This is a genomic window from Geobacter sulfurreducens PCA (assembly GCF_000007985.2).
GTDB lineage: Bacteria > Desulfobacterota > Desulfuromonadia > Geobacterales > Geobacteraceae > Geobacter > Geobacter sulfurreducens.
The window spans coordinates 1,460,687-1,518,357 of record NC_002939.5 but is presented as its reverse complement, the minus strand read 5'-3'; the positions used below and the strand labels follow the sequence as shown (position 1 = coordinate 1,518,357).

Genomic DNA, 57,671 nt, shown 5'->3' with positions numbered 1-57,671 from the left:
TGGCTTTTCAGGCCGAAATAATCCTCCCGCGCATCCCTCACCGTGTGGTAATCGGTTGCCTTGATGATCGGCAGGGAAGTTTTCCGGCCGTCGTGCCTAATTCGGAAGCGTTCTTCCTTACGAACGGCAAAGGCAACGCTGTCTGCCAGTTGTTGCAGGCGACCGGCCTCGTTTCGCCTGATGCCCAGGCAGGCCCCGAGCAGGCCGAGGAGGGCGCTACGTGTGGGGAAATTGCCGGACGGTCGCTTTCCCTCGAAAGTATGCTCCCCCCATGACTGCATGGGTCCTTGCAGCTTGAGGATCAGATAATCACGCATGGTTACCCCTCTCCGTTGTTCATCACCCAGGTTTTGAGTTCTTCAATAGTACTCTTCCGGGTGATCCCTTCAGGGACGCTACTCTGACCGAGGATGAACTCGCCGCACCGCTCGGAAAGGCCGTAACCTGTATGGATCTGCTGCCAGTAGTTATGCAGTTCAGCAATGGAAGGCTCTTTGAAGCCGCTGCCATTGACGCTACGGACAGGTTTTTCGAATGCATTTGCGAGCGATACCGGGATATCGGAAAAGGAAACCAGGGCAAGGTCGGCCAGGTTGTGAGCTGCGAAGCTCTGCTGTTTGGCTGAAGGGACAATCGTTGCCAGCATGTGAAGCAGATGAGCGCCGATCTCCAGTGCCTTCTCGCGCGGGGCATTGCCCAGGTTTTCCTGCAACTGCTTCACGTTGAGGCTGGCATAACGATAAAAGACCCCGCTGGAAAATTCCTGCGTATCGAGATGACCGGAGCCCAGTTCCTGCAAGTCATCCACGGCAGTGAACCAGTCGATATCCGCATCAACGCTGTGGGTGGTCAAGACATGGGCAACGGCCAAGGCACCATCGACCTTGCCGAGTTCACTCATGAGACCTGACGTCGCCATGCGGCCGGAAAGTGCAATATCAACACCGGATGCCAGAGCCTGCCGCATGGCAGCCGTTTCATTCTTCAACAATTTGCCCAGAGCTTTTTCGTCCTGTCCTTGCGCCACCATCCTCTTGACCTGCTCACAGAACCATGCCACCTCTTCGATTGCCCACGGCGCCACGGCATCACCTTCTGTCGCAACCTCGACACTTAACTCCTTGCCGGCCAGCAGCCCAACAGTCTTCTTCAGGAGGTCGGTATCGTAGCGTCCGGCCAGACGATCATTTATGATCGCGATCAGTTCGTCCAACTTCTTGGTGCGCACACTCGCTTCGCCAAGGTGCTGACGATAGTAATCACTCTTTCGGATGGCCCGTTTGAGGCTTTGACTGGAAACGCGCACCCGCCGCTCACCACCGAAAACAGCAGATTTCTGCATGTTCATATCGTCGCGGTTAAGGCAGGAGGGACTGTGGGAAATCAGGATGTGAAAGTTGATGAAGTTCTTCATGTAACTATCTCCTATAGATGTTTGAAATCAGTTCGAGTGATTGAGGAAGTAATCTTCGAGCAGGTCGCGCTTGCTCCGGTCATTCCAGTACCAGAGTTGTCGCGCCGCCAGATCCCAGTTCACGGTCGGTTCGGCCATACGCAGAATCCGGCGTAACTGGATCATGTCGTTGGGCTCGCTGCTGCGCACAACCTGAAAAAGACGTTTTTCGCCAACGCCCCTCCCCTTGGCCAACGCTCTGCCCAGGCTGATATTCTCGCCGCTGTGTTTGATGCACGGCAGGCAGAAGATCAGTCTCTGGTAGGCTCCCTTTTCCCACTCCGTGGTTCCCCGACCGCTGAAGAGCCGATAAAAAGCCGGCACTTCCAGTAGATCGTCCGGGCGTTCGACTCGGCGCAACTCGGCTCTCGGGCCCGGAGCCAGCCGCTCCCATGCCTGATAGAGGCCCATGAAATCATGCGTTCGTTCCATCGTCCCTCCTTCCATCCCGTTGTGGTTTGAGTGCATTTAAATGCTTGTACAGTGTCTTACGCGCCACGGCTGTGGTACGGATTAATTCCGGATCGTTGCGGTAGGGTGCGACCGACTCATTAAAAAGCCCAACGACAATACCGTGGAGCCCATCCCCCATTGCCAGCAATGCCAGGGCTGCTTGTTCAAAGTCGATGCGTGCCAAGGTATCGAGAACCGTATCTTCACTACGGCGGTAGAATTGCTCCTTAGCCAATTCATGAACCTTAACGCCGGCTCCCTTGATCTCTTTGAAGCCCGTGGAAAATACAAAAAGCGCCTTATTCAGTGCATCGCGATACCCGACCGCCTGTCCGACCAGCGCATGCACCACCTCTGTATGCCCGCTCCAGCCGTCATTGAGAAAAATCAGTTCGTGGCGCCGCTCAAGAATCGATGCCTGATTGTTGCGGTAGCCACCGACTGCCAGGCGTAACTTATTGAGTAGTCCCTGCGCCTGCCGCACCACCGCGGCCGGCTCCTGACCTTCCTCTTTACTGTTGGTCGTTTGCCGCTGCACGACAAACCGGCTCAAATGGGTCCAAGCCGGGGCTGCGGTGGTGAAGGAAACAAATTTTTCTTCCCGCTCTCCCTTCTTCACCGAACTGATACGGGGGCCGTGGGGGTGGGGCCAGAGTCCGTCGATGGTGTAGTTAAACTTTGCCTTGTTGAATCCCGCATAAACCTGTTTCTCGACAAAACCGCAACAGATACAAGCTTGTTCTCCCTGCGGCGGCATCAGTTCAAGATGTCCCGGCTGCCAGAAGAGCCCGCGCAGTACGCCGATTGCTTGTGATGGAATTGTCTCGCCCGCCTTGATTGGTGCAACCCAGGTCGGTTGCTGACTGCGTGTTGCGTGATGCCACGGGATAATTTGTGTCAGACGCTCTTCACTCAAGACATTGAGCCAGACGGTTTGCCTCAAATGTTCACCTTGCACCAGAGTTGTCACCGGCGCTCCACCGCGCAGACTCCCCTTGAACCCGCCGCCAAAACTCGGCGCATTGGATGACTGGTTGAACAGGGCGATGGCCGCGCAGCCACCGCACAAGCAGGCGCCCAACCCCGGTTCGTTCACAAAGCAACTGTTTGTCGCCCCCGTCAGTCCCGCCAGCAACTTATCCATGGGAGTCGGGTCCTTGGCGCTGACGTTGCGCACCTGCATGAACGGAAAGTCGGGATGGTCGAGCCGGAACCACTCGCGATAGGGCGCACAACCGCTCTCAAACTCATCCAACGACAACGGAGCAACTATCCGCTGTTTCAACGCGGCAGTGCTCTGCGGCGGAAAGAAAACCTGCGTCATGCAGATCAGCAATTGCAGGGCTGCCAGTTCCATGTCGTCGCGCGGTAGGCACAGCTCCCATCGGCCGTCCTCGCACAACAGTTGCCGCAACGTGAGTTTGCACGCCGCACCGGCCGGTAATGGCCGCACAGGTATCCATGCTTCGGTCAGCAGATTCATTTCACCCTCTCCAGTCCGGTATCGCAGTGATACCTGAAAGCAACCTTTTCCCCTTCACGCACATAGCACCCCTCTCCTTGTTCCGTCATGGTGAGCCAGTATCGTCTTTCGTCGTCAATTTCGCACAACGCTTTCAGCCAACCACTCCAGCGCGCAGGGACATTGATACTGTTGAGAGCCAACTCCTCTGCCCTGCGGAATTCATCCAGATCACCAAGCAATCCACCATCGAGGAAGCGCCGCCCCTTTGGCGAATCGATGACCGGGATCACCGTCAGCCCCATTTCATCGTCACGGGTAACGGCGGTGACATTTTCATCTGAATCCGAAAAGGGGGTGATTTCAAATGCCTTCCGAATCATCTCCTTGGCGCTATAAGTCTTACTCCAGGTTTTGTCCTTGAACTTCTCGAACCCTGCAATCACCAAATCTGGCTCTGTACCCCAAGACTTCTCTTGATAGGCACTCTCGATCCATTCCCGATAGGCAGCCGGGAACGTAACCTGACCGGCGGATGCGGAAGCCAACAACTGTTCGGTGCGCCAAAGCACTCGGGTATCCGCATAGATTTTCCCGGTGTAGCCGTAATTGCATTCGCACGGGAGAAGGATAGTGCAGACTGGCTTGTCATACCCAGCAGGTCGCGATGCGCGTGGATGACGATGCAGTCTCCCCATGCGCTGAAAGAGGAGGTCGACCGGGCACAACTGGGTGACCAGCCAATCGAAATCCAGATCGAGAGATTGCTCGACAACTTGAGTGGCAACCAGAATGCGTCCCTGTTCGCGTTTGCCGCTGGGACCGAAACAGTCGATGACCTCGCTTTCTCTGATTTGCCGATCCTTGAAGCGGTAACGCGCATGAAAGAGGCCGACCGGAGCGGATGTCATCTCTCTCAGGGCAGCGGCGATTCTCTGGGCATCGTTGACCATATTGCAGATCACCGCAACCTGCGCGCCACTCTCTGCAGCCCTGACAAGGCGAGCGAGCAAGGTCTGGTCTGGTTCCATTCCCTCAAGCCGCAGGGCTTCAATTTCAACCGTGACCGGTTTTGGCGTTTCATGGCGAGCCAACGAAATAGGCGGGAAATCCACATTTCCGAGCCAAGTCAACAACGGATAGGCTGCCGATGGGTTGCATTCGGTGCGTTGGTCTCCCCAGGCCGCTGCGAGTTGTTGCTTCAGCGTTGCGGGCAGGGTGGCCGATAACAGGATGGCCGAGCCGCCGCACTGGCGCTGCTGACGCAAGACTTCTTCAAGCAGGCCGTACATGTAGGCGTCGTAGGCATGCACCTCATCCACGATCAGCACGCTTCGTCCCACCCCAAGGCCACGCACGAAGCGATGTTTGACCGGCAATACGGAAATCAGGACCTGATCGATGGTGCAGACTCCGATCTGTCCGAGAAAAACCCGCTTGCGACTCTCCGCCAGCCATTCCCCACATTGTGTCCAGCCGTCCGGGTCGGCGACGTCGCTATACCCTCTGCGCTTGAGGTCCGTGAAGGTCCGGTTGAACCGGGCATTGCCATGGGCCAGTAAGAGGTTCGGGCTGTTGGTAAAAATACGTTCAGCCAGCGATTCAAGTCGGCCCAGCATGGCGTTGGCAGTGGCCTGCGTGGGGAGCGCGAAGATGATCGAATCGGCTTGCCCGGTAGCCAGCAACCGCCAGGCATGGGCAAGGGCAGCTTCGGTCTTGCCTGATCCGGTCGGTGCTTCAATGATGGTCAAACCGTCCTGAAGCGGTAACTGATCGACCTTGGTTTGCAGTGGACGAGGCGTTGCGATGGCAGGGAGAAGGTCGGATATGCCACCGTAGCTCTTGGCTGTGCCGTTAAGCCCGGAGAAAGCAAGGATGGCAGGAGCGTCCTGTGAGAATTTTTGTGTGAAATAGTCCGAGATTGACAGCGGTGACTGATGGAAGGAGAAATTGGTGTCGTCGCAACGGGAAGCCAGCCAGTCTGACACGGAACAGAATCCGGCCAGTAGCGGCGATGGAGGAGGCGGAGCGTTATCGAGGGAAAGGCCGGCCGGTCGCAGGAAAAGTTGCTCCAATGCTTTTAGCCACTCTTTCCGGGCTGTTTGATCGATCTCGGCGAATCTGCCGTCGACCGAAACAGAAAGAGACGCATCACTTGCATATTCCGCCTGTTTCACATGGCCATGATGACCCGTCACCGCTTCGACCCACGGTTTCCAGTTCGACCACTGGAGCGGTTCATCGTCGATAAAAAGTGAATCAGCAGTGGGCTCGCATCCGTTTAAGGCGAAAAAATCTTTCTTGAACCAGAAGAGGCCGCTCTCGCCGTGCTGGTATTGGTTGATGTCAAATTGCGAAGGCAGGCTTGCCCCCTGACCTGCCAACGGATGCAGCTTCTCCCACACCTCCCTGACCTTCAGTTGGAAGCGCAGATCGAATTTGCCATAATCGTGCAATGCGACAAAGAAGAGCAGCCAGGCGCGGCTCTGAACCTCGGAGCAACTCGCATGACTGGAGAAGCTGCGCCGGATAGTCGGACTCGCATCCCACCAGACTGCGGCCACAGCCGCGACGTCGAGGCAATGGTACGGCAAGAGATGGTAACCGCCTGCATCCTTCTCAGCCTTCCCCCAATACCAAACATACTCCGGGACAGTAAGACTTTCCATTTCCCCCTCCAACGCAACCAAGCAAGCCACCATCATCGCGTTCAGTTAGTATCATGTCATTATGACAAATCAAGTCACAACTACCGCAGAGCACCACTTTTCATAGCCTTCCCACCCCCCAACTCCCCCCACACCCGCGCCGTGAGCCGCGCATCGTCGAGCGCCCGGTGGCACCTGGTCCCTTCGGGGACGGCTCCGAACAGGTGCTGGTAGACGGTTTCCAGGCGGTGGTCGGTCAGTTCCGGCAGTCTGCGCCGGGCCAGTTCCAGGGTGCAGGCGGACCGGCTGTTCAGCGACAATCCCAACCGGCCGAACTCGTGCCGCAGGAATGCCAGATCGAACCGGGCGTTGTGGGCCACGAGCAGGGCCGTGCCGATGAAATCTCCGAGAGCCGGGTAGACCTCTTCCGGCAGCGGCTGGTCGGCGAGCATGTCGTTGGTGATGCCGTGAATCATGGATACGTGGCGGGGGATCGCCTTTGTTACCCTGATCAGGCTGCTGAATTCCGAGACGATTTGTCCCTCGTCCACAAGGACGGCAGCCACTTCGACGACCCTGTCGCCATATCCCGGGAAAAGGCCGGTGGTTTCCACATCGATCGCTGCCTGGAGATGGTGATTTTTCATGTCATGTCACCGCCTGTGTGCATGCGTGCCTCCCGGAAGATGCATCTTTGTGCGTCTTTCACCATGAACTATCCTTCATATCGTTACTTCCCGATACCGTCAATTCAGGAAATTCCTTGATCTCTCACGTATTTTTCCTTAGTGTGCGCCGCCTGGCCGCGCACGCACAAAAAAACCGCCCGGTCGGATGGCTCCGACACGGGCGGTCTGGTACTGCTCAAGGGATGTTTCTTCAGCGTGTTGCGGGTCTGCTCCTATTTCCTCACGAAGATCTCCCGCGCCAGGTTGGAGTCGATGGCGAATTCGGAGTACCCCACCCGGAAGATGTACGACGGAAAGACCTGCATGAGCACGATGTTGTTGCCCGGCAGGACCCCCATGGCCATGAGCTTGCGCATCTTGATGTCGTCGCCGGTGGCCAGGTAGGCGATTTCGCCCTCTTCGCCGGCCTTGAGCTCGGTGAGGGGGACCACCCCCAGGTCGCCGCTCCTGCGGGCCTCGTCGCAGCACTCGCCCGGAGGGATCGGCTTGCCGTGGGGACAGGTGGCGGGATGGTTGAGCATGGTGCAGACCTTGGCGTCGACCCCTTCATGGAGCAGGTGCTCGAACTCGCAGGCCTTGTCCTCGGCATGGTCGCCCCGGATGTTGAGTACGTCCATCATGAGCCGCTCGGCAAGGCGGTGCCGCCGGACGGTCCGCTTCCCCTCGTCCTTCCCCTCGGGGCGGAGGTAGACCCGTGCCTCCCTGACCTCGATGAAAGCCAGCGAGGTCAGTTCGCCGTAAGCCGGATCAGCGGCGGGAACTTTGATTTCCTCCATCTCCAGATGGCTCTTCCGCTCCTCCTCGCAGGCGATCCAGAGGGCTTCGAGGATTTCTTCTGCCTTGTCGGACAACTTCATATGGGTGCTCCTTTGCATGTATGGTTGGGCCGGTTATTTCTTCAGCAAGTCTATCACTTTCCTGAGCGTCTTCGGCGCCTTGGCTTCAGGCGGATTCTCGTAAAAGCATTTGGGGCAGCGCACCATCCGGCACCCACCCGGCTTGCCGCATTTGCCGCAGGAGCGGATTCCCTCCTCCTCGGCGAATTCGTGACCGCAATAGCCGCAACGGATCACAGGATCCCCGTGAAAAGGATGAAGCGGTTGAGCGCCCAGCCCGAGCCGACGGCCACCACGGAGACGAACAGGGCAATCAGAGTGGCCGATTTGAGTCCCCGCTCCTTCTTCATCATGAGGAACTGGGCGACACAGGGGACGAACAGGGTGAGGGTCACGGCCGCCACCACCAGCTGGCGCGGGTCCATGAGCCCCTTGGTCTGGAGGTCATAGAGGCCGGCGGCGCCGTAATCGCGGCGGAAGAACCCGAAGATGAAGGCCACGGCAGCGTCGCGGGGAAGGCCGATGAAGGCCATGACCGGCTCCATCCAGTTGACGAGCTTGTCGAAGAAGTTGGTGATCTTGCCCAGCCAGAGCAGCACCGACGCCAGGATAAAGAGCGGCAGGATCTCCATGAAGTACCATTGCATGCGGGTGTAGGTCTTGGTCATGACGTTGGAGAGCTGGGGCAGCCGCATGGGAGGCAGTTCCATGTAGAACATGGGGGTTTCGCCGGGCATCACTTTGGCCGACAGGAACCCCACCACCAGGAAGATCAGCAGGAGACAGACGCTCCAGACCAGCAGCGCCCCCGGAGCCTGGGAAAGAAGCGCCATGATGACCCCCAGCTGGGCCGAACAGGGGATGGCCAGGGTCAGGAGCACCGTGGCGATGATCCGCTCGCGGGTGGTTTCCAGGGTGCGGGTGACCATGGTGGCCATGGTGTCACAGCCGAAGCCGAGCACCATGGGGATCACCGCCCGGCCGGTGAGGCCGAACTTCTTGAAGATCCGGTCCACCAGGAGGGCCAGGCGCGGGAAGTAGCCGCTGTCCTCCAGCACCGAGAAGAACAGGAAAAAGGTGGCCACGATGGGGAGGATGATCCCCACGGCGTAGCGCAGCCCCAGGGTGATGATTCCGTACTCACCCACGATCAGCTCCCGGATGATCTCCCAGGGCACGATGCCGTTGACGACGCCTATGATCCAGGGGTTGAAATACTCCTCGAACAGGGTCCCTTCCAGGAAATCCACCAGGGTGCCGGCCCCGAAGACCCCCACGAACTGGTAGAGGCCGTAGTAGAGCACCGCCAGCAGCAGCGGCACGCCGGTCAGGGGATGCACCGCCCAGGACGAAAGCCGCTCGCCCGCGGTGACCCGGCGCTTTTCCGGGGTCCTGAGCACGCCGGCCAGGAGTCCCTTGACGATCCCCTTGCGCTCCAGGGACAGGTCCAGGTGAAAGGATTCCCGGCGCTCGAAGGTCTTCTCCCTCACCTTCTCAGCAATTGCCCCGGCCCGGTCCCCCTCCTTGCCGGCCACCAGAGCAGCGATCTCCTCGTCCCGCTGGAGCAGCAGCAGCGCCAGAGATTTGCCGGAAAGGGTGTACTCCCCGCTGAGCAGCCCGGCGATCTCGGCGATGTCCCCTTCCAGGCGGCGGCTGTAGCCGAAACTGGCGTGGTGCGCGGCATCGCAGGAGGCGATGGCCTTCCTGATCTCGGGCAGCCCCCGCTTCTTGGCCGTGGCGGCGCCGATGACCGGGATGCCCAGCTTCTCCTGCAGGAGCGGGATGTCGATCTCAAGTCCCATCCGCTCCGCCTCGTCCATGATGTTCACCACCAGGATCACCGGCAGTCCCGCCTCCACCAGTTGGAGGGTCATGACCAGCATCCGCTCCAGGTTTCGGGCGTCGAGCACGTGGAGTACCACGTCGGGGCGCTCGGTCAGGAGAATCTCACGGGCAACCCGCTCCTCTTCGGTAATCGGCAAGATCGAGTACATGCCGGGGGTGTCGATGATCTCCCAGGAGCCACCTTCGAAGGAGGCGGACCCCCGGGAAACCTCCACCGAAGTTCCCGGATAGTTGGAAACCGCCACATAGGCCCCGGTCAGGGCATTGAACAGGACGCTTTTCCCCACGTTGGGGTTTCCCACCAGGGCCACTTTCCTGGTGACGGCGCCGGCCGGAGTGCCATCGGCGGGGAGAGAGCGCTTCCGCTCGAACATTCCCATGTATCAAACTCCTCATGAATAGTTGAGGCCCTTGCACAACTGCTGCGGGCCCGGGCTGCGCTGTTGCCGCTCGCTCAAAAGCTCAACGTACCAACGAGTACGCCTCACGTCCTCGCTCGCTTGCGCCTGCAATCCCGGCCAACTCATACCGTTTTGCATGAGCCTCTTATGCTAGTGAAAATCACTTTCAGACATCGCCGCGGGAAAAGTGCCGGGCCGTCGGACGGCGCGGCACGATCAGCCCTATTTGCGACAGGCGGCGCAGAGACCGTACAACTCAAGCTTATGGGTGGTGATGACGAAGTCGTGGGCCGCGGCCACATCGTCCTGCAACTTCTCGATGGCCTCGTTCTCGAACTCGATGATGGCGCCGCACCCGGTACAGACCAGGTGGTCGTGGTGCTCACCTTCGGTCACGTGCTCGTAGCGGGTCTGACCGTCGCCGAACTGCATCTCCCGGGCGATGCCCGATTCCGCGAACAGCTTGAGGGTGCGGTAGACCGTGGCGTAACCAATGTTCGGGTGCTTTGCCCTGAGCTTGAGGTACAGCTCCTCGATGCTCAGGTGGCGGTCGGTGGAGAGGAAGGCATCAAGAATGATATCCCGCTGGCGGGTCGACTTGAGCCCGTGCTTGGCGATGTAATCATGGAAGATCTGCTTTTTTGCCCGCTTCATGGACCACCCTCAACTGAAAGTGAATATCATCATAGAAGGCCCGGCCGGATCCGTCAAGACTAAATATCACTTAGATGAGAGCGATTAACGAAGCCTCACCCGACCCGGGGCGACGAACGGTCGCACATTCACTTCGCGTCCCCAGGTCTGAAGGCCGGTTCTCACGCTGTTTCCTCCAGAACGGCCATGACCAGCCGTTCGGCCAGATCCGGCGCCTCGCACGCGACCATGGCGCAGACCGTCAGGGGGCCGCCGTGGTGGTCCGGGGCGTGGAATACGCTGGCCCCGTAGCCGGGGCCGCCGCCGTTGTGCCCCAGGAGCATCCCGAACCGGGATGCGCAGTCAGCCATGATACCGAGACCGTAGCAGGGCCGGCCATAGCGTGGCGGCGCACCCGGCACCGGGGTCAGGGTGGTCATGGCTGCCAGGGAGTCGCGGGACAGGACCGCGCCGGTGAACAGGCGGCGGCAGAACTCGGCCATGTCGGCCGGGGTCGAGGCGACAACACCGTGGGAAACCCAGCCCGGGTGGTAGACGCGGCGGACATCGACGGCCCCCTCCTCGGCCACCAGTCCGGATCGGGACGGCTGCAGCCGCCCAAGATCAGCCACGGTCTCGGGCACGAACGTGTCCCCCAGGCCGAGGGGGTGGAAAAAACGCGCCGCCAGCAACCCGGCCAGCCGCTCGCCGGTCAGCGTCTCGACGATCATCCTGAGCAGCAGATAGCCGATATTCGAGTAGCTCCACCCCTTCCCCGGCTCGAACAGCACCCCCTGCGCCAGGGTCCGCGCCAGGAACTCGTCGGAATTCCACGGCCGGGACGGCGTCCGGCGAACGGCCTGGTGGTACGCCGCAAGCGGCCCGTAGTCGGGCAGGCCCGAGGTATGGTTGAGCAGGTGGCGCACGGTGATGGCGGAGGAGTGCGGGAGATCGGGAAACCAGCGGGAAACGGGATCCGTCAGGGCAAGGCGTCCTTCCTCGCCCAACCGGAGCACCAGGGCGGCAATGAAGGTCTTGGTGCAGCTGTAGGCCAGAAACAGGGGCGCCGGTGAGCCGGGGCCGGTTGAATGGTCCGAGGAAAGATTAACGCCGGCCTGCAGGATAACGTCACCGCGCCTGAGGGCCAGCGCGGCCGCGCCGCACCCGTCGGGGAGGCCGGCGAGCAGGGTGCCCATCTGTTCGGGAGTAAGCACGCTTACATGCCTCCATGGCGTCCGGGAAACCGTCGGCGCCCGCGGTGCCGGACGGTGGGTGTCTCCTCGCCCCTGGCCGCAACGGGATAAATCACTTGATTATTTCCGGACGCGAGGTCTAATAGAAACACCATCCGGCGCCGGACAGCCGGCACCGCGGAAATTCGTCCCGTCCGGCGCGGCATCGGGCGGACACTGCTGAACCTACCATAGCCGGGCGACCACATCAACCGGGAGGAGACCATGAACGGATACCATCTGCTGCTGGAGATCAGCGAAGGAATCGCCGCCATCACGATCAACAGACCGAGCGCCATGAACGCCATGACTCCCGCAACCCTGGACGAGCTGGCCGAGGCGGTCCGGCGGGTGAACGGCGCCCCCGAGGTCCGGGCCGCGATCCTGACCGGCGCCGGGACCAAGGCCTTCATGGCGGGCGCCGACATCGCCGCCATGCGGGACATGACACCGGCCCAGGCGCGGGATCTGGCCCGGCAGGCCCACCAGATCTATGCCGACATCGAACGGTCTCCCAAGACCTTCATCGCGGCGGTCAACGGCTACGCCCTGGGCGGCGGGTGCGAACTGGCCATGGCCTGCGACATCCGGCTCGCCTCGGAGAACGCGAAATTCGGCCAACCGGAGATCAACATCGGCATCATCCCCGGCTTCGGGGGCACCCAGCGGCTTCCCCGGCTGGTGGGCAAAGGGCGGGCCCTGGAGATGATCCTTACCGGCGAGATGATTGACGCCCGGGAGGCCCACCGCATCGGACTGGTGAACCGGGTGGTGACCCAGGAAGAACTGCCGGAGGAGGCCCGGCGGCTGGCCCGCGCCATTGCCGCCAAGGGCATGGTTGCCGTGGGACTCTGCAAGGAAGCGGTAAACAACGGCCTGAACATGGAACTGACCAAGGCATGCGCCTACGAGGCCGAGCTCTTTGCCCACAGCTTCTCCACGGCGGACCAGAAGGAAGGTATGAGCGCCTTTCTGGAGAAGCGCCCCGCCGTGTTTCGCGACTGCTGAACGGCTGATGGAACCTGAAGCCGGTCAAGTGAGTGCTGTTGAATGTTGATTGAACGACGAATCGCCCCGGGCTGCCCGGGGCCGGGAGGATCAATGGAAAGCGCGATTGGGAAGGCCATTCGACTGGAAACGGAACCGGTGGCAGTGCTCTTTGCCGATGAGAAGCCGGAAGGCGCCGGGCAGTTCGCCAAGGGAAGCTGGGGGTGCGTCATGTTCCTCCTGGCCGCGGCCAGCCGGGGCAAGACCGGCGCCTTCGACCGGGAGACCTATGGCTGCGTCGGTGGCGGGGTCGGCCTGGGTTTCGGCAATGCCTACGAGTCGTTTCCCGGCGGCATCCCCGGCTTCTGCCGTTTCCTCTCCACCGGCAACGCCTCGGACCCGGCCGGCAGTGCCATGGCTGAGGCCATGAAGAACGCCGGAGCCCGCAGCGAATTCGTCGAGCACTTCCTGCACGGCGAACGCTACAAGAAATCCCCGGAACTGGTGGAAAAGTTCGTGGCCGCAGCGCCCATCACCGAAGTCCCCGCCCCCTACGTGGTGATGAAGCCCCTGTCCCTGGTGGACCCGGAGCGGGAATCCCCGGTCTCGGTCACCTTCCTGGTCACCCCGGACCAGCTCTCCGCCCTGGTGGTCCTGGCCAACTACGACCGCCCCGGCTTCGAGAACGTGGCTGTCCCGTACCTGGCCGCCTGCCAGGTGGTGGGAATCATGTCGTACCGGGAGGCCCAATCCTCCGCACCCCGCTGCCTGATCGGCCTGACCGACATTTCTGCCCGCAACTACCTGAAGAGCCAGGGAGCGAGCGACAAACTAACCTTCACCATCCCCTTCGCCCGGTTCAAGGAGATGGAAGCCAACGTTGCCGGGAGCTTCCTGGAGGGGGAAACCTGGGGCTCGGTCATCGGCAGGGACTGAAAGAGGCCGGCTCGGCCAGCAGCAGCCGGTTTTTGGGCGAGATATCCCCAGGTATCTGTTGGGTAAAGACGCGGTAGCCCCGCTCCCGCAGGCCGGTCGCGCGCAGCACGTCCATGGCCAGGGGCCCGTCCAGCCACCCCTGCAGCCCGGCCAGGTCGGCCCCGGCCAGATCGTGGCAGCAGGGGAGCACCGCCACCCGCGCCCCGGCAGCCACCGCCCGCGCCAGCACCAGGTCCGTCAGCCCCCCGCAGGCATGAGCCGAGACGACCAGATCGTCACGGCCCAGTTCCACCTCCGCCAGATCCGCCTCCAGCAACCGGACGCGCCCCCGCAGGCGCGGCCACTCCGTTTCCAGGACAGCAGCCAGGCCTGCGGCGCTCGGCGGGAGGCGCCGGTCCACGGCCAGTGCGCCGGGGGAGCTGTCGTCCAGCAGCAGCATGATCCAGGCCAGCAGCCCGTGGCCACAGGCCAGGTCCACAACCCGCCCGCCTCGGAAACGCCGGCGCACCCGCCGCGCCACCTCCCACGCCTCGTACAGTTCCTTGCGCGGCAGACAGCCCGCACGACAGACCGCCCGGGCAATGCCGTCGAACAGGGTCTCCCCGGCAAAGCGGGGGATCTGCCGCTCCGTCAGCCGGTTGCGTGATGATCGATCCATAGTGTCAGCCCTTCCCCTTCCCGTCCTCGTTCGTCCCCTGTCCGCCGGGTTCGCGACCCGTGCAGTTATCGCACGGAACATTGAGAATTGGGAGCACAATTAATCCCAGTGCCCCACGGGGTCCGGGGATTCTCCCGGAGAAAAAACACCGCAAAAAAACAGGGTGCCAGTGCGGCAGGAAGCCGGCTCCACGGCTGCGGCGGCAAAGCGGGGGATACTGGCGACGCTTGGGGTTTTTTCGGAGGGAGGGTCCCCGGACCCCTTTACATTTCATTTTTCCACCCACACTCCCCACAGGGGCCGGAGACTCTTCCGGAGAAAAAAGCACCGCAAAAAAGCAGGGTACCGGCGCGGCAGGAAGCCGGCTCCACGGCTGCGGCGGCGAAGCGAGGGATACTGGCGACGCTTGGGGTTTTTTCGGAGGGAGGGTCCCCGGCCCCTTTACACCAGCAGAAACAAATATTAGCAAAGAAAAATTAACATAGAATATGAATACATCCCGTTTACGGAAATTTGTTGCAAAGTCCTCAAGTAAACGCTGTTTGACGCCGAAGAACAAAAGGACTCAACTCTGAAGGAGGTAACGGATGATGCTGCAGAACCTGAAAATCGGCACCAGACTGTACGGATTGATCGGCTTCATGTCGATCCTGTTGATCGTTATCGGCGCACTGGGGCTCAACACCGCGAGAACAGCCAACAACGGTCTGGACACGGTGTACAGGGACCGCGTGCTCCCCCTGAAGGATCTGAAAATCATTGCAGATATGTACGCGGTGAACATCGTGGACGTGTCCCACAAGGTGCGCAACGGCAATATCACCTGGACCGAGGGACGCAAGAGCGTCGAAGAGGCGAAAAAGACCATTGCGGAGAAGTTGCAGGCGTATCTGGCCACCAATCTGGCGGAAGAGGAGAAAAAACACCTCGAAGAGGCCAAGCCGCTGATCAAGGTCGCCGATGCCACGCTGGAGCGGCTGGCATCGATTCTGAGCGCCGAAGATGCCGAAGCCCTCACCGCTTTCACGGTTTCCGAGCTCTACCCGGCCATCGATCCGGTGTCGGCTAAGTTCAGCAGCCTGGTGGACGACCAGTTGAAGATCGCCAAGCAAGAATACGACCACAGCTCCGGATTGTACCGGGCAAGCCGGACCATCTCCTTGGTGGCGATCATCGTGGGAGTACTGATCGCCGGCACCGCCGGCCTGCTCATTACCCGCTCCATTACCGGCCCCCTGGCCGAAGGGGTCGAGGTGGCCAACCGGCTTGCCGCCGGCGACCTGACCGTGGAGGTCCGGGCTGGCGGCAGGGACGAGACCGGCCAGCTCATGGCCGCCATGGGGAACATGGTGACCAGCCTGCGCCACCTGATCGCCGAGGCAATCAGCATCTCCCACGGCATTGCCTCCGCCTCCAACCAGCTCCACGCCACCTCCGAGCAGATCGCCACCGGTTCGGAGGAGGTTGCCAGCCAGGTGGGTGCCGTGGCCACGGCCAGCGAGGAGATGTCGTCCACCAGCCGGGACATCGCCCAGAACTGTACCCTGGCCGCGGAAAGCTCCCGCGAAACCAGCGTCACCGCGTCCAACGGTTCCGCCGTCGTTCAGGAAACCAACAGCGGGATGGTGGTCATTGCCGAGCGGGTCAAGCAGACCGCCGGCACCGTGGATGCCCTGGGCCGCCGCTCCGAGCAGATCGGGGAGATCATCGGCACCATCGAGGACATCGCCGACCAGACCAACCTGCTGGCCCTCAACGCCGCCATCGAGGCGGCCCGCGCCGGCGAGCAGGGACGCGGCTTCGCCGTGGTGGCCGACGAGGTACGGGCCCTGGCCGAACGCACCACCAAGGCCACCAAAGAGATCAGCGGCATGATCAAGGCCATTCAGAACGAGACCAAGGCCGCCGTCCAGGCCATGGAAGAAGGGGTCGGCGAGGTTGAAAAGGGTTCCGTCACCTCCCACAAGTCGGGCCAGGCCCTGGCCGAGATCCTGGACCGGATCAACGACGTGACCATGCAGATAAACCAGATCGCCACCGCCGCCGAAGAGCAGACCGCCACCACCGGCGAGATCACCTCCAACATCCAGCAGATCTCCGACGTGGTCCAGCAGACCGCCCGGGGCGCCGAGGAGGTCTCCGCCGCCGCGGCCCAGCTGGCCCAGCAGGCCCATCAGCTCCAGAACGTGGTGGGGAACTTCAGGATCGCATGATCGCAACGGCCCGGCGGATGCGGCGGCACTCCCGCTCCGCATCCGCCGGCCTGCCTCCCGCAGCCGTCCCGGGCGGACAACCGCCCCCCTGCCCCGCCACGCTTACTCCTCCGGCAGCGAGTGGACGCCCCTTTCCGTCGCCGCCAGCGCCCCGATCAACCCGGCCAACCGCTCCCGCTGCATCATCTTCACCATCCTGCTGTCTATAGTCGCCACCTCTCGCCGTCATCGCAAAGAATTCCGCCCTGCCGAAATAACGTAGCAGACTTCAGCCTGAAACCGGGGATATTTTCCGGCCGTCGACAGGATCAGGCACTATTTCGGCAGGAACCGCTCTTGAACTCGACGCCGGTCGGGACTATCCTCATACCAGCAACCACCACGAACACACCAGATTGGAAAGGAGCAGCAGATGACAACATACGGCTTTCTCGGGCTCGGCATCATGGGAGGCCCCATGGCGGCCAACCTGGTGCGGGCTGGATTCGACGTTACCGTCTGGAACCGCAATCCCGCCAAGTGCGCCCCCCTGGTCGCCCTGGGCGCCCGGCAGGCATCGAGCCCCGCTGAGGTCTGCGCCGCCTGCGACATCACCATTGCCATGCTGGCCGACCCGGCCGCGGCGAGGGAGGTCTGCTTCGGGGCCAACGGGGTGCTGGAGGGGATCGGCGGCGGCCGCGGCTACATCGACATGTCCACGGTGGACGACGAAACCAGCACCGCCATCGGCGCGGCTGTGACCGCGCGGGGGGGACGGTTCCTGGAAGCCCCGGTCTCGGGCACCAAAAAGCCGGCCGAGGACGGCACCCTGATCATCCTGGCCGCGGGCGACCAGAGCCTCTTTACCGACGCCGGGCCGGCCTTTGCCGCACTGGGCAAGAAATGCCTCCACCTGGGCGAGGTGGGCCAGGGGGCGCGGATGAAGCTGGTGGTCAACATGATCATGGGCCAGATGATGACGGCCCTGGGCGAAGGGATGGCCCTGGGCCGGAACTGCGGCCTCGACGGCGGCCAGCTGCTGGAGGTGCTCGATGCCGGGGCAATGGCCAACCCCATGTTCAAGGGCAAGGGGCAGATGCTCCTGAGCGGTGAATTCCCGACCAGCTTCCCCCTCAAGCACATGCAGAAGGACCTGCGCCTGGCCGTCGAGCTGGGCGACCGGCTCGGCCAGCCGCTCCACGGCGCGGCCACGGCCAACGAGAGTTTCAAGCGCGCCCGCGCCGCTGGCCATGCCGACGAGGATTTCGCGGCGGTATTCCGGGTGCTGGAGTAGCGCCATTCCTGCCGGGGCAGCTCCCGGTTCGCAACGGTGAATTCGGTGCTATGCTGTAACCAGGGCACCGGACCCATGAACCACCAGCCAAGGAGGCACGCCATGTCACATCTCTTCGAACCCTTGACCATACGCAGCCTGACCCTGCCCAACCGCATCGCCGTATCCCCCATGTGCATGTATTCCAGCGAAGACGGCTTTGCCAACGACTGGCACCTGGTCCACCTGGGCAGCCGCGCGGCCGGCGGCGCCGGCCTGGTGCTGACCGAGGCCACCGCCGTCACCCCCCAGGGGCGGATCAGTCCCCGGGACCTCGGCATCTGGCGCGACGAGCACATCGAATTTCTGGCCCGCATCGTCCACTTCATCACCCAGCGCGGCAGCACCGCCGGCATTCAGCTGGCCCATGCCGGCCGCAAGGCGAGCACCCCGGCCCCGTGGGAACAGCGGACCGCCACCCTGTCCGGGGCCGAAGGAGGCTGGCCCATCGTGGCCCCCAGCCCCATCCCCTTTGACGAGGGGTGCATCGTACCGCAGGAACTGAGCACCGGGGAGATCGACGCCATCACGGCGGCCTTCGTGGACGCGGCCCGCCGCTCCCTGCTGGCCGGGTTCCAGATCGCCGAGATCCACGCGGCCCACGGCTACCTGCTGCACCAGTTCCTCTCGCCCCTCAGCAACCAGCGCACCGACCAGTACGGCGGCAGCTTCGAAAACCGCACCCGGCTGCTCCGGACCGTCGTTACCGCGGTCAGGGAAGTCTGGCCCGAGCACCTGCCGCTCTGGGTCAGGATCTCGGCCACCGACTGGGTCGACGGGGGCTGGGACATCGAGCAGTCGGTGGAACTGGTGCGCCGGCTCCTGCCGCTGGGGGTCGATCTGATCGACTGCTCGTCCGGCGGCAGCGCCCCCCATGCCCGGATTCCCCTGGGCGCCGGCTACCAGACCCAGTTTGCCGAGCGGATCAGGCGGGAGACCGGCGGCAGGACCGGGTCGGTGGGCCAGATCACGGCACCGGCCCAGGCGGACCACATCATCCGCTCCGGCCAGGCCGACCTGGTGCTGCTGGCCCGGGAGCTGCTGCGCGATCCCTACTGGCCCCTCAGGGCGGCCCGGGAGTTGGGGCATCAGTCCCCCTGGCCCGCCCAGTATGTCCGGGCCGCGCCGCACAATACACCGGCCTATCTGCCGAAGGACTGAGCCGTGAACCGCACGCGAAACTACCGCAGGGCCGGTTGCCGCCTGCCCAACAACTCAACGTGCCAACAGGCGCGCCTCGCTTCCCCGCTCGCGGGTGCCGGGCGTTCAGCCCTCCTCGCCACCTGTTGCACAAACCTGGTCCTTAGTTCGAGGTGACCCGATGAAATACCTGCCGCTCGGTTCGACCGGGCTGACCGTTTCGGAATGCGGCTTCGGCTGCATCCCCATCATCCGCCTGCCCCAGGACGAAGCGGTCCGGGTCCTCCGGCACGCCTTCGACCGGGGGATCACCTTCTTCGACACGGCCAACGCCTATCGCGACAGCGAAGAGAAGATGGGGATCGCCTTTGCCGGCATCCGCCACAAGCTGGTCATCGCCACCAAGAGCCTGCTGCGGAGCGCCGAGGGCGTAACCGGCCACGTGGAGAACAGCCTCCGGAAGCTGGGCACCGATTACCTGGACCTCTACCAGCTGCACCAGATCGCCCAGGAAAAGGACTGGGCCGAGGTCACGGGCCCGTCGGGCGCGCTGGAAGCGGCCATGGCCGCCAAGGCCGCCGGCAAGGTCAGGCACGTGGGGGTCACCTCCCATAACCTGGAGATGGCCCTCAAGCTGGTCCGCACCGGCCTGTTCGACACGATCCAGTTCCCCTTCAACCTGATCGAGGAAGGGGCCAAGGATGAACTGCTCGGCGCGGCCCGCGACGCGGGCATGGCCTTCATCTGCATGAAACCGTTCGGGGGCGGCGTGATCGACAATGCCGCCGTGGCCTTTACCTACCTCCGCAGCCACGACGGCATCTTCCCGATCCCGGGATTCGAGTCCTGCGCCCAGGTGGACGAAGTCCTTTCATTTTACGAACGCGACAACGTCGTCACCGAGCAGGACCTGGCAATCATGGAACAGTACCGCCGCGAACTGGGCAAACGGTTCTGCCGCCGCTGCGAATACTGCCAGCCCTGCCCCCAGGGGGTGATGATCACCCCGGCCATGGGCTACCCGATCGTTGCCTCGCGCATGTCGCCGGCCGTTGCGGCGGAATTCTGCAGCAAAGCCATGGAAACGGTGCCCCTCTGCACCGAATGCGGGGCATGCATCGCGCGCTGTCCGTACGAATTGCCGATCAGCGACATTCTCAAGGCGAATTATGCGATGTACCGGGGGCATGTGGCGGGGAGTCAGGGGGGATTTGCAGGTGGTAAATCTTCGTAACTGACGAATCATGGCGACAAGCTGCTGAAACAAGCCGGCTGCCGGACAAAATGCTCACTTGCGGCACCGTATGCGTTCTCGTCGGCCGGCAGGATGGTGTGTCGAGACCCCCCTGCTTCGCTTCGCTCGCCGTCCCCCCTGTTGCACAAGGGGGATTTTGCCTCCCTGCTCTCGCCGTTCGCTTCCCCCCTATGGAATAGGGGGGATTGAGGGGGGTCGCACTTCTTTTTGCAAGCTCTCGAATACGCCTTCAATGTTGTTCATGACTTCATGATTTCCGAATCGAATAACCCGCAAGCCAAGCCCTTCAAGAAAAGCCGTCCGTCCCGCATCGTACACAATCCCTTCGTCGGTGGCATGACTGGCACCGTCAATTTCGATGACCAGTTTCAGCTCGGCGCAGTAGAAATCGACAATGTAGGGACCAACAGGGCGTTGACGGCGGAAACGTAGCGGCAGGTGCTTCAAACACTGATACCACATCCGCTTTTCCGGCTCCGTCATGTTCGAGCGCATGTCCCGTGCACGCGGTATCAAAGCCTTGGTGTAGGTTTTCATGGACACCACCCCCCTGCTCTCGTCGTTCGCTTCCCCCCTATGGAATAGGGGGGATTGAGGGGGGTCATAACCGCCATTCTCTGCGATACTCGACCAGATACTTCTCCCGGCGTCAGCAACCGTTGCGTTCGGTCTTGATTCGCCGGGTATGTCCTTCACTCCTTGAGATTGCCGAGTTCATCCTTCATCAGTCTGAACGCGTCTCGCAACATCCCGGAAAAAGTCATGGGACCAGAGAGCGAGCGCCTGTTGATCCTTGACGAACGGTGCCACGTCGTTGCGTGCCTGATCGACATCAAGCCGGTCGATGCTATCGGACAGCAACTCTCTGAACGCGGCAGCAGAAAGTGGCAGATCCCCGCTCCAATGGCCGGTCTGGCGCATCCGCTGCTCGAGGTGGGCAAGATTAAGCTGCGGATGGTTGGCAGCATACCAGACGAAATCATACCAGTCGCGCCCCTTGACCCGGTTTTTCCACCTGCGGAAGAGGAGCGCATGCATCTTGCCGGCAAACAGGTCCGGGAGCGAATAGCTCCGAACGGCAAAGGGTATCGGTTGCAGCAGATAACGGGTCGAGGTGGTAAACCCGGTCGGCGGGTCCGTATCCACCTCGATCTTCACCTTCAGCACCTGGCCGGCGGCAACCTGACCGGCAAGCTCTCCACCGGTCTCGATGACCAGGAGTTCGTTACGGGTGTTGGCTTTGAGAAACGCAGACTGAACCGCCGATTCCACGGCCTTGCCGACCATCTCCACCCGGACGTTGAAGCCGAAGGCCGACAATTCCTCCTCAAGTGATGCCGTATAACGCGCAAGATTGAAATCAGGCGACGGTTCCAGCAGCGAAAAATCCAGATTCTCGGAGAACCGGTCGAGTCCGTACAGGATACGCAGAGCAGTGCCGCCGTAAAACGCGGCATGCTCGAAAAACTTCGACCGCCAGAGTCCGAGCAGCGCCACCTCCTGGATAATCTCCCGCAGAGCCCTGACCGAGTCGTCAACGCTCTTTGGTTCGTATTTGGCAAGCATGCGGGCCACGGCCTCGTGCATCATCGTCCCCCTCTTCTGTGCAGGCGGCTGATCAGATCGGCCAATAGTTTTACTCTGCGGGAGCGGTACGCACGGGCGATCTCCGCAACACGGACCGGATCGAGTTCACGGAGACCGCCGGGATCGATGCGCAGGCTGGACAGCAGGTACTCGTGCAGCTCTTTCTGGGTGGAGATGCCGGCGCCCCGGTCGGCAACGATCCGGTCGGCCAGCGCCTTTTCCGGAATGGCCACGAGGAAGGAGCGGCCATCATCCAACTCAACGCGGTCCATGCCGGTGCGAAAGGCTTCCAGCGGGATCATTCGATAGGAAAAGGTGCCGACCGGGGTAGCGAAGGTCCGTGACCGCCCGCAGGTAACCGAAGTCACCGCCTCGACCCGCTCCGGGGTCAGGCCGTGATAGTGCAAGGCGTATTCAAGAGAAATATAGGATGGGCCATAGACGAGATTGGCGAGCAGTTCCCGGCAGAAAGGCCGACGGCGCAGAGGTTCGCCGAGGATGTAGAGCCCCTTCTTGACCCGGATGATATCGCCCTTTGCCAGCATCGCGGAAATCTTCATCCGTGGCCGGGCATACCCATGAACGACATCCAGCAGGGTCTGGTAGTCAAACTCCTCATAGGGGATGCTTTTGAGCAACAGGGCGTTCGTCATGATCACCATCTCCGGTGTGATGGCAACAATATAACAATTTACAACATAGTATGTCCATTATTTTTGGACATACTATGCAACTATAAGCTATTTTTGCATGACCATTTCATCCCTCCCTTGTGATACCGATTTGCCCGTGCCATTTCTAACAGCCTCACTTTTCACGGCAAAAATGTGCTTCTAAGGCCGATAATGCGCCTTGATTATCGGAATAACTTTATAATTTCGACTTATTAGCTTGGTCCGACCCCAGCCGCGCCTCCTTCATCCGTGGCCGGGCATACCCATGAACGGCATCCAGCAGGGTCTGGTAGTCAAACTCCTCATAGGGGATGCTTTTGAGCAACAGGGCGTTCGTCATGATCACCATCTCCGGTGTGATGGCAACAATATAACAATTTACAACATAGTATGTCCATTATTTTTGGACATACTAGGCAACTATAAGCTATTTTTGCATGACTATTTCATCCCTCCCCTTGTGATACCGATTTGCCCGTGCCATTTCTAAAAGCCTCACTTTTCACGGCAAAAATGTGCTTCTAAGGCCGATAATGCGCCTTGATTATCGGAATAACTTTATAATTTCGAGCTATTAGTTTGGTCCGACCCCAGCCGCGCCTGCCAGCCGCGCCTGGTTCGACTCCGATGCAACGGAGCTGGTTTCGGAGAGCATCCTGAAGGAGGTTGCCGAGTTCTGGGAGCAATAATCTTATCAACTTGGAAGCCTGACCCGGCTTCCGTTCCCGGTATATACGAGCGTTTGCCGACAGTGGGGATACCGGACACATCCCCAGAATTTTGACCCTGGATTTTTCCCCGACTTATTTTCGCGCAGTGTCATTTTCAGGTCACACTGTGGGCACGTTGGCGTTTGATAATCCCCTTCCAATGCAATATCCAGAAGCCTTTGTTGTTTCTCCGGTGGCAATTTTCGAATAAGCTCAAGAAAATTCACGCCAGAAATTAGTTTGACCTTCCCTTTAGCAAATTCTTCCGCTTCCGCAGTAAAGGTACCGGATGTGATAACCATACCAGCCGTCGCCTTTTCGGCGGCCATGACACCATAAAGCTCGCGCACTGGCTTTACCCCAACCCGATACGAATTCCAAGCTTTGCACTGCACAATACCCTGGAAAGTATCGTTACTGGGCTTTGTGACCCTAATATCCACTCCGCCATCAGCGCCCACCTTCGTTTCATGGGCATCATATCCTGTCATCTTCAGAAATTCCCGGGTGACAATTTCAAAACGCTTCCACTCCATCATTTGAATGACAGACATGCCCCACTGCTGCGGCAATGGGACAGGTTGCGGATTCTCAATTGCTAGTTCTTCCTCACCACCAGGAAGCATATGATCGAAATCCCGGTTCATCTTTCCGGAATTACCGGATGTGGGCATTGGAACGCTAGCTTCTGTTGACACTCTTTTCCTGGAAGGTGGCGCTACATCAAGATGATTAGGGACGAAAGTACCGCTCTTTTTATTCCGATATTCATTAACGGCCGACAGCAGGGCAGCCAGAGCAAACGCAAATGGCATCACGTACTGTCCAAACATGGCCAGAGTCGTAATGAGCCCCCGTGCCACGGCGTCACCCATCTGGCCGGGGACAACCGTAGCAGGCATTACAGGCCGCATTGCCATCACGTGAAGCACGGCGTACGACACAAGTGCCAGCAGCAGGCACGCCCACCAGGGGAGCTTGGTGGCAACCAAAATCATTTCTTCCATTGGGCTAGTTCGTTGTCGTGCCATATCTCCTCACTTCTGATTCGTATCTGAATATGTTTTCGACCTTCATGACGTACGTTACAGCCGCCACGCCCGGCGATGCTCGGCCAAATACTCGCGGGCCGGGAATTTATCCGGGTCGGCCGGCGGGATGATGCCACGGCCGGAGAGGGTCTGGAGCAGGCCGGGGAAGTTGGGGTCGATGCCGATGGAGCGGGAGGTGATGACGGTGTAGTTGTCAGAGACGCCGAGCATCCCCTCGTCGAAGCCCCAGTGACAGGTTCTGCAGAGGGCCATGCCGTTGCGGATGTCGTCGTTTTGGCTTCTGCTCCACGGCACGATGTGGGCTGCCTCCACCACCGTGTGGCCGTCGGGGGTGACGATGCGGATGCCGCACAGGGCGCAGCGGTGGTCGTAGGCCGAGGTCACCACCTTGCGGAAGGCCTGGTCCCGCACCGTGGGCCGGTAGTTGTCCGCCTCGACGATCTCCTTCACCAGCGGCAGGTGGGCCTGTTCCTCCAGCAGTCGGCTGTAGTCGAACGCCTCTCGGTTGATGATCGACTGCTCCCGCAGCTGCGCCGACGCCTCGGGCGAGAAGCAGGAAAGGAGCAGCGCTTCCCGCAGTGCCTCCCGCCCCTCCCCGCTCGCCATGACCCGGAACAGCCCGTCGTCCAGCTTCGCCCCCAGGGCGTACTTGCGCAGGTAGCTGACGGAGGAGGTGTTGTTGATTACCGCATCGGTGATGTTTTTCCCCGGCTGGGGGACCAGCTCCCAGAACGGTTCGCGGGCGAGTCGGGAGAAGGGGAAGGCGATGCTGCTGGTCTGACCGAGAGGGATGATCCGCCGCCAGTAGAGGTTGAACAGCTCGTTCAGCTCCACCAGATCGCCACTGACGGCGATGAACGGCGTAGTGATGACACCGCGATGAACCAGATCCAGCACCGCCAGGAGCAGCAGCGGCTTGTGCGGCGCCTTGCGCTTGGTGGCCTCGGTCCAGACTGCGCCGGAGGCGCGGGAGAGGGAGGAGAAGAATTTGAGGGAGGTGGGGAGAAAGGTCATGGTTCTCAAAATATTATGAACTTGTAAATGGTTGCGACACGACCACTTGTTCTAAGCATGAAGCCCCACTATTAAAGATGGCCACTTAATTGCACGAAACTCCTCAAAGGCTTTTTCTCCAAAATCTGGTTCAATAAATAGTGCAAAATTAACAATTCCTTCCAGATGATTATAAAATCCATCTATTGAGACGAATCCACGTTTTTTACAGTGTTCATCTACACCATATTTAGTTGCAAAGTATATATTTTGTCTTATGTAATCCTTTAATTCTTTCTGAAGATGCACTTTCCCATTACCCAAAACAAGCCCGGTAATAATTTTTTTTGATCCAGGGGGTATGATCTTTGTTTTTCGAGCATTCTTTCTAAAACCGTAAGATGATATGATTCGACTGACTTGATTTACAAAATTTGAGGCTTTTTCCCTATCAAGATCTATAAAAGAAAAGGCGAAGTCATCTGCATATCTAGTATATCGGCAATCAGAACGGCAACTAAGGTCGTAAATTTCTTTATCAAGTTTTCGGCAGGTTAAATTGGACAAACTCGGACTAGTAGGAGCACCTTGTGGTAAATAACCAACCCTAGAATCACAGTACTCAAGGATTTCGAAGTGATGGATTCTGTTATTCCATCTTGGTCTAAAATGTCTATTGCTTTGGGTGTCTACTCTGGTACAGATTCTGGCCATTTCAAACGACAATAATTTTGGATACCCAAGTCTATGGAAGATATAATAAACTTGCAGTTCTGATATAGACTCGAAAAATCTCTGTATATCTAACTTTATTAGCCAGTTTGCACCGAGATGCTTTGAAGCATTCATTTTTATATCGGAGCCTGAAATATATGCAGCAGCACAAGAATGCACCTTTGCCCGCTTCAATATAAACTCATTAATCCATCTCTGGAGATGCATTAACTCAGGTTCAGGCACCACAATTTGGCGATACCCTCCCGACCTCTTTTTAATTGTAAAGCTTCTATATGGGTCGTATTTCCTGGACACACAGGAGTGAATGAGAGAAAAGGAAACACCTGCCATCGCACACAGGTGAGCGAGCGTGAAAATTACAGGCAAACCACTGTCTGAGAGTTTATTCCCTTGGTCAGTTAACTTGTGGAGATAACGGCAATCATACCCTTGTTTCTTTCCTTCAGCATTAAATAAAAGCGGGCTCCAGATACTCATCTACTTCAACCTCGCGAAGCGAGGACATTAATGGCGAACGTAGTAAGGCATACGAACGTAAGCGTTTGCCATTAATATCCTTGTTCATTCATGTGCTATTCCAATGGCTCGCGGAATCCGCTGCCTACTCGTACCCAACACTCAGGTTGGGCCTTCACTAGATTTTCTCTGGAGCCCCTTAAATTGATGAGGGTAGTACAATAATTGGTCGCAGACAAGCTCATATTTCCGTTTATCTGTTGCCTTAAATCGATTAAGAACTTCTTTACCAAAACTGGTAATCTCAAAATTCTTTGTTACAAGTCCCACCTGCTTCAATATCAAAATGGCTTCGTCGACCCTAGATTTCTCCAAGAGGGTACATTCATATATTCTTATAAGGCCAACACCTCTCGCCAGAAAACCCAGGACTGTTAACAGTTCAACAGTTTCCCGTTGTATTCTTCCTGATTCTAGACGATCGAGAATCTCCAGTGCTAGCCGAGGCTGATGAATATCCCATAACGAATCAGCTATTTTAAATGGAAAGGTTCCACCAAACACCTTATGAAAGGATGCTGGAATGGATCTGTTCGGAAATAAAGCCTTCCACTGTTTTCCGGGAGACCATAAGATGGAGGGTGCATTATTAGGACAAGCATGCTGAAAAATTACATTTAACATCTGGTTACCATAACCGAACTTCACTACTGACTTTGCGGTTTTTTCCCCATAGTAGTTACAAATTCTTTTCATTTCATCATTGGCAAGTGGACTGACTCTAGGCAGTGATATTGATGTAAGTATATTCTCAGGTTTAAGATATGGTATTTCATTTAATAAATACTCAATCCCGCTTCTAGATGCTGCATAACTCAAGATGTATAACTCGCAATACCTGAAAGACAACCAACTCTTATAACTTTTGTTAGCCCATTCTTGCCAAAAGCTATTAACTCGCTTCCCAGTACCTATTAAATCATCAATAAAAACTATATGTTTTACCTTCTCGGCCTTCATGCTGGCGTGCGTTGGCTCTACAGAAATGCTCCTAGGCATACTTCTTTCAAGGTTTGTGAGTAAGTAACCAATCGCATCTGCACTCTGATAAAGATGCCGATAGTCTTTTCCAGGCACTTTCTTAACCAACGCACGTTTAACTGGAAAAACCGCGGCTTTCCCATGTTTTTTAACGATAGTTTTAATGCTATTTTCAATCCCGGCACTAAACGCATTATGAGAAACTAGATTCAATGATCTTAACATCGATATAGCAATTGGGATGTCTGCTTCACTAAATTGGCTTAGCCATTCTCTTACATCAGCTATTTCGATTAAATCCATATATTTTGCCTATTAGAGTATTACTCGATGTGCTGGTCTTAAGTTAAGATCAAACATTACATAAAAAACCGATAATCATATATTTCGTTAACAATTTCCGGTGTCTGCTTCACAACATCTGCGAAAACTTGTGAATAAACGAGAGTGACTGGTAACTTTTTGTAGAGCGTATTATTGTTCCAGTCAACCTTCGTCAGCGCAAGAATGCTTGAACAGGTAGCATGCCAGCCTCCATTGCCTGAAAAACGACGCAACATGATCGGGTTCGGTAGAGGAGTAAGAGCCGCTTCCTTGAACACCGGTTGACCCGGATTTTGTTGATTCACCCCCATAACGCTACCTTGAGTCCAGAGCAAGCATTCTGATTCTGTCAGCGGTTGATACAAACCTCTATCTACTGGGTATGATGCTGGAGCTACAGGTTTATCTCCCTTTTTACCGTCAACTTTCAATCCATACCAGTTTGTGCTCTGAATAATCTGCACGAGTTCGATCTCTGTCGAACTGCTGAAAGAATCGAATGCCCCCTGTATTTCATCTTCAGTGAAGTGCGTAGTTTTGTGAATGAAAATTTTTCGTGGCATTCGTCCGTTATGGCTGCTCTGATAAAGGTGAAGGCTTTTTGAAAGAACGGATTGCATTTCCTGGTAGCTGAGATACGGGTTGCCTTTACGATCGGTAATAAATTCGCGCGTGTCGTAGGCTACAAATTCAAAGCCGGTTCCATCCGGATCAAAGACCTGGCTGCAGCACGTTGTATATTCTTGTCCTTCAGCATTTTTCTTGATGGCATAACTGAGTCCGATATAAGCTTCGTCTTTATCCCAGTCCGCCAGCTTCCACGGTATTCCGCCTGCTTTAGCATACAGGGCAACGCTGACACCCCACATGACATTGGCGCGGCATTGTCTCGTTAGCGCAGTGTCGTTGATGATTTGAATAGGCAAATTGAGCGGAGCAACTTTCGCCTTTATTCGGTCATGCAGGTCAAATCCATCATACTCAAAACACTTCTTCCAGCTGGCAGGCAAATACACTAACAGAACATCAAACGCATGTTTTTGTCGAAAAAGACCAGACATCGACTGAACAATCTTATCTGCAAGAGCGAGTCCGTTGCCATTTGCCGCAACACCATGACATTCATCCAGGGCTAAACATCTCAGATGTTCCTGCGGCATAACTAGTGGCACCTTGAAGACTTTCTCAAATCCTCCATACTCCACATAATAGTTCGTCGCTTCCTTCGGCGTAGCTGGGTTCTGCAACTCGCGTACAATGGCATCCAGCTTGCGCATATGCTCTGTGGGGGCAAGGTATGCTAGCCTAACTTGACCTGGAAGGTTAAAACAGGCGCTATAAGGCCCATACTGTGAGAGCCCACGAAGAGGATGTGTGTCTGTACGGTTGTCTTTGAAGAGAAGCAAGGGCTCTGGAATGGTTGAATGTGCCGCAAGCTGCGAAAGATTATCGGCCATATCCCACCCCCAGACTAAAGGCAGTGCGTGTTCCGATCTCGAACTCGGCTTTAAACTCTGCATCAGGGAAACAAGATATATTTACCGTACCGCCACCTCCGATTGAACCGAACAGTATTTTGATCCAGGCATCGAGGATCTGATATGAACATTGATTGAATCGATAACGTCTTCGACTTCGAATGAAATCCGTGGCCTCTTCTCGCCTATCCAATGGCTTTATCCAAATTTCCGGTTTTAGCATGATCCAGAGCTTGCCCCCTCGTTCTTCAAGACGAATCGACACGGCTTCAGCCCAACTCAATTCTTTTGCATTTGTAACGTTTCCGGTAATGTACCCAAGATCTCCTTTGAACCCCACTGCCTTTCTTAAATCCAAAAATCTGTCATCTTTTGCTGAGGCATTCGGTATAACTGCATAATGTGTTCTATGCCGGACACGGTGCAGAATGGGTTTCTCGCGCAATAACGCAGTGAGAATTGCCTCCTCAACAAAGGATTTCAAGAAAGTAGAGGCGGCAACGCTTTGAGCTATCTCATCAATATAGTATTGACCGATGGAATTGATCTCGTCATTTGAAAAAATCTTTCTGATTTCTGGCTCTCCACCCAAAAACAATACCTTTTCCGTGTACGTCAGGAGTGCTTTTGGCGATTTCTGACTTATCCTTTCCTTCAGCTCGGAGAAGGTTATAGGACTAGCCAACGTTACAACTCCGCATCGGATGGATTGAGTGACCACTGGTAGAGCGTTGGTACGCAAGGCCGGAAAGGATTTGCCGGGGCCGGGTAGTGGTATGGAAACGGGACAAACTCGGGCTGTTCGTACTTTGGCATCGATGGCAGCAGGTTTGTCTTTCACCTGTCGCCAAATCTTTGAGAGCATTTCATCAAATGTACCGGTTTCCACCAGATAGGCGCGAACACCTTTGCCTTGTGCGTAAGTGATCAAATCCTGAACGGCTGGCTCCGACTTAGAAATAGAGGGTACGGTCCAGTAGAGCCCATGCGGGAATGCATTGTTCTGATCGATTGCAGCCCGAAGCATAGTCATAACGTTTTCATCACGACCACTATAGCCTGATACAACAAGACCGAACCTGATAGCTGCAGCAAGAAAGCATTTATGTATTTCGCGATCATTGGTCTGCAGATCTGGGGTAAGATTTTTTATTTTTTGATAACGGAAGTCGCCATGAATCTTGGCGTAAATGGGAAAGGCTTCGGTATTCAATGCAGATAAGGCGGCATAGGATCCTTCAAGGTGATAAACAGACAAATGCTTGCCACTAATATCTGAGAAGGCGGTTTCTATGACATCATCAAAGTTGGTTGTGAAAACAACTTTGGTCTGGTTCATCTCAAGTAGGGCAGCAAGAACTCGGTGACCGATATTCAGAGACACCTTTCTGCTGGCAAGGGCTTCTAAAAGGTACTTTCGTTGCGCCTCGTAATCATCGCGGAAGACCAATTCAAAATAAAATGAGTATTCTTCTGGACTCCACTGTAAAGGAAATCCCTTGCTATCCATATAACTTTGGATTTTGCTTTTTATTGCATGATTATTGATGTCATGTTTTTGATAATCCTGATTTTCATGTAAGCAGTAATATCGATGTTTAAGATCCCAAATGATATCGCTAGCAGTAGGCAAACCAGCAGAACGAGACGTTCCTGCCCCTAAAAACCACATCATGTGCTGTGAATTCTGAAGGTAGTGCTGGTAAAACTCATTGTCAGTTAAGACATCCATGCTATTAGATCCCCTGTATACAAGTCTGGAAGTAGTGATTATCTTGTCAGCCCCAAGAATCACCCACCCCGCCGATTATCCTCAAACATCTCCACCGGCATCGCATACCTGAGCCGCCAGACCATCTTAATCGGCCGCTCGCTCTCATAACTCACCATATCCACCGGCCCCAGGTAAGTGAACGGCACTGTAACCCCGTTCCGCTTTTTCTTCCCACGGGCAAATACCAGAACCGTGTAGCCCCGCTCCTGATGATGAATCAGGTTCTGCCCGTCGGTGTGATGCTGGGCGGTGTTGGCCTGGGACTCCCAGTGCAGCAGCTCCCGGCTGATGGGGTAATCCGCATACATGGTGCTGGGGGAGAACTCCTTTTCCGTCTTCTGGAAGGTCACCAACAGGGCATAGGTCTTCTGCTCGGCAAAGTGCATCACCCCGACCCCGGTCTGGCCGCTGCTCTCCAGCGTCGCACGGCCAAAGGCGGCCTGAACCTCACGAATGCCATACTGGGCGTGCAACTCCAGCGGCACACGATACGGCAGCTCCGGGGCAATCCCGGCAACTTCGGTGGTATCCAACGACCAGGCCAAAATCTCGTCCAAATCGGCGCAGATGCTCGGGTTGGCGGCTAGCCGTTGGAAGGCCTCTGCCAGCGAGGCAATCCCCACCTTCTCCGCCCTATCCCCCCAGATGCGGTAATAGAGCAGCATGGCCGATGAACCGGCCAGAGCCAGCGCCTCGATCACCTGCCCGGCGGCAAGCATGGCCAGCAGTTGCCGCAGCAGCTCTGCTTCCCGTGGGCCATTGATGAAGGCCGCCCGGAGCAGGGCTTTCTTCAGCCGCGCCAGATCGGGATCGACCGGAATCGGCGCCAGTTGGGCCTTGGCTTTCCACTCGCTCCACGACTCCTTGGCCAGCAGCACCTCCGGCTCGTAATCGTGGTAGCGGATGAAGTTGCCAAAGGTCAGCTCCTGCCCGGTCTCGCTGGTAAAGGTCTGGAGCCGGTCCGGCACCTGCACCGCCAGACGGCCGAAGTTCTCCCGGATATTGTCCAGCACATACTGGCGGGAGAGGCGGTCAAGCTGGATGGCGCAGCCGGCCGGCAGATGGGGGAAATCTTGCTCCACTTCCTTGTCGATGGCGAAGCGGTGCCGGGGGAGGAGTGCTTTCAGCTTGGTGTCGATGCGGTAGCGGCGGTGGGCCTGACCGACAAAGTCGAGGACGGTGAGGCACTCCTTCTCCGGGGCATGGCGCAGGCCGCGGCCGAGCTGCTGGAGAAAGACCGTCAGGCTCTCGGTGGGGCGCAGAAAGAGGACGGTGTTGATCTCCGGCACGTCCACCCCTTCACTCAGCTTGTCCACGGTGAAGAGGAAGGTGAGCTGGCCGTTTCTCAGCCGGGCCAGGAGGTCGGCGCACTGGTCGGAGTCGATGCCGGAGACAAAGGGGGCTGACGGGATGCCGCGCTGGCTGAACTGCTCGGCCATGTACTCGGCATGGCGGATGGTGACGCAAAAACCGATCCCCTTGAGGCTCGCTACGTCCGGCTCGTAGCGCTTCAGAGCCTCAATGATCGCCGCCACCCGCTTACGGGCGTTGGCCGTATCGAGGACATAGACGTTCTCCAGAGCCGCGGCATCGTACTTGCCATTGCGCCAGAACTGATCGCCGTTGATGGCGATGGGGTCGGCAATGCCGAAGTAGTGGAAGGGGCAGAGGAGCTTCTCCTCCAGCGCTTCAGGGAGGCGGATCTCGGCGGCAAAGCGGTTGCCAAAATCGGCGGCCACGTTATCGCCGTCCATCCGTTCCGGGGTGGCGGTGAGTCCCAGCAGTATCTGCGGGGAGAAGTGGTTGAAGATGGGACGGTAGCTGCCGGCCGTGCCGTGGTGGGCTTCGTCGATGACGATGTAGTCGTAGAAGTCCGGGCCGACCTGCTCCCAGAGGCGGCGGGAGGTGAGCATACCGACGGAGCAGAAGAGGTGCTCCAGACGGGTGGCGTCATAGGGCCCGACCTGCAGTTCGCCGAAATTCTGGTCCCGCAGGATGTTGCGGAAGGTGCCGAGTGCCTGCTGGAGAATCTCCTGCCGGTGGGCCAGGAAAAGGAGCTTTGCCTGCTTCTGTTTCTGCTCATAGAAGCGCTTGAAATCAAAGGCCGCTACCACGGTCTTACCGGTGCCGGTGGCGGCGATGACCAGATTGCGCCAGCGGTCGTGGGCGCTGCGCTCCCGCTCCAGCGCTTCCAGAATCCGCTCCTGAAACGGGTGGGGGGTAAGATCGAAAAAGACCGCCGGACCGCTGATCTCCTTGTTCTTGGCGCGGGCCAGGGCGCTGCGAAACTGCTCCGGCCGGGCCGGATCGAAGGGGACGAATTCCCGGCTGTTCCAGTAAGTCTCGAACTCGACGCTGAACTTCTCCAGCACGTGAGGCATGTCCTGGGCGGTGACTTTCAGGTTCCACTCCAGCCCGCTGGTAATCGCCGCCTGGGACATGTTGGCTGAGCCGATGTAGGCGGTGGAGAAGCCGCTCTGCCGCCGGAAGTGATAGGCCTTGGCGTGGAGCCGGGTCCGCTCGGTGTCGTAGGAGACTCGGACCTGCACGTTGGGGAGACCAGCCAGCCACTCCACCGCCGGGGCATCGGACGCCCCCATGTAGGAGGTGGTGATCAGCCGCACCGGGACCTGTCGGTCACGCAGATCTTCAAAAGCCGGCATGAGGAGCCGCAGACCGGACCACTTGATGAAGGATACGAGGATATCCACCCCGTCGGCGGAGCGTAGTTCAGCCAGCAACTCATGGACAAGCTGGAGATGACCATCTGCTCCGGTAAAGAGACTGCTTTGTGCAAGAGAGGTATGGGGCCGGGGGAGCCCGGATTGGTTGTAGTTGGGCGGGGTGATTTCCAAGAGGAGCGGCTTCTGTTCCGGGATCAGACGGCGCTTTTCCAGATGCCCCCTACCCGGCTCAGCAGCCACGGAGCCAAGAATCCGGTTGCAGAGTGCGAGGCGCTTTTCCTGGTCCGACTCCTCTCGCAGCGCCTGCTCCAGTACCCGGGCGACAAAGGCGGCATAGAGGGCCGGCTGCTCCTCCTGATCGATCTTGCTGAAAACGCGTCGCAGTTCCGGCCGCAGGGCTAGGGCCTCCTGCAAAGCTTCATCGAGAAGTGCTTCGTATATGCCGTGAGCTAAACGCATTGAACCTCAATCCGCCGTAAGATCACCCCAGCACCGCCACCAACTCCCCAATCACCCGCAAATCCTCCGCCTGCTCCTCGCTCAACACAATCGGCTCATACCCAGGCAAGGCACTGTCCGGCCGCAGGATGATCGACGCATGCCGCCACGTCCCATCAGAAAAACTCTCCTTCGTGCTCTCGTAAATCTTGACGGTGTAGTGTCCGCCGGTATCGTTATCGGCTATCTCCCGGTGCGAGGCGAGGACGACCTTGCCGTTCCGTGAGCCGGCCGAGGCGATGCGGAAGAGGCACCAGGCCCCGTTCGGGATGCGCCGGTTCATCGACTCACCCACCACTTGGGCCACAAACAGCCCTTTCCTTGGACGGAATTCTTCCGGCAGTTCAACCCAGTCGCAATCATCCACCTGTTGCTCGTCACTGAAGCCGCCGGCGGCGATCTTGAAGTCGTAGAGCGGTACGCAGTTCTCGTATGGCCGCGCTTGCTCTGGCCCCAGAAGGCGGAACGGCAGGACCACTGCTTCTTCGTCTGCAGGCAGCACCGGTTTCTCGGCAACCTGCTCTGCTGCCGGCCCGATCTGCAGCCGTTCGGCGGAGTACCGGCGTGTCTCCTCGTCTGTGAAGTAGACGTAGCATCCCTTCTGGCCGCGCGTCATGAGGGTTCGGTAGGTGTTCTTGATGATGGCGTCTAGCCGCGCCGCGCCACCTTCGGGATCATCCTTGAGCAGCTTCTTCCACCCCTGGATCGACTTGTCCATTCTCGACCGCTCGGCCGGCCGGGTCAGCACACTGCCGTCGCGGACGACCAAATCCGGCCCGACGATGACGCCGATGTAGTCCACCTCCAGCCCCTGGCAGGTATGAATGCACCCCACCTCGCTGACGGAGTCGGGCTTTATGATCCACGCCTGGCCGTCTGTCTCCAGGTTCCAAGTCGCCCGGTAGTCGCCAATGACAATGTCCTTCAAATGAGGATTCTTCTTGCTGGTCCAGTCCCAGCAGTAGCCTGCCACCATACGTGCCTTGTTACTTATCTTGTTCTTGTCCTTGATCAGGCCGTGCAGTTCGGATGGGCTATCAACAATGCGGAAGTCGTACTCACGGGTATCCAGCGTCTCGTTGGCCGTCTCCCGAATCTGCAGTGTATTGTCGAGCCACGCCAGGTAACCGTTAGAGCCATTGCAGCGAAACTGTGACTCCAGGCTCATCTCCACGACTTCGGCACCTAGCTTCTCCGCCCAGGTGCGGATCGCCTCCTTGTCGCCTATGTCCTTCAGGGTCACCTTCTGGTCTTCGTCGATGAAGAAGACACTCAGCCTGCTGGCGCTGATGATCTCCTTGATCTGGTTCTCCCCCAGGTGGCTGAACATTCCGGACTTCTCGTTCAACCGGTGCGCCTCGTCCACGATGAGGCAACCGAACGTGTTGGGTGGAGTCGCGTGATACGAGCCGGAACCGGATAACATGTTGGAAATATGAGTTTTCCGGAAGTGGCCGGTAAGCTTGGCCTCGTAGACGAGCCGAGGGGCCGAGTTGCGGGTGACGTACTGGACGACATGATCCTTGCCGGTAAGCGCCACCAGGAGGTTAATCGCTAGAACCGACTTACCAGTGCCCGGCCCTCCCTCGACGATCAGGACCTTTTTGGTGTGCTCCGATGCCTGCTCTGCCAACCGTTTCGCCTTCTCGAACACCACTTTCTGGTCGTCGATCAGGACGAATTCCCGGTTGCCCTTGAGCATTGAAGCAAGCTCATCGGCCAGGTTCTTGGACGGCTTGATCTTGCCGTGCTCGATCCGGTACATAATCCGGGTCGTATCGCCGAATTTGACGTGAGTCTTGATGAACTGCTGCAGTTTCAGGGCATCGGGCTTGAGGAAAATCGGTGCCCGCTTGATATGGTCGCTGTAAAACGGATGGGTAATTACCCCGTCGTCTTCGTAGTTATGCAGGTAGGCGCAGGGGTAGAGACCGATATGTTCTTCTTGTACGGTCTGGTTGAAGTCTTCAAGGAGGCGCTTGTAAGACCAGGCTTGGTAGGAGGGGTGAAGGGTTTCGGCGGTGCCGTGCTTGAAGCGGGTAATAACGATGGCGTCACTCTGGGTCAGCTCCGCCTTCTGCCACTGCTTAAGTTCAACGAGAATGGCCGACTCGCGCCGGTCCCTGTCCCGGCCGGTTAGGATGAAGTCGATACGCTTGGAGGTTTGAGGGAGGTGGTACTCGATGGCGACGCCGGCGTCGTGGGGGATTTCATCGTCGCTGAGAACTCGGTCCATATACTGCAGCGAGTGCATCCACGATTCGATTTCGGCCCTGCCGGTACTTCGCCCCGTTGCATTCTGGAAGGCGTTGAAGATGATGCCGCCGATGTCATTGGTCATGACATCTTCTTTGAACCTGGCTTTTGTGGCGGAATAAACGATCAATGCTGGCCCCTGTGAACGCGGATATCGGCCTACAGCTTCGTGTACTTCGTATTCTTCCCTTTTGCCTTTTCTACGGGATATTTCTTTTCGCTCTTCTCGATCTTCCTCAGCAGGGCCTTGGTCAGGTCAACATCGAACAACTGCGAGAAACGGAGCAGGAAGAATAGGACATCGGCAAGCTCATCTTCGATCTCCTCTTTAATTTTAGGGTCATTCAACAATGCCAACGCCTGTTCATCAGACTGAAAGCGGAAATGCTCTAAGAGTTCCGAAGCCTCTGTAATGACCCCTATAGCAAGATCCTTTGGGCCATGGAATTGATCCCAATCTCGTGCTTCGCAAAACTCCCGAACTCTCACTGTTAATTCACGTATTGTTTTTTCCACTTAATCCCCTGGAAAGATTGATTTTCTGTAGCGCGCCCGGTACCCTGGACACAAGATAAGAGTCACGCAGCCTTCTTGAGTTGATACTCCTCGAAAGCCTGTCGTGGGCTTCTGAACCCGAGCTTTTCAACCAGCCACAGCCGGTTGTAACGATCCATGAAGTCAGCTACTGCCATCCTTACTTCTTCGATTGTGCGGTAATGGCGGCCATAGATGACCTGCTCTTTGATAGTCCGATTAAACCGTTCCGTCACCCCGTTGGTCTGCGGTTCGGCAACAAATGAGAAACTTGGGGCAATTCCCCAGAACTTGATCTGATTCTGGAAATGCTCTGAGAGGTATTGGCTGCCGTGATCCATCCTCAGTGCCAACCCTCGAGCAGCAGCGGCACCGACCGAGCCGAAACGGGCCTTGATTCCCATGGCGAGCGGCTGCAATGCGGCAAACCGGTCGCCATTCTTGGTCACATGCCAACCGACGCACTCGGCATTCCAATGCTCGACGGCGGTAAACAACCAGCACCACCCTTCTTCCAGGGTGAAGATCTTGGTGCCATCGGTACCCCACATGACGTTGGGGGCCGCCGTGATGATCTTGCCGGCGTGGTCCTTGGGCTGTCCCTGAACAACCCGGTGAGGGGAGAGCAGATTGTTCTCCCGCATGAGACGCAACACTCGTTTGCGGCCGACTTTTATCCCTTTGACGAAGCGTAGTCGTCCCCAGACCTTACGGTGCCCTTCGCCGACAAAGGGGGATGTCTCCAGGTCGGTCCGGATGAGAGAAAGTACCTCGTCGTCAGAGAGCGGTGTTTTTGGACCACGCTTGAGCAGTACAGCAGGCAATGTTTTTCTGCCTGCACGGCTATAGAACGACGAGCGGGGCACTCCCCAGGCAAGGCAGACGCGCTGAACGCCATAGGCTTTACCGGTGGCAGGGGAGATCGTAGCACTCATTTCTTCGATCTCCTCTGGGCCAAAGGGTGGGCACGCCTCGCTTTCTCCCGCAGTAGCTCGTTTTCCATGGTGATCTCACCGATGCGCTTGAAGGCTGCATCGAGTTCCGCTGCCAACGGATCACCTTCACGAGCCTTGAGAGCAGATTCTATCCCCTGGAGTGCTTTCTGATGCCACTCTTCCAGGCGATAGATTTCGATGCCCAACTCACGGGACAAGGCATCGATTGGTTCACCGCGCATCAACCGCAGGACAACCTCCTTTTTGCGGTTGGCGCTCCAACGTTTGACTTCCGGTGCTGCTCCAGTCGAGCTACGCTCTCCTTCCGCCGCACCGGAGACACTGACATCCTTTTCCATTGACGACCTCCTTGAACACCTAGATTTACCTCATTTTCGTGTCCAAGAAAACCGGGGCCGCCATAAAAGATTGATTTTCCTAATTTGCACCGTACAAAATCCAATTCAAAGTTGTATTCCCAACCCCGCTCAGCAAACATTCGCCTCCAGGGCCCCGCCACCTTCATTCACTCCCTTCCACCACCTTCATCAACCGCTCACTCCGCCAGACACGGACAATCCGGATGCGGGCAGCATCGACCCGATAAACAATCCGAAACGGCGGATGAATAATCTCACGCAGATTGGCAAGCTCGAACTCCGGCACGATCCGTCCACTTTCGGGGAAATCGGCGAGCCGCTCCACCTGGGCGACAACCTCCCCGACCAGGCGCTTCCCCACCTCGGGTACCTGCTGGTCGGCATACCAGGCGATGATGTCCGCCAGATCGGCAACAGCCGACTCGGCAAATTCAATGCTTGACCTGGGCGCCATGGATTCAGTCCAGCCCGAGACGCTTCCTGGCGTCGGCCAGACTCACGGTCCGCCCCTCCTCGATATCAACGAGTCCCTGAACGACCGCCTTCAGAAATGCCCGCTCCTCGGCATCGGCCTCGAAATCCCTGACGGATTGCACAACGGCGACACCCCGGCCCCGGCTTGTCAGAAGCACCGGCCGGTGGGTTTTGTCCACCTGGCTGACAACACGGCCCGGATTGATCTTCAAATCGGAGAGCGGGACGATGTCCTCGGAAAACTTTGTGTTCGTGGTCATACGGCCTCCCAACAGGTGCGTTTATAAGACCAGATAATAGCACCTGTTTGCCGCCGGCACAAACCCATGATTGCCGAATCCGCACCGTGAACAACATCCGGAACGACATGCCCACCCGGCTTGCGTTGACCGGGCCACACCGTGACCACCGTGCCTCTACGCACCCCTGCTCATAAACCATTCCCAACCAAAGGTCAACCCAGGGAAATCCTGACAAAACGCCAGTGCGCCCGCTTCCCCTCCCTAGCAGGCAAAAACGAAAAGGGACCAGACGCTCCGTCCGATCCCTTCCAAACACCCGGCGCATGCCGACCGTCTCACGCCGTGAAACAAGCTCGGCGCCTCACTCCTCCCCCTTTCCCACCGTCAGGACGTAGCAGCCGTCTGCCTCCTTGAGGCCAAGGAGTTTGTGCCCCTCGCCCTTGAGGCTGCGGGGGACGTTCTTCACCGGCTCGCCGTCGTCCAGGAGGAATTCGACCACTGCGCCGGTATCGACCGTTTCCAGCGCCAGCTTTGCTTTGACGAAATTGGTGGGGCAGGTTACCCCGCGCAGATCAACGGTTGTCATGGGCCTGTTTCTCCTTTCCGACCTGGGTGGCGATGGCCTGGGGGGCAATGGTGGCGTTGACCACGAAGGCGGGGAAGCGCTCCCGCAGGCGGGCGAGCAGGGCTTCGGGCCCCTGGGCGCGGATCACGTCGCCGAGCCTGATCCTGCCCTGGCCTTCAGCCTTTTCCTGGTACCACCCCAGGACCGCGGCGATGAAGTCGACCACCTGGTCTTCGGGCAGGAACTCGGCGAACAGGGTGCCCACCAGGGGGCGGCGGCCCCATTTGCCGCCGATCCGCACAGTGTAGCCCTTTTTTCCCGCCCGCCAGGCCTCGGTGGGGCAGACCTTGAGGCAGTCGCCGCAGTAGAGGCAGTTGGCGGGGATGAAGAGGGGCTTGCCGTTGTCTCCCATGGCAATGGCGTCTTCGGTGCATGATTTGGCGCAGAGGCCGCAGCCGATGCAGTGGTCCGCGGAGAGGACAGGCCATACCGCGCCCTGGAAGCCCACGTCATTGGTGGCGGACTTGGGACAGTCAAAGGGGCAGCCGGCAAAGCCGACCTTGAACTTGTGGTGGCCGGTGGGGATGCCGAACAGCTTTTCATCCACCTCAAGGGCCGACTTTTGGGTGTCCACCAGGCCGTTGGGGTTGTACTCGCAGCCGCCGCAGGCGGTGGGCACGCGCACCCGGGCCCCGCAGGAGGCGACCTTCTGGGTCCCCTCCCCCAGCTCGGCCACCACGGCGTCGAAGTCCCTGAAGTTGATGTTGATCAGCTCCACCGACTGGCGCACCGAGAGATGGACCATCCCCTGGCCGTATTTCTCGGCCACCTCGGCGATCTTCTTGAGCCGCCCCACGGGCAGCCGCCCGCCGGGGACCCGCAGGCGCACGGTGAAGAGATCCTTACCCCGCTCCTTGATGAAGCCGCCGGCCTTGAGGTTCTTGAGGTCGATGGCGGTATTCTTCTCCTCGGACATTGATCTTTTCCTTTTCAACAACGGAACATCCGCCACAGAGACATGGAGGAAATCACAGAGATACAATCCATCAGGAGGTCTCGATGTCGAGCTCGTCCACCAGTTCCGTGATGGTGGGATTGTCGCCGCAGACCGGGCACCGGGCGCTCTTCTTCACCGGCACTTCGCGGAAGCGCATCCGCAGGGCGTTGTAGGTGAGGAGCCGGCCGGTGAGGAGGTCTCCCTGGCCGAGCAGGTACTTGATCGCCTCGGTGGCCTGGATGGTGCCGAGCACGCCCGGGAGCACGCCAATGACCCCGGCCCGGGCGCAGGTGGGGATGGCGTCCTTTGGCGGCGGGGCCGGGAAGATGCAGCGGTAGCAGGGGGATTCCCCCGGCTTCACGGTCAGGGTCTGGCCGTCGAACTGGAGGATGCCGCCGTGGGAGTACGGCGTGCCGGCCAGGACGCAGGCGTCGTTGACGAGGAACTTGGCGGCGAAGTTGTCGGTGCCGTCGATGACGAAGTCGTAGTCGGCAATGATCCGGGCGATGTTGGCGGCGGAGATCCACTCCTGGTAGGTCCGCACCCTCACATCGGGGTTGATGGCCTCCATCTTCTCCCGGGCCGATTCCACCTTGGGCTTGCCCACGTCGGGGGTGAAGTGGATCACCTGCCGCTGGAGGTTGGAGAGGTCCACCACGTCGGCGTCGGCAATGCCGATGGTGCCGACCCCGGCCGCGGCCAGGTAGAGGGCGATGGGGGCCCCGAGCCCGCCGGCGCCGATCACCATCACCTTCCCGTCCAGGAGCTTCTTCTGCCCCTTGCCCCCCACCTCCTTCAGGATGATGTGGCGGGAATAGCGCTCGATCTGTTGGTCGGTGAACATGGTTATGCAACTCCGTGCGGAAACGCCGGGCAGAACATCATATCTGATAATCCTCCACAAAGGTCTGAATCCTGCGCGGCCGGGCATAGACCGTTTCGCCGGGGCTGAGGGCGAGGCGCTCGGCGCCGTCGCGGGAGAGTTCCGCCTCGACGGTCTTGCCGGTGCCGCGCACCAGGAGCTCTACCCGCACGGCCGGGCCCACGGACTGGATGTGGCGCACCTGGGCCTCCACGGCGTCGGCGGTCTGGCTCCGCTCCACCTCGATGTCGTGGGAGCGCACATAACCCACCGGCAGGTCCGGGGACGCGGCCCGCGCCTGTCCCTGCTCGGCCCGGCAGTGGAAGAGGTTGACGCTGCCCAGGAAGTCGAAGACAAAGGGATTGGCCGGCTGGTCGTAGACCTCCGCCGGGGTACCCACCTGCTCGATCCGCCCCCTGTTCATGACCACGATCCGGTCGGCCACTTCCAGGGCCTCTTCCTGGTCGTGGGTGACGAAGACGCTGGTGACGTGGATCTCGTCGTGGAGCCGGCGCAGCCAGCGCCGCAGCTCCACCCGCACCTTGGCGTCCAGAGCGCCGAAGGGCTCGTCCAGGAGCAGCACCTTGGGTTCCACGGCCAGGGCCCGGGCCAAGGCCACCCGCTGGCGCTGGCCGCCGGAGAGCTGGGACGGGAAGCGGGCGGCAAGCCCCTCAAGCTGCACCAGGCGCAGGAGCTCGTGAACCCGCTCCCTGATCTCCTGTTTCGGCCGCCTCTCCCGGCGCGGCTTCACGGTGAGGCCGAAGGCCACGTTCTCCTCCACGGTCATGTGCCGGAACAGGGCGTAGTGCTGGAACACGAAGCCGACCTGACGCTCCCGCACGTGGCGGTCGGTGGTTTCCTCGCCGTCGAAGCGGATCGAGCCGGCGTCCGGCGTCTCCAGGCCGGCGATGATCCGCAACAGGGTGGTCTTGCCCGAGCCCGAGGGGCCCAGGAGGGCGGTCAGCTCCCCGGAGGGGACGGCCAGGTTCACGTTGTCCAGGGCGGTGAAGCTGCCGAACTGCTTGGTGACGTTGGCGATCTCGATGCTCATGTCTTGGTTCCTTTATTTCGCTGCGGCGTCCGGGTCAGGCGTCGGCGCGCATCCGCCACTCGACCACGCTCTTCAGGACCAGGGTGACCAGGGCCAGCAGGGCCAGGAGCGAGGCCACGGCAAAGGCGGCGGCGTAGTTGTACTCGTTGTAGAGGATCTCCACGTGGAGGGGGATGGTGTTGGTCTCGCCCCGGATATGGCCGGAAACCACCGAGACCGCGCCGAACTCGCCCATTGCCCGGGCGTTGCACAGGATCACCCCGTAAAGGAGCCCCCACTTGATGTTGGGGAGGGTCACCCGCCAAAAGGTCTGGAAGCCGTTCGCCCCCAGGGTGATGGCCGCCTCTTCCTCGTCCGTGCCCTGGGCCTCCATGAGCGGGATCAGCTCCCGGGCCACGAAGGGGAAGGTGACGAAGACCGTGGCCAGGACGATGCCGGGCACGGCGAAGATGATCTTCGCGTCGTGGTCCTGGAGCCAGGGGCCGAGCCATCCCTGGAGCCCGAACAGCAGGACGTAGATCAGGCCCGAGATGACCGGCGACACCGAAAACGGCAGATCGATCAGGGTGATCAGGAGCTGCTTGCCCCGGAACTGGAACTTGGCGATGGCCCAGGCCGCGACCACGCCGAAGACCAGGTTCAGGGGAACGCTGATGGCGGCTGTGACGAGGGTCAGCTTCACCGCCGCCAGGGCGTCGGGCTCGCGGATGGCGGCCAGGTAGGCGCCCCACCCCTTTTCCAGGGCCTGGGCAAAGACCGCGGCCAGGGGCACGAAGAGAAAGAGGCCGAGGAACAGGAGCGCGCCGGCGGTGAGCGCCCAGCGGACCGGGGCCGGTTCGGTACGGGTGCGGATGGATGATGGCATGGTCGGGTCCTCCGGGTCAGGCGGCGTGGCGCCGGCTCCACTTCTGGAGCAGGTTCACGGCCAGGAGCATCAGGAACGAGAACAGGAGCATCACCGTGGCGATGGCGGTGGCGCCGGCATAGTCGTACTGCTCCAGCTTGGTGATGATCAGGAGCGGGGTGATCTCGGACACCATCGGCATGTTGCCGGCGATGAAGATGATGGAGCCGTACTCGCCCACGCCCCGGGCAAAGGCCAGGGCAAAGCCGGTCAGCGCCGCCGGGAACAGCTCCGGGAACAGGACCCTGCGGAAGGTCTGCCAGCGGGTAGCGCCCAGGCAGGCGGCGGCCTCCTCGATCTCCTCTTCCAGCTCTTCCAGAACCGGCTGCACCGTCCGCACCACAAAGGGGAGACCGATGAAGGTCATGGCCACGAAGATCCCCAGCGGGGTGAAGGCGACCTCGATCCCCCGGGGCTCCAGGAACCGGCCGATCCAGCCGTTGGCGGCATAGACCGACGACAGGGTGATGCCGGCCACGGCCGTGGGGAGCGCGAAGGGGAGATCGACCAGGGCGTCGATCAGCCGCTTGCCCGGCACGCGGTAGCGCACGAGCACCCAGGCCACCAAGAGACCGAAGACCGCGTTGACCCCGGCAGCGGCCAGGGCCGCGCCGAAGGTGACCCGGTAGGAGGCCAGCACCCGGGGGGCTGCCACGGTGGCGAGGAATTCCCCCCAGGTGAGGCTGGCCGTTTTCACCGCCAGGGCCGAGAGCGGCAGGAGCACGACCAGGGAGAGGTAGAAGACCGTGTAGCCCAGGGCCGGGCCGAAGCCGGGAATGACGGTGGTTCGCGTGATTGGTCTTGTCGCCATGGTGGTTGGTCCTTTGCATAATCCCAATGCAGGGGCTGCGGATTTTACGCCATCGCGCAGCCCCTGCATCACGTTACTTGCCCGGGCCGTAGATCCGGTCGAACACCCCGCCGTCGGCGAAGTGCTTCTTCTGGGCCGCCTGCCAGCCGCCGAAGGTGTCGTCGATGGTGAAGAGCTTCACCTTCGGGAAGACCGGGGCATACTTGGCCGCCACGTTCTTGTCGATGGGACGGTAGTAGTGCTTGGCCGCGATCTCCTGGCCGGCCGGGGTGTAGAGGTACTTCAGGTACGCTTCGGCCACCGCGCGGGTCCCTTTCCGGTCGACCACCTTGTCCACCACCGTCACCGGCGGCTCGGCCAGGATGCTGACCGACGGCACCACAATTTGGAATTTGTCCTTGCCCAGTTCGTTCACGGCCAGGAAGGCCTCGTTCTCCCACGCCAGGAGCACGTCGCCCTGGCCGCGCTGGACAAAGGTGGTGGTGGCGCCCCGGGCACCGGAATCGAGCACCGGCACGTTCTTGTAGAGCCTGGTCACGAAGTCGCGGGCCGTTGCCTCGCTCCCCCCCTTCTGCTTCAGGGCGTAGCCCCAGGCGGCCAGGTAGTTCCAGCGGGCCCCGCCGGAGGTTTTGGGATTGGGGGTGATCACCTTGACGTCGGGGCGGACCAGGTCGTTCCAGTCGCGGATGTTCCTGGGGTTCCCCTTGCGGACCAGGAACACGATGGTTGAGGTGTAGGGGGAGCTGTTGTGGGGCAGCCGTTTCTGCCAGTTGGCAGGGATCAGCTTCGCCTTTCCCGCGATTTCGTCGATGTCATAGGCCAGTGCCAGGGTAACCACATCGGCCTCCAGGCCGTCGATGACCGCCCGGGCCTGTTTGCCCGAACCGCCGTGGGACTGTTTCACCGTGACCGGCCCCCCGCCCTTCCCCTTCCAGTGGGCGGCAAAGGCGGCGTTGTAGTCCTGGTACAGCTCCCGGGTCGGGTCGTAGGAGACGTTGAGGAGGCTCACCTCGGCGCGGGCCCCCAGGGGTGCGGCAAGGGCGAGGAATGCTGCGGCTGCGGCTGCGATGGTCTTGATCGGTTTCATGGTCGGCTCCTTTTGGTTTTTAGTCTATCGACTTAGTAGTCTAATAAAGTATAAAAAAACGCCCCGTTCAGATCGTGTAAAAAAGCACTCCGTCCTTCTTCTGCTTTTCCCGCTCCACCCGCTCCAGCACATCGGCCAGGGTGGCCCCGTCGAGGATCGTGGCCATGGCGTCGCGCACATCCTTCATGACGAGCCGAATGCCGCAGCTCCACTCGTCGTCGCACTCCTCGCACCGGGAGTAGGAGGTCTCGCTCACGCACTGGACCGGGGCCAGGGGGCCCTCCAGGATGCGGATGATCCGGCCCATGCTGATCTCCCGCGGGGACTGGGCGAGGTAGTAGCCGCCCCCCTTCCCCTTCTTGCTCTGGAGCACCCCCGCGTTCTTGAGGGCCAGCAGGATCAGCTCCAGGAACTTCTTGGGAATCCGCTCGTCCCGCGCCAGGTCGGCAATGAGGATCGGGCCCTTGTCCCGCTCCCGGGCCAGGTAAAGCATCGCCTTGAGCGCGTATTTTGTCTTTTTCGATATCATAAGTCTACAATCTCGATAGACAATAAATACACATTACCCGATGATAGATCAAGAGATTATTTTACGACTTACCTAATAAACTTTTTAAGGCACATTGTCGCACACATTGATGCAATTTAGATGCTGCGCGAAAGAAAGGGATGACGCTGGCCGTGGATGGCGAGGCAGGGCCCGTCACGGAAGAAGGACTCGCGGCAGGGATGAAGAGTGAACCAGCTCTGCGCTGATGCCGCTGGCGGGGCATCGCCATGATGGCGGCAGCGATTCCCGCCAGCGGTGGATCGCTGTGCGTGGTACCGCGGGCGGCGATCCGACTCAGAACGCGAAGCAGTCACAGCCGATCCCCCAGAAACGGGGGTCAGGGCCGGACCATGCCGGGCTGTGGCTGTGGCACACGCACGGCTCACGCCGCAGGCCGGTGGAAACGGCGGCATTGCCGTGGTATCCGCCGTACGAAGCCACCGGCGACCAATCGGGGCTGACCGGCGGCAGCGGCGGAGCCAGCGGGGCGAATTCGTCGCTCGCGTGAACGATCTTCCCGCCCATGATGGTCAGCACGGACTCGATGTCTTTGATCCGCGCCTCGGGAACGGCGAAGTAGTCCGCCGACAGCACCGCCAGGTCGGCGTGCCGGCCCGCGATGAGCGCCCCTTTGCTGCCGTTGTCGCCGGAGAACCAGGAGCTCCCCTCGGTGTAGAGCCTGAGGGCGGCGGTCCGGTCGAGCCGATTGGCGTCGTCATACAGCGGCAGCCCGCCCACGGTCTTCCCGCTCACCAGCCAGTAGAGGGAAAGCCAGGGGTTGTAGCTGGAAACCCGCGTGGCGTCGGTGCCCGCTCCCACCGGGATGCCCATGGCGAGCATCCGGGCGATGGGCGGGGTCCGCTTGGCTGCCTCGGCACCGTAGCGAGCCACGAAGTACTCGCCCTGGAACGCCATCCGGTCCTGGATGGCAATGCCGCCGCCCAGGCGCCGGACCCGCTCCAGATTCCGGTTCGAGATGGTCTCGGCATGGTCGAAGAACCAGCGCAGCCCCCGAAACGGGATCTCCCGGTCCACCGCCTCGAAGACGGCCAGGAAGCGGGAGATCGACTCGTCATAGGTGGCGTGGAGCCGGAACGGCCACCGGTGCTCCACCAGCAGGGCGACCACCTTCTTGAGTTCCTCCTCCATCGCCGGCATGAGATCGGGGCGCGGTTCCAGGAAATCCTCGAAATCGGCGGCCGAAAAGACCAGCATCTCGCCGGCGCCGTTCATTTTGTAGACGTCGCTGCCCTTTCCCGGCCCGGTCATGGTTATCCAGCGGGCAAAGTCGTCGTATTCCTCTTTGGGCCGCTGGGTGAAGAGGTTGTAGGCAATCCGCAGGGTCAGCTCGTCCCGTTCGGCCAGATGCTCGATGACCCGGTAATCGTCCGGGTAGTTCTGGAAGCCCCCGCCGGCGTCGATGCAGCTGGTGATGCCGAGGCGGTTCAGCTCGCGCATGAAGTGGCGGGTCGATGTGACCTGATCGTCGAAACCGAGCTTCGGCCCCTTGGCCAGGCTGGCGTAGAGGATCAGGGCATTTGGCTTCGCGATCAGGAGCCCGGTCGGGTTGCCCGCCCTGTCCCGCTGGATCTCTCCTCCCGGCGGGTCAGGGGTGTCTTTCGTGTAGCCGAGCGCTCTCAGGCCGGCCCCGTTGACCAGGGCGCGATCATAGAGATGCAGCACGAACACCGGCGTATCGGGCGATACCCTGTTGATCTCGTCGAGCGTCGGCATCCGGCGCTCCACGAACTGGAACTCGGTCCAGCCGCCGATCACGCGCACCCACTGGGGCGGCGGGGTTCTCCGGGCCTGCTCCCTGAGCATCTCCAGGGCCAGGGCCAGGGACGGAACGCCGTCCCAGCGCAGTTCCATGGTGAAGTTGAGGCCTCCGCGGATCACGTGGATGTGGGAGTCGTTGAGGCCGGGAATGGCCCGGCGCCCCTTCAGGTCGATCCGTACCGTGTCCCGGCCCGCGGAGGCCAGGAGTTCCTCGCCGCCTGCCGCGGTAATCCGTCCGTCAGTAATGGCTACTGCGGACACCTGCGGCAGGGACGGATCGAGGGTCGTGATGGATCCGTTATGCAGAATCAGGTCAGGTGCTCGCATGATATCCCCCTTAGGTGTCCTTTCCCAGCCACGGCCGGAGAATGTGGGTGAAAACCGGCATGACCGCGGCGGTTACGGGGTCGTTATCGGTTGCTGTGTTTCCCATGATGTCAGTGTCCTGCGCCTCCCCTGCTGGGAGGCGCCCCATGAACCATCGTGTAGGCATATTCCACGCCTTGGCCGTATGCCCCGCAATGCTCCTTCACCACCGCGATGACGTCGTTGTAGGTCTCCTTGTGCGCCCAGTCGCGTTGATATTCGAGGAGCACCTGCAGTGAGGTCACGGGGACTGCGCCGGCCTGCTCGACGCGGCGCATGGCAGCGTTATGGGCGGTCAGGGTGGTGCCGCCGGAGGCATCTTCCACGGCGTAGACGTCATAGCCCGCCTTGAGGGCCCCCAGGGCCGGGAATGCCAGGCAGACCTCGGTCCAGAGAGCGGCCATGACCAGTTTCTTCCTGCCGGTGGCCTTCACCGCCGCCACGAACGCGGCATCTTCCCAGGAGTTCATGGAGCTGCGCTCGATCGGTTCCTGGCCGGGGAAGATATCCAGGAGCTGGGGCCACATATTGCCCGAGAAGCTCTTGGTCTCCACCGTGGTGAGGATGGTCGGCACCTTGAAGATCCTGGCCGCCTTGGCCAGCAGGATAACGTTGTTGAACAGGGTTTGCCGGTCGATATTGGCAACGCCGAAGGTCATCTGGGGCTGGAAATCGATAAAGATGACCGCGGAGTTCTGGGGATTGAGAAGTTCGGTGTAGTTCATGACATGACTCCTTTCGTCGGCCCGCATTCGGGCACCGGGCCGAACAACACCTCTGATATCAGGATATTCCTCAATCTAATGAAGACAATAAAGTATTTATTTGACGTGCCATAACTTGAGGTTATAGTTAAATTCATTATGGAACTCAGACACTTGCGATACTTTGCCGCTACGGCGGAAGAGCTCAATTTCACCCGGGCCGCCAACAGGCTCCACATATCGCAGCCCGCGGTCAGCCGCCTGATCAAAGAGCTGGAATGCGAGCTGGGAGCCCAGCTCTTTACCCGGGAACGGTTTGGTTTGCGTCTGACTGCGGCAGGAGAGAAGTTTCTTTTTTACGCGCGCCGCGTTCTGCAGGATTGCGAGGAGGGAATACGTGCGGTCAGGGAAAATGGGCTGAATCACCAGAAGCTCACCATCGGCTTCATCTCGACCGCCATGGAGTCGTTTCTCAGCGACGCCCTCGTGAGGCTGTCCCAGGAGCGGCCCGACATCGACGTCACGGTCAACGAGATGTCGCCCGGCGACCAGATTGCCGCCCTGCGCTACCGGCAAATCGATCTGGGGTTCATCGGCAACCCCCACGACGGGGCCGGGGACGAATTCGAACTGTATGTCTTGAGGGAAGTTCCCCTGGTGGCGGTGCTGCCGGTGCGCCACCGGCTGGCGGGACGTTCGGAGATATGCATCGGGGAGCTTGAAGGCGACACCTTCATCGGCTACCTGGAGGACAAGTTCCCCGGCCGGAACCGGGTCATCAGCACTGCCTGCGCCAGGGCGGGCTTCAGGCCCAAGTTCGAGTTGAAGGCCGGGTCGCTGATCGAGGTCCTGGGGATGATCGGGACGGGCAAGGGGGTATGCCTCATGCCGAGCGACGTGGCCGGCCTGCCCCATCCCAATGTAGCTTTCATCCCGCTCCGCGACCCCCTGGACCCGGTCCGCCTGGCAGCGGCATGGCTTCCCGGCAACACCAACCCCGCCCTGCACCAGCTGATCGCTATCCTCGCAGCCGACTGCTCCTCGGACACCGGTCGGACTTCACGCTGAACGGAACCGTTGCGGGAAACGAGAGCCGCATCTTGAAGGTGGGCACAGACGTTACTAATTCGATGGAAAAGTTATTCCGGAGATGCCGTAAGGTGTGAATAAAAGAGGTGAGCTGAAACGCTGTGAGTAGTACATACAAAACAAAAAGGGGCCAGATTCTTGATCTGGCCCCTTGGCTTTTTGGAGCGGGAAACGGGATTCGAACCCGCGACTTCAACCTTGGCAAGGTTGCACTCTACCACTGAGTTATTCCCGCGAAACAGGTTCCCGTTATATAGCAAAGGGACGCGGGGGGAGTCAACACTTTTTTTCTTCGGCGTGAATCCCTACGATATCCGGTGGCCGCTTCAGGCGGCGGTTCGCGTAGTTGCGTCGGCCACGCCGTCTTCGACAACCAGGCCGTCGCGCAGGCGGATGGTCCGGTCGGCGTAGGCGCAGTTGTCGGGGTTATGGGTGACCATGACAACGGTGTGGCCCGCGGCGTTGAGGCGGCGGAACAGGTCCATGACCTCTTCGCTGGTTTTCGTGTCCAGGTTGCCGGTGGGCTCGTCGGCCAGGATGATGGGGGGCTTCTTGACGATGGCCCGGGCGATGGCGACCCGCTCCTGCTCGCCGCCGGAGAGCTGGTTGGGGAGCCGGTCGGCCTTGCCGCCCAGCCCGACCCGCTCCAGGGCTTCACGTGCCGCAGCGATCTTGTCGCGGTTCTTCATCCTGGTAATGGACAGGGGAAGCATGACGTTCTCCAGGGCCGTCAGGTACGGCACCAGGTGGAACGACTGGAACACGAAGCCGAGCTTCTCGGCGCGAAAGTCGGCCAGTTGCTCGCCGGAGAGCTCGTAGAGCCGGACTCCGGCCATTTCCACCTCGCCGGCGGTGGGGTGGTTCATTCCCCCCAGGACCGACAGGAGCGTGCTCTTGCCCGATCCGGACTGGCCCATGATGGTGACGAACTCGCCGTCTTCGATGGTCAGGCTTACGCCCCGGAGCGCCTGGACGGTCTCGTCGCCGCCGGCGTAGTGCCTGGTGAGATCATTGATTTGTATGAGTGCCATTGCGTTCCCCCGAACTATGGTTGCGGTGTACGTTACAGCGCCCTGAGCGCCTCGGTGGGGTCCATCCTGCTGGCGTGGAGCGCCGGGTAGAGGCTCGCCAGCATCCCCACCACCAGGGAGAGGAGGACCGACCCGGCCAGGACCGTAGAATCCCAGACCAGGACGGCGTCCTTGCTTTCGGCCATGAACGGGAGCGCCACGGTGGCCCCGCCCATGCCGGCGGCGTAGCCGACGAGCCCGGCCAGGACGCTCACCAGGGCCGCCTCCAGCAGGATGATCCGGATGATGTGGCTCCTGCGGAAGCCGATGGCGCGGAACACGCCGATCTCGGTGGTGCGCTCGTTGACGCTCCCCATCATGGTGACGAAGACGATGAGTGAGCCGATGAAGATGACCACGCCGGCCACGGCGTAGGCGAAGCGGCGGAAATGGTCCAGGGCCTTGAGCCGCGACTCGACCACCTGCTGGATGGCGGTGACCTTTGCTTCGGGGAGCTTTTCGGCGATCTGCACCACCATGTCGCCGATGGGGCAGCCGGAGCAGAGGGCCGCCACTTCCACCAGGGTGATCCGCCCTTCCTTGCCCAGCAGTTTCTGGGCGTCGGCCAGGGGCATGAAGATGAGGGAGTCGTCCTGGGAGCCGGTCTGATCGAGTACGCCGGTGACGGTGAAGGAACGTCCGGCAATGGTGACGGCGTCGCCCGGGGTAAGATGGGCCGTGTCCGCAGCGGAACTGCCCAGGAGCACGCCCGCGCCGTCCTTGGGCACCTCGCCGAAAACCCGCCACCACTGTTTCATCTTGAGTTCGCTCTCGAAGTCGACCCCCACCAGGAGGGCGTCCTTGTCGCCGAATCGTACCCCGCCAAGAACCTTGGGGGATACAGCCAGGATGTTTTTGTTGTTCTTGATGGCGGTGATCCGCGCCAGGTCCTCCTGACGGATCTCCCGCTGGTCGAAGGTGACCCGGCCCAGGCTGATGCCCCCGTAGCTCATGGAGAGGTCGTTGCTCTGGGGGGTGATCAGGATATTGGCGCCGAATTCGTCCATCTTGCGCCCGATGTCGTTGGACATGGAGGCGGTGAGGGTCATGAGGGTGACGATGGTGGCAATCCCCACGGCGAGCCCCACGGTGAGAAAGAGCATCTTGGCCCGGCGGCGGCGCAGGTTGTTGATCGAGATGTTATGCAGCTTCATGGAGCTCCCCGTTCCTGTGTACTGTTGTCAGGCTGCCGGGCTCAGAAGAACCGGGCGCCGGTGCGGATGTCGGCTACGTTGATAACCAGATTGCCGCCGGCCTGCCGGGCGGGGATGGCCGCCGGGTTGCATCCGCCGCCCGGCCCCTCGCCGATGCGGTCGGTGGCGAACTTCTTGTTGCACTGGCGGCAGGTCATGAAGCCGCCATCCTGCACGTAGCCCTTCTTCTCCTGGAAGCAGACCTCGCAGGCGTCAAAGGCGGCCCGGTAGCTGCCGTTAGGGGCCTTGACCGCGAAGAAGGCAATATCGCGCCCCCCTTCGCTGTGGCGGTAGAAACGGGCCTTGCCGTCCTGCAGGTCGGCCAGGGGAATGCTCACGGCACCCTTCACGACCTTGGCCTTTTCGAACTTGCCGAACCCCGGCAGGCTGAAGGCAGTCACCGCTCCAGCCACGACCAGCACGGCCGCCAGAGCGATCACCCCGAGCTTCATCATCTGCTTTACTGTTCCGGTCTGCATTGCGAATATCCCCCTTGCGCGTTTCTCCCTGCCGGGAGTGTTTCTGAGCGAGTGTTGGTTGTGTTCGTGCGGCGGAGGGGCCGATGAAACTCAACGAGCCCCCGACCAGCCGGGCCCTACTTACCGCAGCAGCCTCCGCCGCACCCGCCACCCTGCCGGACAAAGGCGGTGGTACTGCCGGTCTGCGCCCGGTACTCCTCGGGGGTGAGGACCTGGAGGATGCTGCATCCGTAGCCGGCGCCGGTAACGCGTTCGGCCAGAATCTCGGGCCGCACGGTGCGGGAGTCGAAGCCGACCACGACCTTGCCGGCATCCACGTCCACCTGGACTCTGGCGACGCCCGCCTGTTTGCCGAGCGTCTTCTCGATCTTGCCGGCGCAGCTGCCGCAGGTCATGCCCTGGGCCCGCAGGACGGCCACGCTGTCAGCCGACGCCTCCAGCCGCACCGCAAATGCACAGAGCACCACCACGATCACTGCCGCGACCACGATACCGATGGTTCCTTTTTTCATTGCACCCATGACAGGCTCCTTTGAAGGCGGCTTCGGTTCCGCCGGGTTACGACGGAGTCTAATCCAATTGGCGTGCCAGTGTGCCCGCTTGCGTAATCCATTGATTTATCAACAACTAAAAGTGGGGAAACATATCACGGGGAGGAGATTGCAGAATAATCTCCAGAAAGCCTGTGGACTATTCTGCAACAAAACAGGGCCGCTCCCCAAAGGAAACGGCCCCGTCGAAACGCCGGCGACAGGCGCGGGTCAGCGCATCATGCCGCCCCGGTTGCGGGGGACCATGGTGGAGCCCGACAGGTTCCAGAAGGTGGTCGTGGTCATGTTGCGGAACATGCCCGTCATGTTGACGAAGGTGCCCGGGATGGTGCCGATGTAGCGCGTCCGCATGTTCGCCACGTCGGGGTTGGCGCTCTGGGTGGCCTCGAAGCAGAGTTGGGGCAGACTCAGGTTGATCCGCCCCATGATGTAGCGGTACCGGTTGACGTTGACGGCCGCATCGGAGGAGATCTGCCCGGCCATGAGGTCCGCGATCACCCCGGCCACGGTCCGGACCCTCTGATATTCGGTGTGGGTCGTCGTGTTCGTGGAGCCGGACAGTGCCACGAAATCGTCCGTGGACAGGACAGCGCTGGCTGGGTTCAGGACCGTGAGGCCCAGTTGCTGCCGGATCTCGTGCATGGCATCGCTGACGGATGCATAGTTGCCGGTTTCGTACTTCTCGCGCAGCAGGGTGGAGATGGGACTGATGAAGCCGTGCATTCCCCGGGGGGCCGTGAGGATGTAGCCCTGGGTCAGGGGCTGGGCCGGGGCGTCCATGTCATAGGTGTTGGAACCAACCGCGCGGGCCACCACCGGGTAGAGCGCTTCCTCGCCCGGGGTGATCGCCAGGGAGAATCTGCCGTTCACATCGGTGGTCGTGGCCGGTTCGCCCGAATCCTGCTGATAGTTGCCGTTCCGGTCCAGGAACACCTCGGCCTTGAAGAGGTAGCCGTCCGCCACCGTGCCGCTGATGGTCGTCTGGGGCGCCGCCGACTGGCCGCCACCGCCGCCGCAACCTGCAACCGCCGCTACCGAGAGGACTGCCGCCACTGCCGTCATCGTTCTGATGTTCATCGCTACCCTCCCTGAGATGTGTACGAATTTACAGAATAGAGCAAAGCATTGACCGAATTCAAGAAAAGATCCTGCGGCCGGAGGGCTGGAACCCGGCAATTTCATGATTGACATCCCTCGAACCGGTTGCGTATAGTTTCCCCGTTCCGTAAAGGGGAGTAGCCATCGGTCCCACAGGGGCCGACCCATCGTCCGCCAAGACGGCATCGCTGCCCGGGCGTGGGGCCTTTGTTTCCGGCAGGCAAGACCTTTACCTGACGAGCTCACAGAGCCGGAGGTAGAGGTTTTTTTGTGCCCCGGCGTTATTGACAAAGGAGACATGGATCAATGGAATTATTGACCGACCCCCAGGCCTGGCTTGCCCTGGCCACCCTCACCGCCCTGGAGATCGTCCTGGGCATCGACAACATCATCTTCATCTCAATCCTTTCATCCAAACTGCCGGCGGAACAGCAGGAAAAGGCCCGCCTCACCGGCCTGGGCCTGGCCATGTTCACGCGGGTGGCGCTGCTGTTCTCCCTCGCCTGGCTCATGGGACTCACGGAGCCGCTGCTGTCGGTGCTGGAAACGGATATTTCCGGCCGCGATCTGATCCTGATCGCCGGCGGCCTCTTCCTCCTGGCCAAGAGCACCATGGAGATCCACGACAAGCTGGAAGGGGCCGAAAGCCACGGTACGGTCAAGGCAGCGGCGTCCTTCGGGGCCATCATCTTCCAGATCCTTCTGCTGGACATCGTGTTCTCTCTCGACTCGATCATCACCGCCATCGGCATGGCCAACCAGCTGGCGGTCATGGTGGCGGCCGTAGTCATCGCCGTTGGGTTCATGATGCTCTTCGCCGGCAAGATCAGCGCCTTCGTGGATTCGCACCCGACCATCAAGATGCTTGCCCTCTCCTTCCTCATCCTGATCGGGGTGGCGCTCATCGGGGACGGCCTCGACATGCACATTCCCAAGGGGTACATCTACTTTGCCATGGCCTTCTCCGTGGGGGTCGAGATGCTCAACATGAAGATGCGTGCGAAAGGAAAACCGGTCAAGCTGCACCAGCCCTACACGGAGTGATGCCGACGTCCCGTCGCTCCGGCAGATACTTTTCGCTTGACAGCAAAGGTGCCGCCGGTACACTGTTAGCGATTCGGGCGTTAAATCGGCATGTTACCTCACCCTCTCACCCTCCCCGACCACCTGCTGATACGCTCGTGATTCCATGATGTTACAGAGACCGCCCCTTCTCCGACGGAGGGGCGGTCCGATCCGACGGCACCGGCGCCGACTCTCGTTCAGGAGGAACGGTCATGGCGTTACCGAGTCTGTGGGGCATATTGTCGGCAGCGGCAGGGGTGGCGGCCCTCGCTTCCATCTCCTGGTCACAGGTGCTGCCTCCGCCCGCCAATCAGTACCTGGGGATGTTCGACACCGTTCCCAGCTTTCAGTCCACGGAGGACTGCACCGTCTGCCACACGGGCAGCGACACCATCGCCTTCCGGCACCACGCCCTCATCAACACGACCACCCCGCCGGTCAGTTGCGTCAACTACACCGGAAACCCGGCCAGCCTGGCCAACGGATGCCACGTGCTCATCCCCGACGGCTCGGGGGGGTATACCCTCCAGGACTTCCGCACCTGCGGCGCCTGCCACGTGTCGTCCCCCCACCATTCGACCCGGGCGGCCCTCCAGCTCGACTGCAAGTCCTGCCACGGCAGCTTCGTCGACAATCCCGGCGACGGCCACTATATACCTTCCTATGACCTCGGCGGCTCCATGGCGCCCCATCACCACGGTTATGACGTCAAGGACCCGGTGACCGGTAAAACGATCACCGTCAACGGATGCGCCGCCTGCCACCAGGCGGACCCGACGGCCGTCGATCCCCGGACCGGCGTGGTCAGGCCGGTGTTCGACAACGCCGACACCCACCACGCGACCCAGCTGGACTGCGCGGTCTGCCACCCCGGATCCGACCCGGCAAGCACCACTATCCGGAGCTGCGAGGCCTGCCACGGGCCGGACACGCTCCACAACATCCAGATGGACTCCCCCACGGCCGAGAATATCGGCATCATCGTCCCGTTCAAGGAGCAAGCGGGGTGGGGGCACGTGGGGAGCAACTGGGACTGCATTGGCTGCCACTATTCATGGCTTGAGGTTTCGTGGCTGGCGGCCTCCGCCGGCCCCTGGTCCGCAACGGTCCCCTACCTGAAGGAGCAGAGCGCGTACACCCTTCCGGCCGGCAGCGCCCGGAACCTGACCCTCACGGGTTCGGGCTTCGTCAATGTCGGCGGGGACGGCCAGACCTACTCGTCAGTGGTTGTCCTCGACAACGGCCGGTCGCCGGTGACCATCCAACCGGCCGCCATTACCGACCGTGAAATCCGTATTCTGCTGCCGGCCCTGACCGCGGGCAACTATACGCTGCGGGTGGTCAAGAGCGACAAGCAGAGCAACCGGGCCACCCTGACGGTGGTGCCGCCGCTGCGGATCAGCCGGATCACGCTCGGCGCCGCCGGGACCCTCACCATCACGGGCAGCGGCTTCGGCCCTGCGCCACCCACCGGCTACAAAGCGGGACTCGGCATCTTTGCCGGCACAACCGAAGCAACGGTCATCTCCTGGTCTCCCACGCGCATCGTCGCCACGAGCCCCGCCTTTGCCAGGGGAACCGCCGTTACCGTCAAGACCATCAACGGCACCGTGTCGGGATCGGTGCTGACCACCTCGAAGCACCTGCGCTGAACCGTTCCGCAATGACGAAAGCCCCTGCTTCACGCGGGGGCTTTCGTCATTGTTACCTTCCGGCGCCCTTCCCTACTTCACTTCGTACCAGAACCTGGCGCTGCGCACCGTGCCGTCCTTCACCTTGAACTTGCTCATGATGCCGTATTTCCCCTTTTTGGAGAGGTCGAAGTCGGCGCCGAAGTGTCCCTGCATTGCCATCAGCGCCTTGGTCTGGGCCTTGTTATCCGGCCCCTGGACCTTCAGGTTCACCTCGCCCTGGGTAATGGCCTTGCCGGTTTTGGCATCCTTGAACTCCACGGCAATGTGATGGGTCTCCTTCATTCCCTTGGGCAATTCCATGTTCATGGCTTTCATGTGCTCGGCCATGCTCATGATCTTGAAGGTAGCCTTGACGCCGTCGACCACTTCTTCGTGAGCCGCGGTGCCGTGATCGGCATGGTCGCCATGCTTCATACCCCCCTTGCCGTGGTCAGCGGCCATAACCGTGAGGGGCGCCGCCAGGGCGAGCGCTGCAACCGCGATGATAACTGCAAGTTTCTTCATGATGCGTTCTCCTTTTTTCGTGGTGTTGATTTCGCTTAGTGCTTCATTCCCGAATACTTCAGCTTTCCCTTCTTCAGATCGTGCTTTTTCATCAGCACGAAGATGACCGGCGTCATGATCAGCACGTGGATGGCGGAGGAAATCATGCCGCCGATCATGGGTGCCGCGATGGGTTTCATGACGTCGGCGCCGGTGCCGCTGGACCACATGATCGGCACAAGCCCCATGAGAGCCACCGCCACGGTCATGAGCTTGGGCCGCAGGCGGAG

Annotated in this window: 55 protein-coding genes and 1 tRNA gene (2 of these 56 running past the window's edge); 9 read left to right on the top strand and 47 right to left on the bottom strand. The window is 59.9% G+C overall.

Annotated features, from left to right (window positions below; all coding sequences use genetic code 11):
• The 11 genes from cas5e to GS_RS06855 all read right to left on the bottom strand — a co-directional run.
• Positions 1-317, bottom strand: partial view of a type I-E CRISPR-associated protein Cas5/CasD gene (gene cas5e / locus GS_RS06905; protein WP_010942037.1) — the 5' portion only. The gene continues 364 nt to the left of window position 1, outside the view; 317 of the gene's 681 nt are visible here — the first part of the coding sequence; it begins with the start codon at positions 315-317; its stop codon lies beyond the left edge, outside the window.
• Between the two features lie 2 nt (positions 318-319).
• Positions 320-1,414 carry a type I-E CRISPR-associated protein Cas7/Cse4/CasC gene (cas7e, locus tag GS_RS06900; RefSeq protein ID WP_010942036.1) on the bottom strand — a complete coding sequence of 365 codons (1,095 nt, stop codon included), beginning with the start codon at positions 1,412-1,414 and terminating at the stop codon, positions 320-322.
• Positions 1,415-1,441: 27 nt separating this feature from the next.
• A complete protein-coding gene (casB, locus tag GS_RS06895; protein ID WP_010942035.1) occupies positions 1,442-1,885 on the bottom strand; it encodes a type I-E CRISPR-associated protein Cse2/CasB in 444 nt (147 codons plus the stop codon).
• Positions 1,869-3,389: a type I-E CRISPR-associated protein Cse1/CasA gene (gene casA / locus GS_RS06890; protein WP_010942034.1), complete on the bottom strand. Its 1,521-nt coding sequence runs from the start codon at positions 3,387-3,389 to the stop codon at positions 1,869-1,871. Before casA ends, casB begins: the two co-directional genes overlap by 17 nt.
• Positions 3,386-6,037, bottom strand: a complete 2,652-nt coding sequence (gene cas3 / locus GS_RS06885) for a CRISPR-associated helicase/endonuclease Cas3 (protein ID WP_010942033.1) — start codon at positions 6,035-6,037, stop codon at positions 3,386-3,388. Before cas3 ends, casA begins: the two co-directional genes overlap by 4 nt.
• Before the next feature lie 80 nt (positions 6,038-6,117).
• Positions 6,118-6,663 carry a 3'-5' exonuclease gene (locus GS_RS06880; protein ID WP_010942032.1) on the bottom strand — a complete coding sequence of 182 codons (546 nt, stop codon included), beginning with the start codon at positions 6,661-6,663 and terminating at the stop codon, positions 6,118-6,120.
• Positions 6,664-6,917: 254 nt separating this feature from the next.
• Positions 6,918-7,562, bottom strand: coding sequence for a metal-dependent transcriptional regulator (locus tag GS_RS06875; RefSeq protein WP_010942031.1), 645 nt, complete (start codon positions 7,560-7,562; stop codon positions 6,918-6,920).
• A 33-nt stretch (positions 7,563-7,595) separates the two neighbouring features.
• On the bottom strand, positions 7,596-7,778 hold the full coding sequence (locus tag GS_RS17575) for a hypothetical protein (protein ID WP_010942030.1): 183 nt from the start codon (positions 7,776-7,778) through the stop codon (positions 7,596-7,598).
• Positions 7,775-9,760, bottom strand: coding sequence for a ferrous iron transport protein B (gene feoB / locus GS_RS06865; RefSeq protein ID WP_235045027.1), 1,986 nt, complete (start codon positions 9,758-9,760; stop codon positions 7,775-7,777). The genes GS_RS17575 and feoB overlap by 4 nt, the downstream gene beginning before the upstream one ends.
• 249 nt (positions 9,761-10,009) lie before the next feature.
• Positions 10,010-10,441: a Fur family transcriptional regulator gene (locus GS_RS06860; protein WP_010942028.1), complete on the bottom strand. Its 432-nt coding sequence runs from the start codon at positions 10,439-10,441 to the stop codon at positions 10,010-10,012.
• Between the two features lie 161 nt (positions 10,442-10,602).
• On the bottom strand, positions 10,603-11,634 hold the full coding sequence (locus tag GS_RS06855; protein ID WP_010942027.1) for a serine hydrolase domain-containing protein: 1,032 nt from the start codon (positions 11,632-11,634) through the stop codon (positions 10,603-10,605).
• 243 nt (positions 11,635-11,877) lie between these two features.
• Here GS_RS06855 and GS_RS06850 point away from each other — a divergent pair, with 243 nt between their 5' ends.
• Together GS_RS06850 and GS_RS06845 are read left to right on the top strand one after the other, a co-directional pair.
• Entirely contained in the window at positions 11,878-12,660 is a 783-nt protein-coding gene (locus GS_RS06850) for an enoyl-CoA hydratase-related protein (protein WP_010942026.1), read from the top strand.
• 93 nt (positions 12,661-12,753) lie between these two features.
• Positions 12,754-13,575 carry a DUF169 domain-containing protein gene (locus GS_RS06845; protein WP_010942025.1) on the top strand — a complete coding sequence of 274 codons (822 nt, stop codon included), beginning with the start codon at positions 12,754-12,756 and terminating at the stop codon, positions 13,573-13,575.
• Here the strand turns inward: GS_RS06845 and GS_RS06840 are convergent.
• On the bottom strand, positions 13,559-14,233 hold the full coding sequence (locus GS_RS06840; protein WP_010942024.1) for a methyltransferase: 675 nt from the start codon (positions 14,231-14,233) through the stop codon (positions 13,559-13,561). The two genes, GS_RS06845 and GS_RS06840, sit on opposite strands and share 17 nt — an antisense overlap.
• A gap of 587 nt (positions 14,234-14,820) precedes the next feature.
• Here GS_RS06840 and GS_RS06835 point away from each other — a divergent pair.
• From GS_RS06835 to GS_RS06820, 4 genes are all read left to right on the top strand, one after another.
• The gene (locus tag GS_RS06835) at positions 14,821-16,446 is read left to right on the top strand and encodes a methyl-accepting chemotaxis protein (protein ID WP_010942023.1); all 1,626 of its coding nucleotides are present in this window, start codon (positions 14,821-14,823) and stop codon (positions 16,444-16,446) included.
• A 412-nt stretch (positions 16,447-16,858) separates the two neighbouring features.
• The gene (locus GS_RS06830) at positions 16,859-17,719 is read left to right on the top strand and encodes an NAD(P)-dependent oxidoreductase (protein WP_010942022.1); all 861 of its coding nucleotides are present in this window, start codon (positions 16,859-16,861) and stop codon (positions 17,717-17,719) included.
• A gap of 102 nt (positions 17,720-17,821) precedes the next feature.
• Positions 17,822-18,919, top strand: coding sequence for an NADH:flavin oxidoreductase/NADH oxidase (locus GS_RS06825; RefSeq protein ID WP_010942021.1), 1,098 nt, complete (start codon positions 17,822-17,824; stop codon positions 18,917-18,919).
• 160 nt (positions 18,920-19,079) lie between these two features.
• Entirely contained in the window at positions 19,080-20,132 is a 1,053-nt protein-coding gene (locus GS_RS06820) for an aldo/keto reductase (protein ID WP_010942020.1), read from the top strand.
• A gap of 189 nt (positions 20,133-20,321) precedes the next feature.
• Here GS_RS06820 and GS_RS06815 read toward each other — a convergent pair whose 3' ends face one another.
• The 27 genes from GS_RS06815 to GS_RS06685 all read right to left on the bottom strand — a co-directional run bounded on the left by GS_RS06815 (position 20,322) and on the right by GS_RS06685 (position 48,680).
• Entirely contained in the window at positions 20,322-20,690 is a 369-nt protein-coding gene (locus tag GS_RS06815; protein ID WP_010942019.1) for an endonuclease domain-containing protein, read from the bottom strand.
• A gap of 177 nt (positions 20,691-20,867) precedes the next feature.
• Entirely contained in the window at positions 20,868-21,743 is an 876-nt protein-coding gene (locus GS_RS06810; protein WP_235044995.1) for a nucleotidyl transferase AbiEii/AbiGii toxin family protein, read from the bottom strand.
• Positions 21,740-22,393, bottom strand: a complete 654-nt coding sequence (locus tag GS_RS06805; RefSeq protein WP_010942017.1) for a type IV toxin-antitoxin system AbiEi family antitoxin domain-containing protein — start codon at positions 22,391-22,393, stop codon at positions 21,740-21,742. The genes GS_RS06810 and GS_RS06805 overlap by 4 nt, the downstream gene beginning before the upstream one ends.
• A gap of 217 nt (positions 22,394-22,610) precedes the next feature.
• A complete protein-coding gene (locus tag GS_RS06800; RefSeq protein ID WP_235044994.1) occupies positions 22,611-22,763 on the bottom strand; it encodes a hypothetical protein in 153 nt (50 codons plus the stop codon).
• A 345-nt stretch (positions 22,764-23,108) separates the two neighbouring features.
• On the bottom strand, positions 23,109-24,131 hold the full coding sequence (locus GS_RS06795) for a restriction endonuclease (protein WP_235044993.1): 1,023 nt from the start codon (positions 24,129-24,131) through the stop codon (positions 23,109-23,111).
• A gap of 78 nt (positions 24,132-24,209) precedes the next feature.
• Positions 24,210-25,190 (bottom strand): HNH endonuclease, encoded by a 981-nt coding sequence (locus GS_RS06790; RefSeq protein WP_010942015.1) that lies wholly within the window; start codon positions 25,188-25,190, stop codon positions 24,210-24,212.
• A 51-nt stretch (positions 25,191-25,241) separates the two neighbouring features.
• Positions 25,242-26,384: a reverse transcriptase family protein gene (locus GS_RS06785; RefSeq protein WP_010942014.1), complete on the bottom strand. Its 1,143-nt coding sequence runs from the start codon at positions 26,382-26,384 to the stop codon at positions 25,242-25,244.
• Between the two features lie 141 nt (positions 26,385-26,525).
• Entirely contained in the window at positions 26,526-27,707 is a 1,182-nt protein-coding gene (locus tag GS_RS06780; RefSeq protein ID WP_010942013.1) for a phosphoribosyltransferase-like protein, read from the bottom strand.
• A gap of 56 nt (positions 27,708-27,763) precedes the next feature.
• Positions 27,764-29,185: an argonaute/piwi family protein gene (locus GS_RS06775; protein ID WP_010942012.1), complete on the bottom strand. Its 1,422-nt coding sequence runs from the start codon at positions 29,183-29,185 to the stop codon at positions 27,764-27,766.
• The gene (locus GS_RS06770; protein ID WP_010942011.1) at positions 29,175-30,938 is read right to left on the bottom strand and encodes an SIR2 family NAD-dependent protein deacylase; all 1,764 of its coding nucleotides are present in this window, start codon (positions 30,936-30,938) and stop codon (positions 29,175-29,177) included. The genes GS_RS06775 and GS_RS06770 overlap by 11 nt, the downstream gene beginning before the upstream one ends.
• A 59-nt stretch (positions 30,939-30,997) precedes the next feature.
• Complete coding sequence (locus GS_RS06765; RefSeq protein WP_010942010.1) at positions 30,998-34,123, bottom strand: DUF3427 domain-containing protein; 3,126 nt, start codon at positions 34,121-34,123, stop codon at positions 30,998-31,000.
• Positions 34,124-34,145: 22 nt separating this feature from the next.
• A complete protein-coding gene (locus GS_RS06760) occupies positions 34,146-36,548 on the bottom strand; it encodes a DNA/RNA helicase domain-containing protein (RefSeq protein ID WP_010942009.1) in 2,403 nt (800 codons plus the stop codon).
• A 29-nt stretch (positions 36,549-36,577) separates the two neighbouring features.
• On the bottom strand, positions 36,578-36,934 hold the full coding sequence (locus GS_RS06755) for a nucleotide pyrophosphohydrolase (protein WP_010942008.1): 357 nt from the start codon (positions 36,932-36,934) through the stop codon (positions 36,578-36,580).
• Positions 36,935-36,996: 62 nt separating this feature from the next.
• Positions 36,997-37,887: an IS3 family transposase gene (locus tag GS_RS06750; protein WP_010941223.1), complete on the bottom strand. Its 891-nt coding sequence runs from the start codon at positions 37,885-37,887 to the stop codon at positions 36,997-36,999.
• Entirely contained in the window at positions 37,884-38,246 is a 363-nt protein-coding gene (locus GS_RS06745) for an IS3 family transposase ISGsu7 (protein ID WP_010941222.1), read from the bottom strand. Before GS_RS06745 ends, GS_RS06750 begins: the two co-directional genes overlap by 4 nt.
• Before the next feature lie 163 nt (positions 38,247-38,409).
• Complete coding sequence (locus tag GS_RS06740; protein WP_010942007.1) at positions 38,410-38,721, bottom strand: type II toxin-antitoxin system RelE/ParE family toxin; 312 nt, start codon at positions 38,719-38,721, stop codon at positions 38,410-38,412.
• Between the two features lie 4 nt (positions 38,722-38,725).
• On the bottom strand, positions 38,726-39,001 hold the full coding sequence (locus GS_RS06735) for a type II toxin-antitoxin system Phd/YefM family antitoxin (protein WP_010942006.1): 276 nt from the start codon (positions 38,999-39,001) through the stop codon (positions 38,726-38,728).
• Positions 39,002-39,344: 343 nt separating this feature from the next.
• Positions 39,345-39,569, bottom strand: coding sequence for a sulfurtransferase TusA family protein (locus GS_RS06730; RefSeq protein ID WP_010942005.1), 225 nt, complete (start codon positions 39,567-39,569; stop codon positions 39,345-39,347).
• Positions 39,556-40,524, bottom strand: a complete 969-nt coding sequence (locus GS_RS06725; protein WP_010942004.1) for a 4Fe-4S dicluster domain-containing protein — start codon at positions 40,522-40,524, stop codon at positions 39,556-39,558. Before GS_RS06725 ends, GS_RS06730 begins: the two co-directional genes overlap by 14 nt.
• Positions 40,525-40,594: 70 nt before the next feature.
• Positions 40,595-41,389 carry a HesA/MoeB/ThiF family protein gene (locus GS_RS06720; RefSeq protein ID WP_010942003.1) on the bottom strand — a complete coding sequence of 265 codons (795 nt, stop codon included), beginning with the start codon at positions 41,387-41,389 and terminating at the stop codon, positions 40,595-40,597.
• A gap of 37 nt (positions 41,390-41,426) precedes the next feature.
• Positions 41,427-42,458, bottom strand: a complete 1,032-nt coding sequence (locus tag GS_RS06715) for a sulfate/molybdate ABC transporter ATP-binding protein (RefSeq protein WP_010942002.1) — start codon at positions 42,456-42,458, stop codon at positions 41,427-41,429.
• A gap of 34 nt (positions 42,459-42,492) precedes the next feature.
• The gene (cysW, locus tag GS_RS06710) at positions 42,493-43,323 is read right to left on the bottom strand and encodes a sulfate ABC transporter permease subunit CysW (protein ID WP_010942001.1); all 831 of its coding nucleotides are present in this window, start codon (positions 43,321-43,323) and stop codon (positions 42,493-42,495) included.
• A gap of 16 nt (positions 43,324-43,339) precedes the next feature.
• Complete coding sequence (cysT, locus tag GS_RS06705; RefSeq protein WP_010942000.1) at positions 43,340-44,173, bottom strand: sulfate ABC transporter permease subunit CysT; 834 nt, start codon at positions 44,171-44,173, stop codon at positions 43,340-43,342.
• 73 nt (positions 44,174-44,246) lie between these two features.
• A complete protein-coding gene (locus tag GS_RS06700) occupies positions 44,247-45,260 on the bottom strand; it encodes a sulfate ABC transporter substrate-binding protein (protein WP_010941999.1) in 1,014 nt (337 codons plus the stop codon).
• Positions 45,261-45,327: 67 nt separating this feature from the next.
• Complete coding sequence (locus GS_RS06695) at positions 45,328-45,789, bottom strand: RrF2 family transcriptional regulator (RefSeq protein ID WP_010941998.1); 462 nt, start codon at positions 45,787-45,789, stop codon at positions 45,328-45,330.
• A gap of 315 nt (positions 45,790-46,104) precedes the next feature.
• Positions 46,105-47,916: an amidohydrolase gene (locus GS_RS06690; protein WP_010941997.1), complete on the bottom strand. Its 1,812-nt coding sequence runs from the start codon at positions 47,914-47,916 to the stop codon at positions 46,105-46,107.
• 110 nt (positions 47,917-48,026) lie between these two features.
• The gene (locus tag GS_RS06685; RefSeq protein WP_010941996.1) at positions 48,027-48,680 is read right to left on the bottom strand and encodes a hydrolase; all 654 of its coding nucleotides are present in this window, start codon (positions 48,678-48,680) and stop codon (positions 48,027-48,029) included.
• 138 nt (positions 48,681-48,818) lie between these two features.
• Between GS_RS06685 and GS_RS06680 the strand changes: the two genes are divergently transcribed.
• Positions 48,819-49,727: a LysR family transcriptional regulator gene (locus GS_RS06680; RefSeq protein ID WP_010941995.1), complete on the top strand. Its 909-nt coding sequence runs from the start codon at positions 48,819-48,821 to the stop codon at positions 49,725-49,727.
• Positions 49,728-49,908: 181 nt separating this feature from the next.
• Here the strand turns inward: GS_RS06680 and GS_RS06675 are convergent.
• From GS_RS06675 to GS_RS06650, 6 genes are all read right to left on the bottom strand, one after another.
• Positions 49,909-49,983: transfer RNA gene (locus tag GS_RS06675), tRNA-Gly, on the bottom strand.
• 91 nt (positions 49,984-50,074) lie between these two features.
• Positions 50,075-50,779, bottom strand: coding sequence for an ABC transporter ATP-binding protein (locus tag GS_RS06670; protein ID WP_010941994.1), 705 nt, complete (start codon positions 50,777-50,779; stop codon positions 50,075-50,077).
• Between the two features lie 32 nt (positions 50,780-50,811).
• Positions 50,812-51,972 (bottom strand): ABC transporter permease, encoded by a 1,161-nt coding sequence (locus GS_RS06665; protein WP_010941993.1) that lies wholly within the window; start codon positions 51,970-51,972, stop codon positions 50,812-50,814.
• 41 nt (positions 51,973-52,013) lie between these two features.
• Complete coding sequence (locus GS_RS06660; RefSeq protein ID WP_010941992.1) at positions 52,014-52,490, bottom strand: DUF2318 domain-containing protein; 477 nt, start codon at positions 52,488-52,490, stop codon at positions 52,014-52,016.
• A gap of 116 nt (positions 52,491-52,606) precedes the next feature.
• Complete coding sequence (locus GS_RS06655; RefSeq protein ID WP_010941991.1) at positions 52,607-53,011, bottom strand: heavy-metal-associated domain-containing protein; 405 nt, start codon at positions 53,009-53,011, stop codon at positions 52,607-52,609.
• A 240-nt stretch (positions 53,012-53,251) separates the two neighbouring features.
• A complete protein-coding gene (locus tag GS_RS06650; protein ID WP_010941990.1) occupies positions 53,252-54,118 on the bottom strand; it encodes a lipoprotein in 867 nt (288 codons plus the stop codon).
• Positions 54,119-54,445: 327 nt separating this feature from the next.
• Between GS_RS06650 and GS_RS06645 the strand changes: the two genes are divergently transcribed.
• Both GS_RS06645 and GS_RS06640 read left to right on the top strand, forming a co-directional pair.
• Positions 54,446-55,183, top strand: a complete 738-nt coding sequence (locus GS_RS06645) for a TerC family protein (protein WP_010941989.1) — start codon at positions 54,446-54,448, stop codon at positions 55,181-55,183.
• 233 nt (positions 55,184-55,416) lie between these two features.
• Entirely contained in the window at positions 55,417-56,856 is a 1,440-nt protein-coding gene (locus GS_RS06640) for an IPT/TIG domain-containing protein (protein ID WP_010941988.1), read from the top strand.
• Between the two features lie 72 nt (positions 56,857-56,928).
• Here the strand turns inward: GS_RS06640 and GS_RS06635 are convergent, their stop codons facing one another.
• Both GS_RS06635 and GS_RS06630 read right to left on the bottom strand, forming a co-directional pair.
• Positions 56,929-57,402, bottom strand: coding sequence for a hypothetical protein (locus GS_RS06635; RefSeq protein ID WP_010941987.1), 474 nt, complete (start codon positions 57,400-57,402; stop codon positions 56,929-56,931).
• A 35-nt stretch (positions 57,403-57,437) separates the two neighbouring features.
• Positions 57,438-57,671, bottom strand: partial view of an efflux RND transporter permease subunit gene (locus GS_RS06630; RefSeq protein WP_010941986.1) — the final stretch only. It continues 2,904 nt past the right edge of the window; 234 of the gene's 3,138 nt are visible here — the last part of the coding sequence; the start codon falls outside the window, past its right edge; its stop codon occupies positions 57,438-57,440.

Coding starts and splice junctions, on each gene's coding strand:
- cas7e (WP_010942036.1), bottom strand. CDS start 1,414: ATGAAGAACTTCATCAACTTTCACATCCTGATTTCCCACAGTCCCTCC.
- casB (WP_010942035.1), bottom strand. CDS start 1,885: ATGGAACGAACGCATGATTTCATGGGCCTCTATCAGGCATGGGAGCGG.
- casA (WP_010942034.1), bottom strand. CDS start 3,389: ATGAATCTGCTGACCGAAGCATGGATACCTGTGCGGCCATTACCGGCC.
- cas3 (WP_010942033.1), bottom strand. CDS start 6,037: ATGGAAAGTCTTACTGTCCCGGAGTATGTTTGGTATTGGGGGAAGGCT.
- GS_RS06880 (WP_010942032.1), bottom strand. CDS start 6,663: ATGAAAAATCACCATCTCCAGGCAGCGATCGATGTGGAAACCACCGGC.
- GS_RS06875 (WP_010942031.1), bottom strand. CDS start 7,562: ATGAAGTTGTCCGACAAGGCAGAAGAAATCCTCGAAGCCCTCTGGATC.
- feoB (WP_235045027.1), bottom strand. CDS start 9,760: ATGTTCGAGCGGAAGCGCTCTCTCCCCGCCGATGGCACTCCGGCCGGC.
- GS_RS06860 (WP_010942028.1), bottom strand. CDS start 10,441: ATGAAGCGGGCAAAAAAGCAGATCTTCCATGATTACATCGCCAAGCAC.
- GS_RS06850 (WP_010942026.1), top strand. CDS start 11,878: ATGAACGGATACCATCTGCTGCTGGAGATCAGCGAAGGAATCGCCGCC.
- GS_RS06845 (WP_010942025.1), top strand. CDS start 12,754: ATGGAAAGCGCGATTGGGAAGGCCATTCGACTGGAAACGGAACCGGTG.
- GS_RS06840 (WP_010942024.1), bottom strand. CDS start 14,233: ATGGATCGATCATCACGCAACCGGCTGACGGAGCGGCAGATCCCCCGC.
- GS_RS06835 (WP_010942023.1), top strand. CDS start 14,821: ATGATGCTGCAGAACCTGAAAATCGGCACCAGACTGTACGGATTGATC.
- GS_RS06830 (WP_010942022.1), top strand. CDS start 16,859: ATGACAACATACGGCTTTCTCGGGCTCGGCATCATGGGAGGCCCCATG.
- GS_RS06825 (WP_010942021.1), top strand. CDS start 17,822: ATGTCACATCTCTTCGAACCCTTGACCATACGCAGCCTGACCCTGCCC.
- GS_RS06820 (WP_010942020.1), top strand. CDS start 19,080: ATGAAATACCTGCCGCTCGGTTCGACCGGGCTGACCGTTTCGGAATGC.
- GS_RS06815 (WP_010942019.1), bottom strand. CDS start 20,690: ATGAAAACCTACACCAAGGCTTTGATACCGCGTGCACGGGACATGCGC.
- GS_RS06810 (WP_235044995.1), bottom strand. CDS start 21,743: ATGATGCACGAGGCCGTGGCCCGCATGCTTGCCAAATACGAACCAAAG.
- GS_RS06805 (WP_010942017.1), bottom strand. CDS start 22,393: ATGACGAACGCCCTGTTGCTCAAAAGCATCCCCTATGAGGAGTTTGAC.
- GS_RS06800 (WP_235044994.1), bottom strand. CDS start 22,763: ATGGTGATCATGACGAACGCCCTGTTGCTCAAAAGCATCCCCTATGAG.
- GS_RS06795 (WP_235044993.1), bottom strand. CDS start 24,131: ATGGAAGAAATGATTTTGGTTGCCACCAAGCTCCCCTGGTGGGCGTGC.
- GS_RS06790 (WP_010942015.1), bottom strand. CDS start 25,190: ATGACCTTTCTCCCCACCTCCCTCAAATTCTTCTCCTCCCTCTCCCGC.
- GS_RS06785 (WP_010942014.1), bottom strand. CDS start 26,384: ATGAGTATCTGGAGCCCGCTTTTATTTAATGCTGAAGGAAAGAAACAA.
- GS_RS06780 (WP_010942013.1), bottom strand. CDS start 27,707: ATGGATTTAATCGAAATAGCTGATGTAAGAGAATGGCTAAGCCAATTT.
- GS_RS06775 (WP_010942012.1), bottom strand. CDS start 29,185: ATGGCCGATAATCTTTCGCAGCTTGCGGCACATTCAACCATTCCAGAG.
- GS_RS06770 (WP_010942011.1), bottom strand. CDS start 30,938: ATGGATGTCTTAACTGACAATGAGTTTTACCAGCACTACCTTCAGAAT.
- GS_RS06765 (WP_010942010.1), bottom strand. CDS start 34,123: ATGCGTTTAGCTCACGGCATATACGAAGCACTTCTCGATGAAGCTTTG.
- GS_RS06750 (WP_010941223.1), bottom strand. CDS start 37,887: ATGAGTGCTACGATCTCCCCTGCCACCGGTAAAGCCTATGGCGTTCAG.
- GS_RS06745 (WP_010941222.1), bottom strand. CDS start 38,246: ATGGAAAAGGATGTCAGTGTCTCCGGTGCGGCGGAAGGAGAGCGTAGC.
- GS_RS06740 (WP_010942007.1), bottom strand. CDS start 38,721: ATGGCGCCCAGGTCAAGCATTGAATTTGCCGAGTCGGCTGTTGCCGAT.
- GS_RS06735 (WP_010942006.1), bottom strand. CDS start 39,001: ATGACCACGAACACAAAGTTTTCCGAGGACATCGTCCCGCTCTCCGAT.
- GS_RS06730 (WP_010942005.1), bottom strand. CDS start 39,569: ATGACAACCGTTGATCTGCGCGGGGTAACCTGCCCCACCAATTTCGTC.
- GS_RS06725 (WP_010942004.1), bottom strand. CDS start 40,524: ATGTCCGAGGAGAAGAATACCGCCATCGACCTCAAGAACCTCAAGGCC.
- GS_RS06720 (WP_010942003.1), bottom strand. CDS start 41,389: ATGTTCACCGACCAACAGATCGAGCGCTATTCCCGCCACATCATCCTG.
- GS_RS06715 (WP_010942002.1), bottom strand. CDS start 42,458: ATGAGCATCGAGATCGCCAACGTCACCAAGCAGTTCGGCAGCTTCACC.
- cysW (WP_010942001.1), bottom strand. CDS start 43,323: ATGCCATCATCCATCCGCACCCGTACCGAACCGGCCCCGGTCCGCTGG.
- cysT (WP_010942000.1), bottom strand. CDS start 44,173: ATGGCGACAAGACCAATCACGCGAACCACCGTCATTCCCGGCTTCGGC.
- GS_RS06700 (WP_010941999.1), bottom strand. CDS start 45,260: ATGAAACCGATCAAGACCATCGCAGCCGCAGCCGCAGCATTCCTCGCC.
- GS_RS06695 (WP_010941998.1), bottom strand. CDS start 45,789: ATGATATCGAAAAAGACAAAATACGCGCTCAAGGCGATGCTTTACCTG.
- GS_RS06690 (WP_010941997.1), bottom strand. CDS start 47,916: ATGCGAGCACCTGACCTGATTCTGCATAACGGATCCATCACGACCCTC.
- GS_RS06685 (WP_010941996.1), bottom strand. CDS start 48,680: ATGAACTACACCGAACTTCTCAATCCCCAGAACTCCGCGGTCATCTTT.
- GS_RS06680 (WP_010941995.1), top strand. CDS start 48,819: ATGGAACTCAGACACTTGCGATACTTTGCCGCTACGGCGGAAGAGCTC.
- GS_RS06670 (WP_010941994.1), bottom strand. CDS start 50,779: ATGGCACTCATACAAATCAATGATCTCACCAGGCACTACGCCGGCGGC.
- GS_RS06665 (WP_010941993.1), bottom strand. CDS start 51,972: ATGAAGCTGCATAACATCTCGATCAACAACCTGCGCCGCCGCCGGGCC.
- GS_RS06660 (WP_010941992.1), bottom strand. CDS start 52,490: ATGCAGACCGGAACAGTAAAGCAGATGATGAAGCTCGGGGTGATCGCT.
- GS_RS06655 (WP_010941991.1), bottom strand. CDS start 53,011: ATGGGTGCAATGAAAAAAGGAACCATCGGTATCGTGGTCGCGGCAGTG.
- GS_RS06650 (WP_010941990.1), bottom strand. CDS start 54,118: ATGAACATCAGAACGATGACGGCAGTGGCGGCAGTCCTCTCGGTAGCG.
- GS_RS06645 (WP_010941989.1), top strand. CDS start 54,446: ATGGAATTATTGACCGACCCCCAGGCCTGGCTTGCCCTGGCCACCCTC.
- GS_RS06640 (WP_010941988.1), top strand. CDS start 55,417: ATGGCGTTACCGAGTCTGTGGGGCATATTGTCGGCAGCGGCAGGGGTG.
- GS_RS06635 (WP_010941987.1), bottom strand. CDS start 57,402: ATGAAGAAACTTGCAGTTATCATCGCGGTTGCAGCGCTCGCCCTGGCG.